The 55815-nt window shown below is 61.5% G+C and carries 56 protein-coding genes; 30 read left to right on the top strand and 26 right to left on the bottom strand.

The features are described 5' to 3' along the window. Positions 1-322 precede the first annotated feature (322 nt). From ACR65W_RS14015 to ACR65W_RS13990, 6 genes are all read right to left on the bottom strand, one after another. On the bottom strand, positions 323-733 hold the full coding sequence (locus ACR65W_RS14015; protein WP_434501217.1) for a transposase: 411 nt from the start codon (positions 731-733) through the stop codon (positions 323-325). A 38-nt stretch (positions 734-771) separates the two neighbouring features. Then, positions 772-2415, bottom strand: coding sequence for an adenylate/guanylate cyclase domain-containing protein (locus ACR65W_RS14010; protein ID WP_434501216.1), 1644 nt, complete (start codon positions 2413-2415; stop codon positions 772-774). A 179-nt stretch (positions 2416-2594) separates the two neighbouring features. Beyond that, a complete protein-coding gene (locus ACR65W_RS14005) occupies positions 2595-2966 on the bottom strand; it encodes a response regulator (protein ID WP_175094698.1) in 372 nt (123 codons plus the stop codon). Between the two features lie 17 nt (positions 2967-2983). Continuing rightward, a complete protein-coding gene (locus tag ACR65W_RS14000) occupies positions 2984-5755 on the bottom strand; it encodes a response regulator (protein WP_434501215.1) in 2772 nt (923 codons plus the stop codon). 3 nt (positions 5756-5758) lie between these two features. After that, a complete protein-coding gene (locus tag ACR65W_RS13995) occupies positions 5759-7036 on the bottom strand; it encodes an urea ABC transporter substrate-binding protein (protein WP_434501214.1) in 1278 nt (425 codons plus the stop codon). A gap of 343 nt (positions 7037-7379) precedes the next feature. Then, on the bottom strand, positions 7380-8000 hold the full coding sequence (locus ACR65W_RS13990) for a LysE family translocator (protein ID WP_434501213.1): 621 nt from the start codon (positions 7998-8000) through the stop codon (positions 7380-7382). 2 nt (positions 8001-8002) lie between these two features. Between ACR65W_RS13990 and ACR65W_RS13985 the strand changes: the two genes are divergently transcribed. The 9 genes from ACR65W_RS13985 (at position 8003) to arsA (ending at position 15565) form a co-directional block, all read left to right on the top strand. After that, entirely contained in the window at positions 8003-8164 is a 162-nt protein-coding gene (locus ACR65W_RS13985; protein WP_434501212.1) for a hypothetical protein, read from the top strand. 100 nt (positions 8165-8264) lie between these two features. Then, a complete protein-coding gene (locus tag ACR65W_RS13980) occupies positions 8265-8633 on the top strand; it encodes an ArsR/SmtB family transcription factor (RefSeq protein ID WP_434501211.1) in 369 nt (122 codons plus the stop codon). Further along, complete coding sequence (locus ACR65W_RS13975; protein ID WP_434501210.1) at positions 8602-9099, top strand: ArsI/CadI family heavy metal resistance metalloenzyme; 498 nt, start codon at positions 8602-8604, stop codon at positions 9097-9099. Before ACR65W_RS13980 ends, ACR65W_RS13975 begins: the two co-directional genes overlap by 32 nt. Beyond that, positions 9096-9623, top strand: coding sequence for an arsenate reductase ArsC (locus ACR65W_RS13970; RefSeq protein WP_434501209.1), 528 nt, complete (start codon positions 9096-9098; stop codon positions 9621-9623). The genes ACR65W_RS13975 and ACR65W_RS13970 overlap by 4 nt, the downstream gene beginning before the upstream one ends. Positions 9624-9870: 247 nt before the next feature. Further along, the gene (locus ACR65W_RS13965) at positions 9871-10386 is read left to right on the top strand and encodes an arsenate reductase (azurin) small subunit (RefSeq protein ID WP_434501208.1); all 516 of its coding nucleotides are present in this window, start codon (positions 9871-9873) and stop codon (positions 10384-10386) included. Positions 10387-10397: 11 nt separating this feature from the next. Continuing rightward, positions 10398-12860, top strand: coding sequence for an arsenate reductase (azurin) large subunit (locus ACR65W_RS13960; protein ID WP_434501207.1), 2463 nt, complete (start codon positions 10398-10400; stop codon positions 12858-12860). Between the two features lie 136 nt (positions 12861-12996). After that, a complete protein-coding gene (arsC, locus tag ACR65W_RS13955; RefSeq protein ID WP_434501206.1) occupies positions 12997-13419 on the top strand; it encodes an arsenate reductase (glutaredoxin) in 423 nt (140 codons plus the stop codon). A 10-nt stretch (positions 13420-13429) separates the two neighbouring features. Further along, a complete protein-coding gene (gene arsD, locus ACR65W_RS13950) occupies positions 13430-13786 on the top strand; it encodes an arsenite efflux transporter metallochaperone ArsD (protein ID WP_434501205.1) in 357 nt (118 codons plus the stop codon). Between the two features lie 9 nt (positions 13787-13795). Continuing rightward, positions 13796-15565 (top strand): arsenical pump-driving ATPase, encoded by a 1770-nt coding sequence (gene arsA, locus ACR65W_RS13945; RefSeq protein ID WP_434501204.1) that lies wholly within the window; start codon positions 13796-13798, stop codon positions 15563-15565. A 140-nt stretch (positions 15566-15705) separates the two neighbouring features. On the opposite strand, the gene ACR65W_RS13940 is transcribed toward arsA, so the two are convergent. The 9 genes from ACR65W_RS13940 to ACR65W_RS13900 form a co-directional block, all read right to left on the bottom strand. Continuing rightward, complete coding sequence (locus ACR65W_RS13940) at positions 15706-16023, bottom strand: hypothetical protein (protein ID WP_434501203.1); 318 nt, start codon at positions 16021-16023, stop codon at positions 15706-15708. A 163-nt stretch (positions 16024-16186) separates the two neighbouring features. Then, the gene (locus tag ACR65W_RS13935; RefSeq protein ID WP_434501202.1) at positions 16187-17062 is read right to left on the bottom strand and encodes an NAD(P)-dependent oxidoreductase; all 876 of its coding nucleotides are present in this window, start codon (positions 17060-17062) and stop codon (positions 16187-16189) included. A 3-nt stretch (positions 17063-17065) separates the two neighbouring features. After that, the gene (moaA, locus tag ACR65W_RS13930; RefSeq protein WP_434501201.1) at positions 17066-18118 is read right to left on the bottom strand and encodes a GTP 3',8-cyclase MoaA; all 1053 of its coding nucleotides are present in this window, start codon (positions 18116-18118) and stop codon (positions 17066-17068) included. Positions 18119-18249: 131 nt separating this feature from the next. Next, positions 18250-19260 (bottom strand): sulfotransferase family protein, encoded by a 1011-nt coding sequence (locus tag ACR65W_RS13925; protein ID WP_434501200.1) that lies wholly within the window; start codon positions 19258-19260, stop codon positions 18250-18252. Positions 19261-19315: 55 nt separating this feature from the next. Continuing rightward, on the bottom strand, positions 19316-20965 hold the full coding sequence (gene mbnF / locus ACR65W_RS13920) for a methanobactin biosynthesis FAD monooxygenase MbnF (protein ID WP_434501199.1): 1650 nt from the start codon (positions 20963-20965) through the stop codon (positions 19316-19318). After that, positions 20962-22263 (bottom strand): methanobactin export MATE transporter MbnM, encoded by a 1302-nt coding sequence (gene mbnM / locus ACR65W_RS13915; protein ID WP_434501198.1) that lies wholly within the window; start codon positions 22261-22263, stop codon positions 20962-20964. Before mbnM ends, mbnF begins: the two co-directional genes overlap by 4 nt. Further along, positions 22260-22841, bottom strand: a complete 582-nt coding sequence (mbnC, locus tag ACR65W_RS13910; protein ID WP_434501197.1) for a methanobactin biosynthesis protein MbnC — start codon at positions 22839-22841, stop codon at positions 22260-22262. Before mbnC ends, mbnM begins: the two co-directional genes overlap by 4 nt. Continuing rightward, positions 22819-23646 carry a methanobactin biosynthesis protein MbnB gene (gene mbnB / locus ACR65W_RS13905; RefSeq protein WP_434501196.1) on the bottom strand — a complete coding sequence of 276 codons (828 nt, stop codon included), beginning with the start codon at positions 23644-23646 and terminating at the stop codon, positions 22819-22821. The genes mbnC and mbnB overlap by 23 nt, the downstream gene beginning before the upstream one ends. 78 nt (positions 23647-23724) lie before the next feature. Beyond that, on the bottom strand, positions 23725-24564 hold the full coding sequence (locus tag ACR65W_RS13900) for a methanobactin precursor domain-containing sigma factor (protein WP_434501195.1): 840 nt from the start codon (positions 24562-24564) through the stop codon (positions 23725-23727). A gap of 723 nt (positions 24565-25287) precedes the next feature. Here ACR65W_RS13900 and ACR65W_RS13895 point away from each other — a divergent pair. The 6 genes from ACR65W_RS13895 to ACR65W_RS13870 all read left to right on the top strand — a co-directional run bounded on the left by ACR65W_RS13895 (position 25288) and on the right by ACR65W_RS13870 (position 33260). Then, on the top strand, positions 25288-25857 hold the full coding sequence (locus ACR65W_RS13895; RefSeq protein WP_434501194.1) for a DUF2946 family protein: 570 nt from the start codon (positions 25288-25290) through the stop codon (positions 25855-25857). 160 nt (positions 25858-26017) lie between these two features. After that, positions 26018-27097 (top strand): MbnP family copper-binding protein, encoded by a 1080-nt coding sequence (locus ACR65W_RS13890; protein ID WP_434501193.1) that lies wholly within the window; start codon positions 26018-26020, stop codon positions 27095-27097. After that, positions 27094-28272, top strand: coding sequence for an MbnH family di-heme enzyme (locus ACR65W_RS13885; protein WP_434501192.1), 1179 nt, complete (start codon positions 27094-27096; stop codon positions 28270-28272). The genes ACR65W_RS13890 and ACR65W_RS13885 overlap by 4 nt, the downstream gene beginning before the upstream one ends. Positions 28273-28314: 42 nt before the next feature. Then, positions 28315-30720, top strand: coding sequence for a TonB-dependent receptor family protein (locus ACR65W_RS13880; RefSeq protein WP_434501191.1), 2406 nt, complete (start codon positions 28315-28317; stop codon positions 30718-30720). 206 nt (positions 30721-30926) lie between these two features. Beyond that, the gene (locus ACR65W_RS13875; protein WP_434501190.1) at positions 30927-32780 is read left to right on the top strand and encodes an extracellular solute-binding protein; all 1854 of its coding nucleotides are present in this window, start codon (positions 30927-30929) and stop codon (positions 32778-32780) included. A gap of 105 nt (positions 32781-32885) precedes the next feature. Continuing rightward, the gene (locus ACR65W_RS13870) at positions 32886-33260 is read left to right on the top strand and encodes a gamma-butyrobetaine hydroxylase-like domain-containing protein (protein ID WP_434501189.1); all 375 of its coding nucleotides are present in this window, start codon (positions 32886-32888) and stop codon (positions 33258-33260) included. Between the two features lie 74 nt (positions 33261-33334). Here the strand turns inward: ACR65W_RS13870 and ACR65W_RS13865 are convergent, their stop codons facing one another. After that, positions 33335-33958, bottom strand: a complete 624-nt coding sequence (locus tag ACR65W_RS13865; RefSeq protein ID WP_434501188.1) for a L,D-transpeptidase — start codon at positions 33956-33958, stop codon at positions 33335-33337. A 204-nt stretch (positions 33959-34162) separates the two neighbouring features. Beyond that, positions 34163-35749, bottom strand: coding sequence for a phosphoglycerate dehydrogenase (gene serA, locus ACR65W_RS13860; protein ID WP_434501187.1), 1587 nt, complete (start codon positions 35747-35749; stop codon positions 34163-34165). Between the two features lie 161 nt (positions 35750-35910). On the opposite strand from serA, the gene ACR65W_RS13855 reads away from it, so the two are divergent. Both ACR65W_RS13855 and ACR65W_RS13850 read left to right on the top strand, forming a co-directional pair. Next, positions 35911-36162 (top strand): antitoxin, encoded by a 252-nt coding sequence (locus ACR65W_RS13855; protein ID WP_434501186.1) that lies wholly within the window; start codon positions 35911-35913, stop codon positions 36160-36162. Positions 36163-36170: 8 nt separating this feature from the next. Beyond that, positions 36171-36581 carry a type II toxin-antitoxin system VapC family toxin gene (locus ACR65W_RS13850; protein WP_434501185.1) on the top strand — a complete coding sequence of 137 codons (411 nt, stop codon included), beginning with the start codon at positions 36171-36173 and terminating at the stop codon, positions 36579-36581. Positions 36582-36596: 15 nt separating this feature from the next. Here the strand turns inward: ACR65W_RS13850 and ACR65W_RS13845 are convergent, their stop codons facing one another. Further along, the gene (locus ACR65W_RS13845; RefSeq protein WP_434501184.1) at positions 36597-37778 is read right to left on the bottom strand and encodes a phosphoserine transaminase; all 1182 of its coding nucleotides are present in this window, start codon (positions 37776-37778) and stop codon (positions 36597-36599) included. Between the two features lie 189 nt (positions 37779-37967). Here ACR65W_RS13845 and ACR65W_RS13840 point away from each other — a divergent pair, with 189 nt between their 5' ends. Continuing rightward, complete coding sequence (locus ACR65W_RS13840) at positions 37968-38285, top strand: DUF6156 family protein (RefSeq protein WP_434502729.1); 318 nt, start codon at positions 37968-37970, stop codon at positions 38283-38285. A 5-nt stretch (positions 38286-38290) separates the two neighbouring features. Here the strand turns inward: ACR65W_RS13840 and ACR65W_RS13835 are convergent, their stop codons facing one another. Next, positions 38291-38587, bottom strand: coding sequence for a BolA family protein (locus tag ACR65W_RS13835; protein WP_434501182.1), 297 nt, complete (start codon positions 38585-38587; stop codon positions 38291-38293). Between the two features lie 86 nt (positions 38588-38673). Between ACR65W_RS13835 and ACR65W_RS13830 the strand changes: the two genes are divergently transcribed. The 3 genes from ACR65W_RS13830 to ACR65W_RS13820 all read left to right on the top strand — a co-directional run bounded on the left by ACR65W_RS13830 (position 38674) and on the right by ACR65W_RS13820 (position 40911). Then, positions 38674-39270 carry a J domain-containing protein gene (locus tag ACR65W_RS13830; RefSeq protein WP_434501181.1) on the top strand — a complete coding sequence of 199 codons (597 nt, stop codon included), beginning with the start codon at positions 38674-38676 and terminating at the stop codon, positions 39268-39270. A gap of 93 nt (positions 39271-39363) precedes the next feature. Then, the gene (gene cobS / locus ACR65W_RS13825; protein ID WP_014890856.1) at positions 39364-40362 is read left to right on the top strand and encodes a cobaltochelatase subunit CobS; all 999 of its coding nucleotides are present in this window, start codon (positions 39364-39366) and stop codon (positions 40360-40362) included. A 321-nt stretch (positions 40363-40683) separates the two neighbouring features. Continuing rightward, positions 40684-40911: an FmdB family zinc ribbon protein gene (locus tag ACR65W_RS13820; protein WP_434501180.1), complete on the top strand. Its 228-nt coding sequence runs from the start codon at positions 40684-40686 to the stop codon at positions 40909-40911. 272 nt (positions 40912-41183) lie between these two features. Here the strand turns inward: ACR65W_RS13820 and ACR65W_RS13815 are convergent, their stop codons facing one another. Beyond that, entirely contained in the window at positions 41184-41441 is a 258-nt protein-coding gene (locus ACR65W_RS13815) for a hypothetical protein (protein ID WP_434501179.1), read from the bottom strand. Between the two features lie 102 nt (positions 41442-41543). On the opposite strand from ACR65W_RS13815, the gene cobT reads away from it, so the two are divergent. From cobT to ACR65W_RS13795, 4 genes are all read left to right on the top strand, one after another. Further along, the gene (cobT, locus tag ACR65W_RS13810; RefSeq protein WP_434501178.1) at positions 41544-43472 is read left to right on the top strand and encodes a cobaltochelatase subunit CobT; all 1929 of its coding nucleotides are present in this window, start codon (positions 41544-41546) and stop codon (positions 43470-43472) included. 128 nt (positions 43473-43600) lie between these two features. Next, positions 43601-43741, top strand: a complete 141-nt coding sequence (locus ACR65W_RS13805; RefSeq protein WP_175094729.1) for a hypothetical protein — start codon at positions 43601-43603, stop codon at positions 43739-43741. A gap of 49 nt (positions 43742-43790) precedes the next feature. Continuing rightward, the gene (locus ACR65W_RS13800; RefSeq protein WP_434501177.1) at positions 43791-45008 is read left to right on the top strand and encodes a molybdopterin-dependent oxidoreductase; all 1218 of its coding nucleotides are present in this window, start codon (positions 43791-43793) and stop codon (positions 45006-45008) included. A 7-nt stretch (positions 45009-45015) separates the two neighbouring features. Continuing rightward, the gene (locus ACR65W_RS13795) at positions 45016-45327 is read left to right on the top strand and encodes a cytochrome c (protein ID WP_434501176.1); all 312 of its coding nucleotides are present in this window, start codon (positions 45016-45018) and stop codon (positions 45325-45327) included. A 115-nt stretch (positions 45328-45442) separates the two neighbouring features. Here ACR65W_RS13795 and ACR65W_RS13790 read toward each other — a convergent pair whose 3' ends face one another. The 3 genes from ACR65W_RS13790 to ACR65W_RS13780 all read right to left on the bottom strand — a co-directional run bounded on the left by ACR65W_RS13790 (position 45443) and on the right by ACR65W_RS13780 (position 49040). Continuing rightward, positions 45443-46237, bottom strand: a complete 795-nt coding sequence (locus tag ACR65W_RS13790; protein ID WP_434501175.1) for a quinoprotein dehydrogenase-associated SoxYZ-like carrier — start codon at positions 46235-46237, stop codon at positions 45443-45445. Between the two features lie 93 nt (positions 46238-46330). Further along, positions 46331-48034: an ATP-dependent nuclease gene (locus tag ACR65W_RS13785; RefSeq protein WP_434501174.1), complete on the bottom strand. Its 1704-nt coding sequence runs from the start codon at positions 48032-48034 to the stop codon at positions 46331-46333. Positions 48035-48116: 82 nt separating this feature from the next. Next, complete coding sequence (locus ACR65W_RS13780) at positions 48117-49040, bottom strand: quinoprotein relay system zinc metallohydrolase 2 (protein WP_434501173.1); 924 nt, start codon at positions 49038-49040, stop codon at positions 48117-48119. A gap of 291 nt (positions 49041-49331) precedes the next feature. Between ACR65W_RS13780 and xoxF5 the strand changes: the two genes are divergently transcribed. The 4 genes from xoxF5 (at position 49332) to ACR65W_RS13760 (ending at position 53243) form a co-directional block, all read left to right on the top strand. Continuing rightward, positions 49332-51140, top strand: a complete 1809-nt coding sequence (gene xoxF5 / locus ACR65W_RS13775; RefSeq protein ID WP_434501172.1) for a lanthanide-dependent methanol dehydrogenase XoxF5 — start codon at positions 49332-49334, stop codon at positions 51138-51140. Between the two features lie 148 nt (positions 51141-51288). After that, the gene (locus ACR65W_RS13770; RefSeq protein WP_196399542.1) at positions 51289-51756 is read left to right on the top strand and encodes a c-type cytochrome, methanol metabolism-related; all 468 of its coding nucleotides are present in this window, start codon (positions 51289-51291) and stop codon (positions 51754-51756) included. An 18-nt stretch (positions 51757-51774) separates the two neighbouring features. Further along, entirely contained in the window at positions 51775-52677 is a 903-nt protein-coding gene (locus tag ACR65W_RS13765) for a substrate-binding domain-containing protein (RefSeq protein WP_434501171.1), read from the top strand. Continuing rightward, positions 52677-53243: a PQQ-dependent catabolism-associated CXXCW motif protein gene (locus ACR65W_RS13760; protein ID WP_434501170.1), complete on the top strand. Its 567-nt coding sequence runs from the start codon at positions 52677-52679 to the stop codon at positions 53241-53243. Before ACR65W_RS13765 ends, ACR65W_RS13760 begins: the two co-directional genes overlap by 1 nt. Before the next feature lie 102 nt (positions 53244-53345). Here the strand turns inward: ACR65W_RS13760 and ACR65W_RS13755 are convergent, their stop codons facing one another. Further along, complete coding sequence (locus tag ACR65W_RS13755; RefSeq protein WP_434501169.1) at positions 53346-53954, bottom strand: hypothetical protein; 609 nt, start codon at positions 53952-53954, stop codon at positions 53346-53348. 45 nt (positions 53955-53999) lie between these two features. On the opposite strand from ACR65W_RS13755, the gene ACR65W_RS13750 reads away from it, so the two are divergent. Beyond that, positions 54000-54719, top strand: coding sequence for a HisA/HisF-related TIM barrel protein (locus ACR65W_RS13750; RefSeq protein ID WP_434501168.1), 720 nt, complete (start codon positions 54000-54002; stop codon positions 54717-54719). 18 nt (positions 54720-54737) lie between these two features. Here the strand turns inward: ACR65W_RS13750 and fae are convergent, their stop codons facing one another. Next, positions 54738-55307: a formaldehyde-activating enzyme gene (gene fae, locus ACR65W_RS13745; protein ID WP_434501167.1), complete on the bottom strand. Its 570-nt coding sequence runs from the start codon at positions 55305-55307 to the stop codon at positions 54738-54740. Between the two features lie 255 nt (positions 55308-55562). After that, positions 55563-55815, bottom strand: a 253-nt coding sequence (locus ACR65W_RS13740) for a formaldehyde-activating enzyme (protein ID WP_434501166.1), incomplete at its 5' end; no start/stop codon positions are given.

The following is a 55815-nucleotide window of genomic DNA, read 5'->3' as shown; positions in this document are numbered from 1 at the left end:
GCGGCTGTCAGGGGCGGACCCAAGCACAAGATTGCGCCACCGCCATCCGTCAGCAAAAAAGCGCGCCCCGCGAGCAAGGGGCGCGTCCATAAGGGGAAGACGAAGGCGTGAGGCTCTAGCGTAGCATGTTGCACAACGCCAAGCTGGCTGTCGGGGCGCGCCTGCCTCTGGCTTACGCATTTAGGCAACGCATCCGTTTCCGATTTACCAATCGCTTCGCAATGTCGTGTCGCGATCGATCAGCGAGAGAAGCGCCCTCTTAGGCGCAGGTTCTTTGAAGGCGCGGTTCTTCGCCTTCCCGCCGACGAAGGTTTCGTCCGCTTCAACTGGAGAGTTCGGGGCCGCCGAGCGGCGTAGCGGCGTTATCGCGGACGCTCTCGCGAATGCGATGGCAGAGAAACCAGACCGTCTTATACGGGCGGCCGATCATGTGGCTGATTTGAAGGGCGGACATGCCCTTCTTTGACGACATCATGAGGAAGGTGACGGTAAGCCAAGTATGCAGCGGCACTTTCGAGCCCTCATAGAGCGTCCCGACTGTGACCGTGAATGGCTCGCGGCAAGCGTTGCACTGATAGAGGCCGGCGCGGGTCGTCTTGCCCTGCATCAGCGTGGCGCGGTTCTCTTCCCTGCAATGCGGACAAACCGGGCCGTTCGGCCAAACCCGCGCCTCCAACCACTCGCGAGCGGCGGGTTCGTCATGAAAGATCGGGTTGGAAAGATCGGCGGCCATGTCGAGTGCTCCCTTATGCGGGAGCAATACAACATAGCTTACCGGGAAGCTGCGCCCTGCCTTCTCCCGGTCAGAAAAAAGGCTTCCATGGCGCCCTTGCCCTTGATTTCGAGGCCGTCACGCGGCGCCAAAATGAAGTCCCTGCCCAGATGTTCATAGGTCGATCCTGAAACCTGGATGCGGCCGGGCAGGCTGCTCGACTCCAGCCGGCTCGCGATATTCACCGCGTCGCCCCAGATATCGTAAACGAACTTGTGCGCGCCGATCACGCCCGCGACGACGTCGCCGGAGTTTATCCCCATTCTGATCTCGAGCGGCGTCGGCAATGTCTCGTTGAGACTGTCCAGTGTTTCGGCCATCGCCAACGCCATGTCCGCGACGGCGTGCGCGTGATCGTCCCGATCGTCGAAAAGTCCGCAGGCGACCATGTACGCGTCGCCAATCGTCTTGATCTTCTCGACGCCGAATTTGAGCGCAAGCCCGTCAAACGCCGAGAAAACGCGTCCCAATACGCCGACAAGTTCCGGAGCCGGCAGCCTGGAGGAGAGCTCGGTGAAGCCGACGAAATCGGCGAACAGAATTGTGACGTCGTGGACATGATCCGCGATGACCGTTTCGCCGCTCTTCAGACGCGCGATGATCGGCGCCGGAAGAATATTGAGGAGAAGCTGCTCTGAGCGCTCTTTTTCGATGCGCAGCGCGTCGAGCGCCTCGCGCTCTCGGTCGCGTAGATGTTTTTTCTCCAGTGACGATCCGATGCGCGCGCGAAGAAGCACCGGATCGAAAGGTTTCGCGAGATAATCGTCGGCGCCCGCTTCGATGCATCTGACGATGGAGTCGATCTCGTTCAAGGCCGATATCACGATGACGGGAATGTCTCTCAAGTCAGGATCAGACTTGAGGATCGAAAGAACATCGAAGCCGCTGATATCCGGCATCAGCAGATCGAGCAAAATGAGATCAAAGGGCGCCTGCCGCAAAATTTCCAGCGAGCAAGACCCATTTTCAGCCAACGCGACGGAGTGGCCCTGTCGTTCCAGACGGCGCTTCAGGAGTTCGCGATTGGACGCGTTGTCGTCGACAACGAGGATGCGGCTCGGCTGTACGGCGACACTGTCGGCTTCGCCTTCTGAGATCGGCTGGACAGAGGCGACGAAGCGATGTGCGACCATGGCGGAGACAGGTCCCGAGCCGATTTCGGCGTCCTTCGCCGTCGCCTCAGTTTCGGGGAGTGAAAAACTGACCAGGCCGTCGATACGCTCAAGCAGGCGGGACGCTTCCTCTAGAAGTCGAGTAAGATCCGAGACCAGCGCCCGCGCGCCGTCAACGCCCGCTGCGTCTTCCCGCAGCATCTCGCCATATCCCTTTATGGCGTTGATGGGCGTGCGCAGATCGTGCCGCAAGTGGCGACGATAGTCCTCGGAATCCTCGCTCGGCCCTTGCGTCGGCGCGCGGGACCGACTCACGAGTGACGCGATGAAATCAATCAGCGAACGGCTGGCGGCATGGATTTTCTCAAGGTCGTCACGAAACTCCCCCTGACCATTCCTTTCGGCCTCGTCCAGCAAAATTTCGGCATAGCCCGCAATCGCCTCGGCAGGCGCGCTCAGCTCCTGCTGCACATAAGCAAGCAGCGCGCGATCGCTCCTGTCGGCGGACGGCCGGAAGTCATGCGACGTCATCTTATTTTCCCAGAAAGCCGGAATGCGCCAACGCCCGCCGCCCAAGATGCGTGACTCGTATTTCTCATAACGGTTCAACCGGTGGGGCCGCCAGAATTCGCTGTGCGACGACGGCTACAGGATCGCGGCCGCGCATCGCTGAAGACGGAGACTTCTAGACGACAATCGATCAGACGACGCTAAGCGCCAGATTCAATCAGGGCGGTGATCTTGCCCAGAAGACGCGTGATCTCGACAGGTTTCGTGTCATAGTCGTCGCAGCCCGCTTCGATCGCCTTCTCCCGGTCCCCCGCCATCGCATGGGCTGTGAGGGCGATGACCGGAATCTTGCGCGTCGCTTCGTTTTCTCTGACCCGGCGGGCCGCCTCCCAGCCATCGATGACCGGCAGGCTCATGTCCATCAGGATAAGATCGGGCGATTCGGCGGCGGCCATCTCGACGCCCTGCTGGCCATCTATGGCGATTACGACTTCATAGCCATTGCGCCTGAGGCGCCGCGACAGCATATCCCGGTTCATCTCATTATCTTCGACAAGCAAAATCTTCACCACCGACCCCGTCTCCGATGTCAATGCGCTTGGACGGCGTCCGCCGCGCTGGAATTGAGGCACTGACGCATAATCGTCACCAGCTCCTCGAGATAGTCATGGTCCTTCGTGATGATGTCGGCCCTGAATTCCTTCAGCTTGCGAATATCCTCTTCGCTGAGATCTTTCGCCGTGACGATGATGACCGGCAAATGGTCATAGGCGCGCCGCTTACGCAATTCTCTCAAGAAACCGAAGCCATCGAGATTTGGCATCATCAGGTCGAGAAGGATCAGGTCCGGCGCCGGGTTCTCAGCGATCCAGTCGAGCCCGTCCCGCCCGTTGATCGCGGCTTCGGCCGTGTAGCCGGCGCCCGAAACGCAGCGGCAAAGAAGCTCGCGCGTGGCGGAGTCGTCCTCTATGATGAGCACCGTCGTTTCGCTCGAGATCCCGCAATATTGCGTCATCAGGGCCGTCAGGCGCTGACGGTCGATGGGCTTTGTCAAAAGCTCCGCCGCCCCGAGCGGAATCGCCAGAGCGCGCTCGTTGAGAATCGTCACCATGATGACCGGGATGTTCCGCAGCTCGTCATCCTCCTTGAGCTGCCTGAGCACGCTCCAGCCGTCGAGCTGGGGCATCATCACATCGAGCGTGATCGCATGCGGCCTGTGCTGTCTCGCCAGGGCGAGCGCTTCCAGTCCGTGACGGGCGGCGATGACGTGATAGCCCTTGTTCTCCAAAGTTCGTGTGAGCAGGTCGCGCGCCGTCGCGTCGTCGTCGACGACCAGTATCGTCGGGAGAGACCGGGACGACGTCGGCTCGGCCGGTTTTTTCGTCGCGAGGGGCTCCTGCCGATCGGGAAGCCTGATCGTGAAGGTCGAGCCTGCGCCCAGCGTGCTCTCAACGGAGATATCACCGCCGAGCGCCGCGCAAAAATGCCTAGTGATCGCGAGGCCCAGCCCTGTCCCTCCGAAGCGCTTCGTGGTCGAGGCGTCCGCCTGTGTGAAGGCCTGGAAGAGGCGGGCAAGCTGCTCCTGCGTCATGCCGAGCCCCGTGTCCGACACTTGGAAAACCACGGAAGCGTCGGCGTCCCGCTCGACGGTCAGAGTGACTTTTCCCTGGCTCGTGAACTTGTTTGCGTTGCTCATGAGATTGAGCAGGCACTGCTTGACCTTCGTTTCGTCGGACAGAAAGCCGCGCACGTCGTCCGGGCAGCAAAGCTCAAGCGTATTGCCGTTCTTGTCGGCCAGGGGCTGAACGATCGAAAGGACCTCATTCACGAGAGGCCTGATCTCCACCCTCTCGATGAAGACCTCCATCTTTCCGGCTTCGATTTTGGAAAGATCGAGAATATCATTGATCAGGCCAAGCAGGTGCCGGCCCGCGCTCTCGATCCTCTTCAGGTCCTCGATCGGCTCTGGGTCGCCGTTGTCGAGCGCGTTCTCCTGAAGCATTTCGCTATAACCGATGATGGCGTTGAGCGGTGTGCGCAGCTCATGGCTCATGTTTGCAAGAAAGGCGCTTTTTGTCTTGCTGGCTTCCTCGGCCGCCACGCGCGCGACGGACAATTCCTCGTTCGCGAGCTGAAGTTCGCGCGTGCGCGCCCGGATCTTGTCCTCCATGGAATCGTAAAGTCCGCGCAGCTCCACGGTCATGGAGCGGATCGCCGTCAGCAGGAGCCCCGTTTCATCGCGGCTGCCAATCTCGAAATTTGCGTCGAGGTCCCCCGCGGCGACCTTCTCGGCGACGCCGACAGCGGTCTTGATGGGCTTGGTGATCGTGCGCGCGACGCCCATGGCCAGAGCGATAATCGGCGGAATCATGAAGAACAGCAGCCAGAGCGTCGCCGCTTTTTGCGCGCTGGTGAGCGCGAAGGCCTCATTCGTGCTCTGCTGTACGACCATGCCCCAGCGAAATGAGGGAACGTAGGTCCACGAGGCGACAACGGGCCTGTTCTCGAGGTCATCGAAAAGGCCCGAGCCGTGGACGCCGGCGAGCGCCCTGGCGAGCGCAGGAAAAGCGCCGCCATCGAGCGGCGTTTTGATGCTGAAAGCCTTGGAAGCGTCGTGCCGCAGCGGGTTAACCACGACCATTTGGCCCTGATCCAAGCGGGCGGCGACCAGCACCTCTCCCGTCTCGCCGAGACCTGTATAGTCATTGATGAGGCTGTAAAGCTCCTGGTTATCGAGCTGGAAGACGACGACGCCGATCACGACGCCGTTTTCCAGAACAGGCCCCGCAATAAAGGCGGCAGGCTCTTTCAGCCCCGGGTAGATCTGAAACGCCGAGATTTCGGCCTGCAGCAATGTGCGCGCCCGATTAATCGTGTCCGAAAGCTCCGTTCCCTTGAGCGGTTCGCCGAGCGAATTTGGGTTGAAAAGGGCAGTGTCCGATTGCTCGAAAAGCGTGAAGCCTTCGGGCGAGACAATCGCGCCGTTGACATAGTTGAACGTATCGGAAAGACGCTTGAGAGTCGGTCCGTGTTTCGCGACCGCTTGGCGATAGGAGTCCGAGTCTCTCCCGCTCGTCCTTATGGCTTCGGAAAATTCCCGGGTGGCCTCGCCAATTGAGGCGCTGTGCATCAGAGATTCGACGCTTCGGATTTTTTCAAGCGTCAGAGTCTCCAGCTGCTCTACTTTCTTCTTGGCGACAACCTGCAACGACGTCTGAATCGCCTGCTCGAGAGACTCTCGCGAAATGTCATAGGTTCGCCAGGCGAGGAGGCCGCAGGAGACGATATTGATCGCAAGGAACCAGAAGATGATCTTGGCGCCGATGGAGCGCCGGAGGAAATCGAGCCTGGGAAGCTTCATGGATCAGTCCGCCTCTGTCGGATTGGCCCATCTGCCGCCCCATCGGTTGTACAGGGCGGTCAGAAATTCCTCCCACTCGGCTTTCGTGCGAGTGGGCGGATAGGGCACGGGACGGATCGGGCGATCGATCGTCCAGACAAGCTCGATCCGGCCATCAGCTCGAATTTTACCGACAGAGAAAGACCGCCACGTATGCTGCGTGTAAGGATCAACCGACACCAGGCCTTCGGGCGCATCGAGGGTCTCTGTCAGCATGGTGCGTTTGACCCTCTGAACGTCGAAGGACTGCGCCTCCTCGACCGCCTTCGCCCATAAGATGACGCTGAAGTAGGAAGTCGCAATAACGTCGCTCGTCACACGGTTGGCGCCATATCTTTCACGAAAGGCGCGAACGAACCGCTCGTTCTCCGGCTTCTTGATCGCCTCGAAATAGCTCCAGGCGCTGTAATGGCCTTGGAGGCTCGCAATCGGTAGGCTGCGAAGCTCTTCCTCGCCGATGCTGACGGAGACAACCGGCACCTTGTCAGCGGAAAGCCCAGCGTCGGTCAGCGCCTGATAGAACGCCTTGTTGGAATCGCCCACGACCGAACTGATAATAACGTCCGGCTGCGCCAGCTTGATTTTTTGGACCGCCCGAGAGACGTTGGCGCTTCCGAAGAAAATATAGTCTTCGCCTACAAGCTCCGCGCCAAGCGCGCGGATCGTGTCCTTCATAATCTCGTTGATGCTGTGCGGCCAAACATAATCTGAGCCGATCAAATAGAATCGTTTGCCAATGTGATCGAGACTCCATTTGATCGCCGGAATGACCTGCTGATTGGGCGCCGCACCCGTGTAGATAATGTTGGGAGACTGTTCGAGTCCCTCATAGGCCATAGGATAGACTAAGAGCTGACCATATTTTTCAATGATGGGCGCGACCGTCTTACGGCTTGCGGAGGTCCAGCATCCGAAGATCACGGATACGTTTTCCTGGGTGATCAAGCGCTCGGCCTCTTTCGCGAAGGTCGGCCAATCGGATTTGCCGTCGGCGATGATCGGCTGAATCTTGCGTCCCAGCAATCCACCCTTCGCATTGATCTCCTCAATCGCGAGCAGCTCCGCGTCGACCATTGAATTTTCGCTGATCGCCATCGGCCCAGTGCGCGAATGCAGGATGCCGACTTTGATCGGCAAGCTTTCCGCCCTGAAAAAGAACATCGTCGCGGCGAATGCGGTCACGGCGGCGACAGCGACCGCGATAAAGCCTTTCCACGCGCTGCGAGGACTCTCGAGGGCCATTGGCCGTATCCTGCTTCCGAGTTTGTTGAAATCGACAGGACGTCGTTTTACTCGATCGCCGCCTCGCCTTCCAGGCGCGCGCCGTCAAGTTGCAGTTAATTGTAAGAATGTGCTGACTCGGACGTGTTGTTGCTGTGACCTGCCGCTGCAAAGTTCCTCCACGGGGGATGCGAGTCCGGCCATTCGAAGGACCGACCTATGAAGCGGGCATGGTGTTGGCCAACGGACGCAAGCGCTTCGGCGATCGGCGGCTATTCATTCTGCTTCGGCAGGGCGGCGAGGCGACGCCGCTCGAGGCGGAAGGCTCAAGAAGTGCGACGAGCCGTGGCTGCTGCTTATGTTCTCACGTCTTGGCCGCCGCCGTCGCCACTCCTGCGGCGACAAGAACGCCACCACTGGCGCGCTTCGTCCAGACCGCAACATCAGAGCGAGAGAGCAAGGATCGTGCTGTGGAAGCCGCCAGTGCGTAGCCTGCGTCTGTGGCGGCCACGATTAAGCAGAATGTCACCGTGAGCACCGCCGCCTGCAACGGATAACTGCCGTTCGCATCGATGAACTGGGGCACGAAGGATACATAAAAGATGATGGTCTTGGGGTGAAAGACGCCGACGGCGACGTTCCCGAGAAATGCGGTGCGTGGAGAGATTGCGTCGATCCTTAGTTCTGCTGATGTGGCCCGGCTGGTTTTGAAGAACGTGTAGAGGCCGAGCACAATCAGATATAACGCGCCAACCCACTTTAGCACCGAGAACGCTAGCGCCGAGGCGGCGAGTAGCGCGCCAACGCCGACAAGCGATAACGTCATCGCAATCGCGTTTCCCACCGTCATGCCAGCGACGGAGGCCAACGCAGTCTTGCGGCCCGAGCCGAGCGCGTAACCGACGATCGCGGCGACGCCCGGTCCCGGGATCAACCCCATGACGACAGACGCGGCGGCGAAGGCTAACCAAACCGAGAAGGTCATATTTGACTCCAAACAAATGGAAGCTGACATGGCGCGATTTTGAAGAATTCCGTTATCGCAGGCAACAGCTCGACCTGGCGGCCTGTCAGGCGGCTGCTCGGCGTCTCGCCGCGCGCAATTTGCTCCTGCCGCTGGCCGCCATCATTTCCGCCGTCAAAATCTGACGACGTGAATGAAGGGACAAAGTCACGTGTTCCTGCCTCCACTCTATCTGCATGTTTTGGACGGGCTTGACTGGGCGAATAGTTCCATCATATTGGAAATATGGAAAAGCATGACGCCATCGCCGCCCTTGTCGCGCTCGGTCACGAAACTCGGCTCGATATTTTCCGGCTGCTCATGCAAGCCGGACCTAAGGGGCTTGCAGCGGGGCAAATCGCCGAGCGGCTCGCGCTCCCGCCGGCGACGCTGTCTTTCCACCTGAGCCAGCTCAAGCACGCGGACCTCATCACTTTTCGGCGCGAAAGCCGGTCGCTGATCTACTCGGCGGCTTATCCGGTTATGAACGAACTGCTCGCCTACATGACCGAGAATTGCTGCCAAGGCGCAACAGACGCTTGCGAAGCCGCCGCTCCTTCAACTTGCCAGCCAAAGGTACGCCATGAAACGCCTGCACGTGCACGTATCCGTTGATGACCTTGCGGGGTCCATCCAGTTTTACAGCGCGCTTTTCGGGTCGGAGCCGACCGTCGCTAAACCCGATTACGCGAAATGGATGCTGGATGATCCGCGCGTGAACTTCGCGATATCGTCGCGCGGCGGACGGGCTGGCGTCGACCATCTCGGGATCGAGGTCGAGACGCCCGAAGAGCTGAAAGACGTCTATGGCCGTCTGCAACGGGCCGAGCGGCCTGTGCTGGAAGAGGGCGCGACAACCTGCTGCTACGCCAAGTCGGAGAAAGCATGGACGTCCGACCCGCAAGGGATCTTGTGGGAGTCGTTCCTAACAAGCGGCGAAAGCACGATTTACGGCGACGACGCAGCGCTTGCGGGATTCCGCAGAAGCGGCGGCAAGGGGGAGTCCACTCCCTGCTGCGGCGCGAAGCCCGCGCCAGTCATCGAAGCTGATTGTTGTTCTGAAGCGGGAGCCGGCCAATGACTGACCACATCTACAACGTCCTCTTTCTCTGCACCGGCAACACGGCGCGCTCGATCATCGGTGAAAGCATCCTCCGCCGGGATGGCGCCGGCCGATTCAATGCGTTCTCGGCAGGCAGCCACCCCAAAGGCGTCGTCAATCCTTACGCGATCAAAACGCTCGCGGAATATGGCTATCCGACAGAAGGGTTCCGCTCGAAGAACTGGGAGGAATTCGCCGGACCGGACGCGCCGAAAATGGATTTCGTTTTCACCGTCTGTGATAACGCCGCGGGCGAAGCCTGTCCGATCTGGCCCGGTCAGCCAATGACCGCCCATTGGGGCGTCGAGGACCCGGCGGCTGTTGAGGGAACGGAGATCGAAAAAGTAAAAGCGTTCAATGACGCATTTCGCTATCTCAGGCTCCGGATTTCTTACCTGCTCGCAACGCCTATCAAGCGACTCGATAAATTGGCGCTCAGGGATCGTTTACGTGAAATCGGCGAACTCGAAGGCGCAAGCCATGGCCACAAAACGGACGCCTGAGCGATGACCATCGCCATCTATCACCATCAGGCTTGCGGCGCTTCCCGCAGGCATCTCTGCAATTGATACGGCACGACATGGCGATCACAGAAGTTTCGATCTCTCGATCACGCGGGCGGGCGCGACTCTGCATGGGTTGATTGCAGGCCGTTCGCGACTCCAGCCTTGGTAGGCTTGCAATGAGCGCTCCGCCGTCTGACGTGACATGTACAAATGATCTGTCGCGGTCTACACAAACGAAAAGCGTATGAAGAGACACAACACATCATTCGGCCTCGGTCGCCGCAGGTTTCTTGAAAGCATCGCCGCAGTCGGCGCCGCTGCGGCGACGCCTTCCGCGGGCGCCGCCCGAGCGGCCCAGGCGCAGGCTCGGGTCGAATACCCCTCCAATCGGCTTGCGAATATTCGCGATCTCAATGTCAACGAGCCGTTGAGCGTGGCTTATCCTGACGACGACGCGCCGGGCGTTCTGGTCAAGCTCGGCAGGTCCGCGCCAAATGGCGTCGGTCCCGACGCCGATATCGTGGGTTTCTCTACGATCTGTCCGCACCGGGGATTTCCGCTCAGTTACAGCGGCGACGATCGCACATTCAATTGCCCAGCCCATTTTTCGCGTTTCGACTGCGAGGCCGGCGGTCTGCAAATCTGGGGTCACGGCGCTCAAAATCTGCCGCAATATTTCCTGCGCATTGACGCCAAGGGCGACATCTATGCGGAAGGCGTCGATGAGCTCCTCTATGGCCGGCTGTCCAACGTGCTTTGAGGGGCGAAACGATGGCTTACAAGCGTCAGATCGATCGACTCCCCGTCGTTCCAAGGGATGCAAGGGAGTTTAACGTCGTCTGCCACTATTGCATCGTCGGGTGCGGTTACAAGGCCTACACATGGCCGATCAACAAGCAAGGCGGCGCCGCGCCCGACGAGAACAAGTTCGGCGTAGATCTCTCCAAGCAGCAGCAGGCCGAGGCGACGGCGTGGTACGCGCCATCGATGTACAATATCGTGCGCCAGAATGGCGAAGATGTGCACCTCGTCATCAAGCCCGACGATGATTGCGTCGTCAATTCCGGTTTGGCCTCGATACGCGGCGCGCGTATGGCCGAGATGAGCTATTCGCGCGCGAGGAATACTCAGTTGCAGCGTCTAACGGATCCGATGGTTTGGCGCTACGGTCAGATGCAGCCGACGAGCTGGGACGATGCGCTCGATCTCGTCGCCCGCGTCACCGTGGGCGTCATCAATGACATGGGCGAGGACGGCCTGTTCGTTTCGGCTTACGATCACGGCGGCGCCGGCGGCGGCTACGAAAACACCTGGGGAACCGGCAAGCTGTATTTCGGCGCGCTGAAGGTCAAGAATATCCGCATTCACAATCGCCCTGCCTACAATTCCGAAGTCCATGCGAGTCGCGACATGGGCGTGGATGAGCTTAATAATTGTTATGAGGACGCGGAGCTTGCGGACACGATCGTCGCTGTCGGCACGAACGCGCTCGAGACGCAGACCAATTATTTTCTCAATCATTGGCTGCCGAACCTGCGCGGCGCGACCGTGGCAAAAAAGAAAGCCGAATTCGGATCGGCGCCAGCCGATCCTGTGCGCATCATAGTTGTCGATCCGCGGCGAACCGTGACAGTGAACGCCTGCGAGGTTGAGGCGGGCAAGGACCGCGTGATGCATCTCGCGATCAACTCAGGAACGGACCTCGCGCTGCTCAACGCCTGGTTCACTTACATCGCCGAAAAAGGTTGGATTGATAAGGCGTTCATCTCCGCCTCGACCAAGAATTTCGACGAGGCGCTCGCCGCCAACAAGATGAGCCTCGAGGAAGCCGCGCAAATCACGGGGCTGACGGTAGACCAGATTCGCCGATCGGCGGCATGGATCGCCGAACCTAAAGCCGGCGGCGCACGACGTCGTGCGATGTTCGCCTATGAGAAAGGGTTGATCTTCGGCAACGACAACTACCGCACCAACGGCGCGCTCGTGAACCTTGCGCTCGCGACGGGAAACATTGGCCGACCGGGCGGCGGCTGTGTGCGCATGGGCGGCCATCAGGAAGGCTATGCGCGGCCCGATTACCCTGGGCCGCGGCCAGCCCGTTACGTCGACAAGCTTCTCATCGCGGGCAAGGGCGGCGTGCACCACATCTGGGGTTGCGATCACTATAAGACGACGTTGAATGCGTTCAAGTTCAAGCAGGCTTACAAGAAACGCACGGACATCGTGAAGGATGCGATGATGTCCGCGCCTTACGGCGATCGCGCGCGCATGGTGAAGACGATCATGGCGGCGATCAAGAAGGGCGGCCTCTTCGCCGTCGACGTCGACATCGTACCGAGCCAAATCGGTCAGGCCTGTCATGTCTGGCTGCCTGCGGCGACGTCGGGCGAGATGAATCTCACTTCGATGAACGGCGAGCGGCGTATGCGGTTCACCGAGCGCTACATGGACCCGCCGGGCCAGGCCTTGCCGGACTGCCTGATCGCCGCTCGCATCGCCAAGGATATGGAGCGTGTGCTGCGCGAACAGGGCATGAATAAATACGCTGACCGATTCAAGGGGTTCGACTGGAAGAACGAGGAAGACGCCTTCTTGGACGGTTACCATCAGCAAAACAAGGGCGGGCGGTTCGTCACATATGAGCGGCTGCGCGGGATGGGCACGAATGGCTTCCAAGAGCCCGCTGTCGCTTTCGAGGACGGCAAGATCATCGGGTCAAAGCGCCTTTACGCTGACGGCAAATTCGATGCCGAGGATGGCAAGGCCGTCTTTATGCCAACCAAATGGCGCGGCTTGCAGCTCGCAGATAAAAGGGCCGAGCGCAAGAGATGGCCGTTCCTCATCAATAGCGGCCGCACGAATCACATCTGGCAGAGCGCCTATCTCGATCAACAGAATGACTTTGTCATGGATCGTTGGCCTTACCCCTTCATCGAAATGAATCCGCAGGACATGGCGGAGTTGAAGCTCGAAGCCGGCGATCTCGTCGAAGTCTATAACGATAACGGTTCGACCCAAGCAATCGCCTATCCGACTCCCACTGCCAAGCGCAAGCACACGTTCATGCTGTTCGGCTATCCCAGTGGCGTGCAGGGGAACGTGGTGTCGCCCGGCGTGAATGAGCTCCTCATCCCGAACTTCAAGCAGACGTGGGGCGCGATTCGAAAAATTGCCGAGGCGCCGGAAGGGGTGCGGCATCTCACATTCAAATCGATGGAATATGCTTTGGCCTGATGTAGCGCAAGATGAGGGCTTTGCTTGTTTCTCTGCAGCGGCGACATCGCCTTGCAAGAAAGGCGCTCATCGATCGTTGCGTCAAATCGGCGAACTTGAAGGCGCAAGACACGGCGACAACGCGGAGACCTGAGCGATGACAATCACCATCTATCACAACCCCGACTGTGGCACGTCGCGCAACACGCTGGCGATGATCCGCCAAAGCGGCGAAGAGCCAGTCGTCATCGAATATCTGAAAGACCCGCCAACGCGCGAGCGACTTGTCGAGCTGCTCAAAGCCATGGGCGTTTCAGCGCGCGATCTGCTGCGCCAGAAAGGCACGCCCTATGAGGCGCTCGGCCTTGGCGATCCAAAGTGGACGGAAGTAGAATTGATCGGCTTCATGCTCGAACACCCGATCCTCATCAACCGTCCAATCGTCGTGACGCCGAAGGGCGCACGGCTGTGCCGTCCCTCGGAAGCCGTGCTCGATATCCTCCCCAATCCCGACATTGGCGAATTCACCAAGGAAGATGGCGAAGTCGTCGTCGCCAGGGCCGCTCAACCTCAATCCTGAAAGGACGAAAATGACAACCATTCAAGTTTTTGATCCCGCCCTGTGTTGCAGCACCGGCGTCTGCGGCGTCGAAACCGATCAGGCGCTTGTCACCTTCGCCGCCGACGTTGATTGGGCGAAGCAGAACGGCGCACGAATCGAGCGCTTCAATCTCGCCCAGGAGCCCATGATGTTTGCTGAAAATGCGAGCGTTAAGGGCTTTCTCGAACGTTCGGGGCAGGAAGCCCTGCCGCTGATCCTCGTTGATGGCGAGATCGCGCTCGCCGGACGCTATCCGAACCGCGCGGAACTTGCGCGCTGGGCGGGCGTCAAAGAAGTCGAAGAAGCGAAACAAGGCGGATGTTGTAGCGGCACATCCTGCTGCTGAAAGGCCGAAATGAAATTTCTTGAACAGGCTCCGCGCTTCCTCTTCTTCACGGGCAAAGGCGGCGTTGGGAAAACCTCGATTGCCTGCGCGACGGCGATAGAGCTTGCTGAAGCCGGACGCCGCGTGCTGCTCGTCAGCACCGATCCGGCCTCGAATGTCGGGCAGGTGTTCGGGGTCGGCATCGGCGATAAAATCACGGCGATTGACGCCGCGCCCAACCTGTTCGCGCTGGAGATTGACCCGCAGGCCGCCGCGCAAGCCTATCGCGACCGCATCGTCGGCCCCGTGCGCGGCAAGCTCCCCGAAGCCGTGGTGAAGGGCATCGAAGAGCAGCTTTCTGGAGCCTGCACGACGGAAATCGCCGCCTTCGACGAATTCACGGCGCTGTTGACTGACGCCGCCATTACATCGGCATACGACCATATCATTTTCGATACGGCCCCGACCGGACACACCATCCGCCTGCTGCAGCTCCCTGTCGCCTGGAGCGGCTTCCTTGAGGCGGGGAAAGGCGACGCCTCCTGCCTCGGTCCGCTTGCCGGATTGGAAAAGCAGCGCGCCAAATACAGCGCCGCGGTCGCCGCTTTGGCCGACGGTCAGCGCACCCGCCTGATCCTCGTCGCCCGTGCGCAAAACTCCGCGCTGCGCGAAGCCGCGCGCACGCATGAGGAGCTGGCGGCGATTGGCCTCCATCAGCAATTCCTCGTCGTGAATGGTCTACTGCCAAGGGAAGAGGCGTCGCTCGATGCGCTCGCCGCCGCCCTTTACGTGCGCGAGCAGGCGGCTTTGGCGGCGACGCCCGATGCGCTGCGCGGCTTGCCCTGCGACTATGTGCCTTTGAAGCCGTTCAATCTCGTCGGACTCGATGCGTTACGCAATCTCCTCATTGCGACGCCATCGTACATCGACACGGCAGTCGGCGAGCCGGTTGAGCTGCACGCGCCAAGCCTTTCGGAACTGGTGGACGGCGTCGCCGCCGAGGGTCATGGCCTCGTCATGCTGATGGGCAAGGGCGGCGTCGGCAAGACGACGCTTGCGGCGGCCGTCGCCGTCGAGCTGGCGCATCGCGGATTGCCCGTCCATCTCACCACCTCCGACCCTGCCGCGCATCTCGCCCAAACGCTGCATGGTTCGCTCGACAATCTGACCGTGAGCCGCATCGACCCGCACGCCGAAACCGAACGCTACCGGCAAGAGGTGCTGAGGACGAAGGGCGCAAAGCTCGACGCGCAGGGGCGCGCCTTGCTTGAAGAGGATTTGCGCTCTCCTTGCACGGAGGAAATCGCCGTCTTTCAGGCCTTCTCGCGCATCATCCGGGAAGCGGGCGAGAAGTTCGTCGTCATGGACACCGCGCCGACCGGCCACACGCTGCTGCTCCTGGATGCGACGGGCGCATATCATCGCGAGGTCGCGCGGATGCTGGACGCCAAGGGCGCGCATTACACGACGCCGATGATGCAGCTTCAGGACGCGCGCCGAACCAAGGTTTTGCTCGTGACGCTCGCGGAAACGACGCCGGTCTTGGAAGCCGCCAACCTGCAAGCGGATTTGCGACGTGCGGACATCGAACCATGGGCGTGGGTCATCAATAACAGCGTCGCGGCGGCGCGTCCGCGCTCGCCCCTCTTACGCAAGCGCGCCGAGAATGAGCTGGCGGAAGTGGAAAAGGTCGCGACAACCCACGCGCGCCGCTACGCCGTCGTGCCGCTGCTAAGGGACGAGCCGGTCGGGGCGCCGCGCCTTCTCGAATTGGCCGGCCATGCCACTGAACCCGCCTGAAACGCTCGTCATCCTGTTCGGCCTGCAAGGAACGAGCGGATCATTCGACCGGAAAAAAGAAAAAGGCGAAGACGTCCGTTTCCGAACGATCCTCGCCCAAGGCCGCCCCTTGGCCTAATCCGGGTGCGCGACTCTCGGCGTCAATTGGCGCAGGAGACGCTACGCATGTAACGGACGCGACCCCGCTCGTCAGCTTTCGGCGTGATGACGAGCGTGCAATCTTCATCCTCCGCGCCGTAGGCGCGCCCCACTCGGATTGCCGGTCCGCGCGCAAGCGGACGCATGCCGACATCACTAAGGCTCACGGCGGCTTGGACGCCAGTGGCGGTGGATTCAATCTTCGGATCAGACGCTGAAGGCGCGGCTGCGACAGCAGCAACCGCGCAGATGGCGACTGTGAATCCGAGAATAATCCGCGACGTGCGGCTTGCGAAAGGGCTTTCGCGCGAAACGGCCATTTAGGGCTCCCACAGGGTCATCGGGAATTTCCCCAGATCGCTACTCAAACGATGCGAACCTGGACGCTTCCTCTTTTGCCGGGGAGAAACGCAGCGCCCCCGCTAATGGTTCCGCCGCAGTCGCGAAATTTACGAAATTTTAAGATTTGGCCATAAATCCGCCCTATCGCTCAAGACGGGCGATGAGGCTCGACGTGTCCCAGCGCCGCCCGCCCATCTTCTCGACCTCGGCGTAGAACTGGTCGACCAGCGCCGCGACCGGCAGCCGGGCGCCGTTGCGCCGCGCCTCGGCGAGGCAGATCGATAGGTCCTTGCGCATCCATTCGACGGCGAAGCCGAAGTCGAACTCGCCGGCGAGCATTGTTTTCGTGCGATTTTCCATCTGCCACGATTGCGCCGCGCCGTTCTTCAAAAGATCGATGACGTTCTCTGCGTCGAGGCCGGCGGCGCCGGCGAAATGGAGCGCCTCCGCCAGGCTCTGGACGAGGCCGGCGATGGCGATCTGGTTGACCATCTTGGTGAGCTGCCCGGCGCCCGGCGGCCCCATCAGCCGGCACGCCCGCGCGTAGCACGCGATCACCGGCTCCGCCTTGGCGAAGCTCGACGGATCTCCGCCGCACATGACGGTCAGCGCGCCCTTTTGCGCTCCGGCCTGGCCGCCGGAAATGGGCGCGTCGATGAAGCCGAAGCCGCGCTCGGCCGCCGCGGCGTGGAGTTCCCGCGCAACCTCCGCGGACGCCGTCGTATGGTCGACGAAGATCGCTCCCGCCGACATGCCGGCGAAGGCGCCGCCGTCGTCAATCGTCACCGCGCGCAGATCGTCGTCATTGCCGACGCAGGAAAAGACAAATTCCGCGCCGTTCGCAGTTTCGGCTGGAGTCGAGAATCCTTCGGCGCCGGGGAACTCGGCCACGAATTTCTCCGCCTTGGCGGCGGTGCGATTATAGACCCGCACCTGGTGGCCGGCGCGATGAAGATGGCCGGCCATGGGATAGCCCATGACCCCAAGGCCGATGAAAGCGACGGACGTGGGCTCCATCACTCAGCCGCCCGTCATGCTCATGTGGCGGGAGACGACGGGCGCCGGCGCGGTTCGATCGATGACAAAATCATGGCCCTTGGGTTTGCGCAGGATGGCGGCCTCGATCGCCTGGTGCAGCAGCGCGTCGTCGGCGCTTTCGCGCAGCGGCGCGCGAAGGTCCGCCGCGTCCTCCTGGCCGAGGCACATATAAAGCGTCCCGGTGCAGGTGACGCGCACGCGATTGCAGCTTTCGCAGAAATTATGGGTGAGCGGCGTGATGAAGCCGATGCGCCCGCCCGTTTCCCGCGCACGCATGTAACGCGCGGGGCCGCCGGTGCGATAGTCGATCTCGTCGAGCGTGAAGGCTTCGCTCAGCCGATCGCGCACCTCCTGCATCGGCAGATATTGGTCGGCGCGTTCCGGGCCGTCGAGTTCGCCGAGCGGCATCACTTCGATGAACGTCATGTCCATCCCGTTTTCGTGGGCGAAGCGCACGAGCGGGACGAATTCGTCTTCGTTCATGCCTTTCAGCGCCACGGCGTTGAGCTTCACTTTGAGGCCGGCGGCGCGGGCGGCGGCGATTCCCGCCAGCACCTGCGTATGCGCGCCGGTGCGGGTCAGCGCCTTGAAACGATCGGGGTCGAGCGTGTCGAGAGAGACGTTGACGCGCCGCACGCCGCAGTCGGCGAGTTCGGCCGCGAAACGCGCAAGCTGCGAGCCGTTGGTGGTCAGCGTCAGCTCCTCCAGCGCGCCCGTGTCGAGATGGCGCGAGAGGGCGCGAAACAGCTTCATCACGTCGTGGCGCACCAGCGGCTCGCCGCCAGTGATGCGCAGCCTCTTCGTTCCGCGCGCGACGAAAGCGGAGCACAGCCTGTCGAGTTCCTCGAGCGTCAGCAGGTCGCGGCGCGGCAGGAATTGCATATGTTCCGACATGCAATAGACGCAGCGGAAATCGCATCGATCCGTGACGGAGACGCGCAGATAGGAGATCGTCCGCCCGTAGGGGTCGACAAGCGGCGCCGGCGCGGCGGCCGCGGGCGTCGCAATTGCAGGCCCTCTGGCGTGGGCGTTCATCCTTACCTCGAACCGGCGGAAATTCGGCGTCCTCCATATATTGCCGGAACGCCGTCCCGTGAAGCCCACCCGTTGGGTCGCCAAGGGCTGGGACCAAGTGCAAGGAGAGGTCCGCCGCGGAATGTGGCCTCTTATCGGGCGGCGCCCCAGCCGAAGTCCTTGTCTAGAAGAGCGTAGAGTTCTTCATTGTAGGGCCGGAAAAACTCGGCCAATTTCTCCCGAAGTCCGTCCTCGAGCGTTCCGGGCGGACCCGGATTTTGCTCTTCGATCACGAGCGGCTCGACTTTGGGCAGACCAAGAAACGCGTAAATTTCCTTCGCGGTTGATCGCGGGTCGTGAAAAAATTCCGCCGCATCGACGATGAAAACGCGGTCTCTGCCGAATTGCTCGAACAGCAAGCGCAGAAAGGGCGCGTAGATGCTGTGGCGCAGATAGCCGGCGCGGGCGCCGGAAAACGCGTGCGGCTCCATGCCGCCGCCGCGTATAGTCGCCTTTTCAACTTCGATCAAGGTTTCGAAATCCGGAAAGCCCCTCCAATGCGGGTCCTGCATCTTGCGGCTGATGAAACGCTTCTGATCCCATCGCCAGTGCGAAAAGGTGCGCTCCACCGGATCGCGCAGAACGCAGATGATGCGCATGTCTGGAAACATCGACCGGGCCAAAAAAATCCAGAGGGGATTGGGCATGACCGGCGTGCAGTAGCCGGTGATCGCGCCGCCGTTTCGCTGCTCCGCCGCCCTTTGCGCCGCGAGCGTCGGAAAATACGCCATCAACTCGCGCATCGTCTCCGTGAAGGAAATTTCCTTCGACAGCGGCAGCACGACGTGCGGATGCTGGAAAATATAAGAGGAGAGAAAAGACGTGCCGGAGCGCACGGCGCCGATCGATGCGAAGGACGGCGCCATGCGTTGGTTGGAGCCGAGGGTCCGCGCCCACACCCGCCATTTCGGCGGATTGAAAAAGTAATAGGAGCGGAATTGACGCTTCGCCCGAAGGGGCAGGGCTTCCAAAATCCCGCTGGCCCGCGACAGCCGGTTGAAGTCCTGGTAGGGGGCCTGGATCGTTTCGAGCCGCTTCGGATCAACCGCGGGAATCGGCTCCAACCGGGACGGCGCGCGGAGTTCCGGCGAAAGGATGGACATTCGACTACTCTCCTTTGCGATGATTTTTCTTTGGAGCAGGATGACAAGGTTGCGCCTAGCTTGCGTCGACGAGCGTAGCCTTGAGACCGCCGCTGGATTGGCGCGTGTCGAAACCGCGCACGCGCGCAAAACTCGCTTCGAGCGTCGCGAGAGCGTCGGGACTTCGGCCTCGCGAGCGCCAGGCGATGAATCCGTCTGGCCGCACGAGCAGCGCGCCTTCGGGCGAAACGCGCAGGCGCGGCAGAAACAGCCCTTCGGGATCATCGACGTCGAAGCCGAGGCGGCAGACGCCAAGCGGCGCGCCTGAACGAAGGCCGACACGCTGCGCCGCCTCGATCCAGTCGCCGCCGCCGTCCGGACCGGCGAAGAGCATGAAACCGCGTCCGATCAGATCGTGAGAGGAGATCGTCTCATCGCCGCGCCGCAACCAGACATGCGCGAGGCGCGTTCCCGGCGCGCCGCTCGGGTGAAGAGGATCCTCGACGCATGCGCCGTCGTCGAATTCATCAGCGATGATCACGTCGGAGCGATACCGATAGCCCATCGCGGTTTCGAGCAGACCGTATTCGTCTTCCCGAATGCGCAGTTCCTGACGATCGGGCAGGAGACGCTCAACGTAATTGGCGAAGGCTCTCGCGATCGCGATTCGCGCCACGGGCTTGCGCTCAATCTGATAGGTATCGAGCAGTGTGGGAGCGGCATGGCCCTTCACGACAAGCGCCAGCTTCCAAGCTAGGTCCGCGGCGTCCTGGATCGCGGTTTGTCCTCCCAAGCCGCCGACCGGCGGCACGATATGCGCACAGTCGCCGGCAAGAAACACCCGACCAAAGGACATGCGATCGGCAAGAAGAGCGGCCATCCGCCAAGGACGAACGTCGAGAATCTTGACCGCGAGATCAGGGACGCCAAGAGATTGTCGAACCAGTTCTCGGCATCGTTCTTCGTTGAAATCGGATGCCTGATCGCGGGAAGAATCATATTCTATGTTGATCTGGCCGCGATTGGGCTCGTCGCAAGTGACGAAGGCGCCGCTGAACGCCTTGTTGCGAAAATAATAGAGAGCAAACCCGTCTCTTTGCAGGATTGCGCCGAGATCGGCCTCGAACAGCACCGACATCGCATCCGCGATCACTCCCGGGCCTTCCATTTTCACGCCGCCGGCGTCGCGGATTGTTCCGCCGGCGCCGTCGGCGGCGATCATATAGTCGGCGAGCACGGTGGTTTCTCGTCCCGACGCCTCGTCGCGCAAAATCGCTTCAACGCCGTCCTCTCCTTGGGAGAAGCGCGCCAGCGCCGTCGAAAATCTGACATCGGCGCCGTTCACGCGGGCGAAGCGCAGCAGCACGGGCTCGACCCGGTCCTGGCCCGCGGTGCATATCTTGCTCGGCGACACGCGAGTCGCATCGAGCGACATCTTGGTCACCAGCGTCTCAATCGGCGGACCTGTAACGGTCTCCGCAATGATGACCGTTGTATCGTTTGCGCCGGTGCGGCTTGCTGCGAACAGCGCATCCTCCAGGCCATCGACGACGCGAAGAACCTCCATGCTGCGCCGGTTCAGCCCATGCGCTTTCGGCAGCCGCGACGTTGACGCGCGTCGCTCCACGAGGATGCAAGGAACGCCGCGCCAGGCGAGGAGCGCCGCCGCGGACAGACCGGCATAGCCTGCGCCGACAATGAGAACAGGGACTCGTTCCACGCTCATTGGACACGTCCTTTCAAGCGCAACGGGACGCCAGCCGGCTCCCCGGGCGCGGATCGAAGGTTAAGCCAGATCAAGAAAACGGCGAGGGCTTCAGGCCAGATGAGAGATTGATAGGCGATCTCCGGACGGTTCACGGCGAGTCCAAATAGAATGAACAGCGGCGCGATGAGCCACTGCGCAAGCACATCGACCGAGGTCAGCTCTGCGAATGAGCTCTGCGCGAGCGTCAGTCCTCGGACGATACTGCCGACGAAGCGGATTGGCAGGGAGAGCGCCAAGCAGGCGACGAATACGGACCACCAGGCTCCATGTTGGCGGTAAAGGGTCGCGCCGATCCAATCGCGCCCGAACAGCAGTATGACTGCGGCGGCCAGTGTGATTGGCGCGCCGACACGCACCACTGGCGCGAGCGCCGGCGTCCAGTCGCCGTGAGCTTTCGCCGGAAGGCGGATGGCGATAAAGCGCGTCAGCGTAATCAGTGGACCAATTACGAACAGCATGAAAGTTTGGGCGGCGGCAAATGAGTCGAGACGCTGGCCATTGGCGCCGTTCTGCCAGGGGAGCGAAAAGAGGGCCAGCGTGAAGAGCATCGCCGCCCGCGGGGAGAGCACGCGCAACGCTTCCCAAAACGTTCCGCTTAGAAAAGAGCGGACGAACGCGATTTCCGGGACGCGTATTCTACGCGCGCCATGCGCCTCCAGCCGACTCCACAGCCAAAGCGAAGCGATGGCTGAAACGATGCAGCTCGCGAGAAAACATCCCGCGAAACCAAAGCCGAGGGCCTGCATGAAAAGGACGTTGGCCCCGGCTTTCACGGGAATTTCCGCGAGTTTCCATGTGAGCGCCGAGCCGCCGCGTCCGAGGGCGTGCAACAAGAATCCTTGCGTATTCGAAAGAACGCGAAAAGGCGTGCCGGCAACGAGCCAAACGATAGGGGCGCCGATATAGGGAGCGGCCGCGGCGTCCCCCATCAGAGCGTCAAGAAAGATCGGATAGGCGAAGAAGCCGAAAATCGCCGTCGCGACGCCAAGCGCGAGGGAGAGCGCGCAAGTCTTTTCGATTGCCTCGGCGGTCTCGCCATTCTTTTGCGCATGGCCGAGCGCAATCGCCGCAACGGCGGCGCAAGCGATGGTGAGGGCGACATCGAGCAACGCGATGCGCATCAGAATCGCATAAGCTCCCGACGCGCGGCCGCCCAGTCTCGCGACCATGGCGAGATCGATTTGCATAATAAAGGCGGCCGCGGAAGTGCTGGCGAACAGGTGCCAGTATCCGCGCCACAGCGGCGCGCTTGTCATCGCGCCAGGCTCTGCCACCCCGGAAAGATGTCAAGTTCGAAGGACTGCAGCGTAAAGTAGCCAAAAATATCCGGAGGCGCCGGCAGCGGCTCCTCGGGTTCGATAAGTTCGATCTCGCGTCCCAAACGAACGCTGCGGCATTTCCAGCCGATGACAAGATTCATCGTGTCTGCGCATCCGATGACGATTCCGCAATCTCTGCCGCGATCGAGGATCGCCCAACGCGCGGCCGACGCCGCCATGACCGACCGCAGATATTTGTCGTCAGCGAGCAACCGCTCTTTGAACGGCGATTGGCGCAGCCAAGCGTAGACCCACAGATAATAGGACCAGTCAAAGGCGAGCTTCTTCTCTCCGGCCCAGGCCATGAAGGGTCGGAAGATCGACATCCCGTCGAGACCGGAAAGCTCCAACAGTTCGGGGCAGATGTCGAAGAGCGTGTGCCAATACATGCGCAGGCTCACGTCGATCCGCACGAAGGCCCTGTGGTCCGTAGGATATTTTGCGTTCAGTTCCGGCGACATCAGCGCCGGGTAGAGATCGCGATCAGTCCGACTAGGCAGAGAGAGCAAGATCATGACGCCTTTCTTCCGGTTGGCCGAACAGCTCTCGCAACAACTTCAGATCGGCGACGACATCGTCAAATTCGATCCGGTCGTCGCGCTCATAGGTCATGGTCGCGCCGGGCTTGTCGAAGACCGATCGGAAATCTCTTAGGAAGGCGAGCGTGTCCGGCGCCAGAGCCTCTGCGTGAGTGTCCAGCGAGATGAAAGGCTCGACCAGGGAATGCCTGTAGCCCGCGACATGGAAATGCCGGGCTTCGGCAATGACGTTACGCCAGGCTTCGAATGGCGTCCCGCAATTGCGATGGGAGCAAACGGCGTTGGACGCGTCGAACAGCACGCCGGCGCCAGTTTCTTTCATCAGGCGCTCGAAGAAGGCGGGCGCCTCTCTCCCCCCGTCCATGATGGAGGGATAATTTTCAAAATGGATGCGTTGTCCGACGATTTCCTGCCAGGCGACGACCCTGTCGCGGACGGATTCATATTCGGTGGAATAGTCGATTTCACCCAAGTGAAAAAAAGCGCGCCCTTCATGAGTGAAGCGCAGAATGTGGTCGGAGACGTACATCGGATTCAGCACATCGATGTAGTCTCGAAGCCGCGCCGCAAAATCGACCAGCGTCGGCCGATCGGCTTCTAGAAACTTCGAGTACATAATATGCAAGCCGATCGGACAATCGAACGCCTTGGCCAGTTCCTCCGGATCGACGCAGAAAAAATTGTCGATCAGAAATTCACAGTAGTCGATATGCCCTTCCGCGAGCAGCCTCTGAACCATGTCATAGGTGTCGCCGAGCGTGAAATTGAAGCCAAGCCGCATCTATTGTCGCCCTCGTCTTGCCGCGACTGACGTCGCTTGCGCCGCTGGCCGGGGGCCGACGGCGCAAACTGATCGTCCTTAGCCGTTCGTGGCGGCGCAGGTCGAAGCGCACATGGCGCCGGCGCGGCCAACAACGTTAAGAGTAATGCGCTTGGCGATACGGATGGTCATAGGGGCCTCCCCTTTTGAGTTCGTCTGGAAAGTCCAGACGGGCTCCGCAGCACGCGGGACCCGAATGGTATGACGAGCGAGGCCGCAAAAATCGGACAGCATGCGACGAGATTTTTTTCGGGCCGAGGGGATTGTTATGTCCATCGCATCCCGGGCGACCGACGGCGCGTCCGATGGCGCCGCCAAGAACTCGCGCGGCGAAGCCGCCGCCTCGAGAGGCGGCGCGGCCACGGGGTCGCTCGGCCGCGGAATATCGAAGGCGCGATCGAAATGCTCGAGCGCCCGACCCAGGCTGCGATTGACCGTCCTCAAGGAAACGCCGAGTTCCTGCGCGATCTCCGAATGGCTGAAACCCAGAATCCGGCTCATCAGGAATATCTGACGACAACATCGCGGCAGCCGCGCCAGGGCTGCTTGAACGTCCCGCGCCAGGCCGAATGCGTCGAGAGCCGACGTGATTTGCGCGTCTCGAGCGGGCGACTGGAACCATGCGCCGTCTTCGGCAAGCGCTCGAGCGTGCGTTCTTTGCCTTCGAAGATTGTCGATCGCGAGCGTGCACGTCATCTTCGACACATAGCCGCGCGCATTCGAAATCAGTTCGCCACGGTCGCTTTCCAGCATTTTGAGATAGGCTTCCTGGACCAGGTCTTCGGCGTCTGCCGAGCCGATCACGCGGCGCGCCCGCGTTATCAGATCGCGATGATGGCTTCTAAACAGTCGGTCGATCGTCTCATGGGACTTCTGCATCAGCGCCTCCCCGCTTGTCTCCAAGCGCGCCGATTATCCAAAACGCATCACGCCGAGCGGCCGCAGGGGCATCGGCGATGCGTGGTTTCGATCCGCGGACGTCATTGCTTCCGAACGCGCGGATGTACGGCCGTGTCTTTAGACGGGGGAAGCGCGCGCCGGCGGCGTTGCCGACAGCGTTCGGGAAACGGGAAGGATCGGAAGAGCGAGAACGCTGATTCGCGCCGTTGGAAAGGACAGGCGCGCAACCTGATCATAGACGCAGAAGATCTGCGGCTGAGCGTCGCAGCAGGCGATACAGTCCGAGCAAGAGCCATCGTCATCGCCCGGCGCGTGAGGCGCCGCGGGAATCGCATCGCTTTTGCAGACTACGGCCCGGAACGACAAAGAATGAGATTGAGCGCGCGCGGCGACAGTCGAAACGCCAGCGGCTTGCAGCAATATCGCAACGAAAAGAATGAGCCGAACGAGCATGGATTGCCGCCAACCATTGCCTACGGTGCGCGGATCATAGGCGCGAAGCAATCGGGCGGCAATACGAAAACTTCTTATACGACGCGCGCATGGCGGAACGATAAGGGTCCGATAAGGCGAAGGCGCGTTGACAAACCGCAACGATCGGGGCCCTGCTGCGCTGTCTCAAGTCGCCACAGGATCTTCATAACGGACGAAAGACTCTGTGCCGGAGACTCTGCGCCGGCGGTCGCGCCGCCATTTGGAGTGATGTCGGAGCGCACGGCTTCTTCGCGCCCGTCAATTGAAAAGACAAAGCGAAATTGCAAAGACCAAGTGTGGCTACAGCGCAACAGTTCTAAATATTGCAAAAGTTGGGCAATAACCGTCGTTGACAAGTTAATCCTCATGCACTCAGAATTCGTTATGCGGCAAGACAAGACAAAAATGCGGCGGTTCATGCGTCCGATCGTGGCGGCCGCTGTCGCTTGTCTGCTGTTTCAGCAAGCTTTGGGTCTTATTTTTTCTCACGGACGCCACGGCGGGGATTTCGGCGCGTTCCTAAGCTCTCCCGTAGCGATGGCGAGCGAGCTTTGCGCCGACCAACCCAATGGCGACGGCAAGGCCCCGCATGTTCAGCACATGCACTGCATGGCTTGCTTTCTCAGCGACCGAAACGACGACCTCGGAGCAAAGGTTCTCTTATCCGCCGTCGTTCTCGTGCTGGCGCCCTTGTCTGAGACTCCTCCTGTTTGGCCGGAAGAGCGCGATCTCGCGCCGCCGACCACGCAGTGGCCCAGAAACAGGCTCTCTCGCGCACCGCCGTCGCTTCTCTCCTAAGAGAGCGCGTTAACGGTCGGCTGCCGGGTCTTCGACCCCTCACTCGCCATTTCCCTCGCGTTTGATTTTCGCGTGCGTCTCTGACGCGCGCCGCCGACACGCGTCGCGAACGCGTGCGGCCAACAAACATCTCAAAAATCGTGCTGACAGGAGAGGAATCATGCGCGCATTCACTCGATTTACGGCCGTCGTCGCCGGTCTCGCGGCCGTTGGCGGCGCGCAGGCGGCGGCTAAGGGCGACGGCAACGAAAGACAGCCGGTTGCGATACGCTTTGCGCTTGCGGCGGGCGATCAGCCGGTCGAATGCGGCCGCGACATCGCGGGTCTTGGTACCGGCGGACAGCCGGCGCAGCTCCACGACGCCAGGTTCTACATCGCCGCGCCGGCGCTGATCGACGCCGCCGGGCGCGAAGTTCCCATCGAACTGGAACAGAACGACTGGCAATACGCCAACCTCGCTCTGCTCGATTTTGAAAACAAGACCGGCAAATGCGTCGGCAGCGCCGACATCAACGACACGATCAAGGGATCGGCGCCGCGCGGCCGCTACAAAGGGTTCAGCTTCGTCATTGGCGTTCCCAGCGTCGTCAAGGACAAGGACGGCAAGGACGTCATTCTCAACCACTCGAATTTCGCCACCGCGCCCGCGCCGCTCGATCTTCAGTCGATGACCTGGAATTGGCAGGCTGGCCGCAAATTCATAAAGATCGAAGTTGATCCAGAGGGGGGCGTGACTCGTCCGCCGCTCAAGCCGAAAAGCCCGGCGGACGCAGCGAATGGCGCCGGCGCGCAAGGCGACAAGTCCAGCGACAAGTCCGACGGCGGCGCGCCGGCGATGGCGGACGCGCCCAAGGCGGCGCCGCTGCGCGTCAACTCGGATGGGACGATCACCGTCTCGACCTGGATGCTGCACCTTGGTTCGACGGGCTGTCGTGGCGACGCGACGAAAGGCGAAATCACGTCCTGCGCCAATCCAAATCGCATTCCCGTGAAACTCGCGTCCTTCGACTCCGCGCGGCAGCGCGTCGTGCTCGATTTGAAGTCGCTCTTTGCCGGCATCGACCTTGGGAAAGACCAGGGGTTTTCGACCGGCTGCATGAGCGGTCCGGCCGATCCCGAATGCGCGCCGATGTTCGAAAACCTCGGACTGCGGCTCAAGGAAACCGCGCCCGACGCCAATGACGCCGGCCAGTCCTCCGGCGCGTCGACGAAGATTTTCCGCGCGGAGGTGGCGAAATGAAGCGCGATACTCTGATCCTCCTCTTCGCCGCAACTCTGATCGCGGGCGGCGCGCAAGGCGACACAATCCCGAGCGCGGAATCCTGGCGCTGGACCTTGCCCGAGTTCATGCCGCCGCCGCGCGTTCCCGTCGACAATGCGATGTCGGAGGCGCGCTTTCAGCTCGGGCGCAAGCTCTTCTATGACCCGCGTCTGTCGGGAAACGGCAAGGAGAGTTGCGCCTCATGCCATGAGCAGCGCCTGGCGTTCACCGATGGCCGCCCGGTCGCCGTCGGCGCCACGGGCCAGCATACGCCGCGCAATTCGCCCAGCATCGCCAACGCCGCCTGGCGCGCCACGCTCACGTGGGCGAATCCGGCGATGGTGACCCTCGAAAGGCAGATGGAAGGCCCGCTGTTTGGCGAAGAGCCGATCGAGATGGGCGTCAATGACAAGAACCGCAAAGAGATCCTCGCGCGTTTCGACAGTGACGCAGATTATCGCCGCGATTTTGCGGCCGCCTTTCCCGGCGAGGCGGATCCAATCAGCTTCGGCAACGTCATCAAGGCGATCTCCGCCTTTGAGCGCGGCGTCGTCTCGGCGTCGTCGAAATATGATCGCTATCTTGAAGGCAAAGCGACGCTCTCTCCTGAAGAGACACGCGGCAAGGATCTCTTCTTCGGCGAGAAGGCGGAATGCCATCACTGCCATGGCAGCGTGAATTTCGACGATCAGTTCTATCACGCCAAAACGCGCGAGGTTGAGACGCCGTTTCACAACACCGGCCTCTATGATCTCGACGGCAAAGGCGCCTATCCGGAGCCCAATCGCGGCGTGTTCGAGAACACGCATAATCCCGCTGAGATGGGGGCGTTTCGCGCGCCGAGCCTGCGCAATATCGCTGTCACCGCGCCTTACATGCATGACGGCAGCGTCGCGACGCTCGATGACGTGATCGACATTTACGCGGCCGGCGGACGCAATGTCACGAGCGGTCCTCTCAAGGGCGACGGTCGGTACAACGCAAACAAAAGCGCGTTGATCGTGCCCATCGATCTATCGCCGCAAGAAAAGAGCGATCTGATCGCCTTTCTGAAAACGCTGACCGACGACTCCCTGCTGACATCTCCCCGCTTCGCCGACCCCTGGAAACCGGCGTCGACCGCAAACGGATCAACGCGTGCGCCTGCTCCATGAGTTTCACTTCGAGTTTCACTCCCAATTAGGAAAGCAAAGAAGATGACGTCCCGGTCGAAATTGATGCATGGCGCGGCGCTCGGCGCTCTCTCGCTCTTGTCCGCCGCCTCCGTCGCGCACGCGCAGCAGGCGCTTCCGCAGATCACGATCGGCGCCGCGCCGGTCAGGCCTCCCGCCGTCCGGGAATCGACGGCGGGCGAAGAAGGAATCGCGCCGGGCTTTAGCGCCGCCCGCGCGAAACTGCCGATCTATCGGGACCCGCCCGGCGAAACGATGACGATCGTCAACACCAAGTTCCTCAAGCCGACGCCTCTAGCGGATGTCCGGAGGGTGTTGGAATACAGCCCCGGCGTCTCCATACAGCAAGGCAATAATGCGCGCGATCTGTTTATTTCGATTCGCGGCTCCGGCAATCGGACTGGTGTCGGGTTTCCAACTGGCATCCGCAATATCATGCTGTACGAAGACGGGTTCCCGATCACAACGGCCGACGGCAATGGCCGCACCGACCTGCTCGATCCGCACGCTTTTGCCGCCGTCGACGTCTATCGTGGTCCTTCGTCGGCGCTCTTCGGCAATTACGCCTATGGCGGCGCGATCAATTTCCGTTCCTTCTCAGGCGCCGAAATCGACGGCGTCCATACAGGTTCGGAATTTGGCAGCTTCGGCTATGTCAACAATTACGTTCGGGTCGGAAAGGCGGTGGTCGACAGCACGCTCGGCGCCTTCGATCTGTCGTTTTTTGCCTCCGACGCCAATAGCAGCGGCTATGCCCGCAATTCTTTCTCAGGCAAACAAGCCAAGCTTCTCGGCAGATGGGACGTGACCCCTACCGATCGTGTTATCGTGAAATACATCGCCAACAACTTGAGATCGGAGTTCATCAACCGAGAAAATATCAATGTGTTCTACCTCAATCCATTTCAACAAAATTATGGCTGCTCCACCGCTGTCCCCCTGAACCTCAACTTATGCAACAATCTGAATGTGCCGGTGAATGGCATATCGGGCGCGACCACTCGCCAAAGCGTCTGGCAGCTTGGCACTCATCAACACTCTCTCAGACAGATCGGCGGCGTTCAGTTCGAGCATGACTTCAACAACGCCACCACCTGGCGATCCCAATTCACGTACGACTATCTCGATAACATCAGTGGAACTTGGCCGCCGCCGATAATTGGCCCCGGCGGCCAGGGCGGCCCGGTCGCCTTGAGGGGACCAACGGTGGGCATCACCGCGCAGACCGACATTACCAGTCACATTCCGATCTTTGGATTTCCGGCGACACATTTTCTCCAGTTCTTCTACAGCAACGCCAAAACTACCAATCCGCTCTTTAATCAGATCGCGAATAGATGGTACAGCGGCGCAATCGGCGCGCAGGTCGGCAAGATCGATTCCTATACTTCAAACATTGGTCTGCGCGCGCGTGAAGAGATTGCGCTCGCTCCGGGCCTGACTGGCGTCGTGGGGTTCAGCGCCAACTGGAATCGCGTTTGGGGCGTCAGCACCGCCTATAACTACCCCGCCAATCTGGCGCCCAGATTTCCGACTCAGATCGCCGTCGACAATGACTATTGGAACACGGCGCCGGAAGCGTCGCTCACTTATCGCTATAACCCCGAGTGGCAAGTGAGGGCGCGCTATGCGACGGGCTACAGCACCCCGACATTCGTGTTCCTCACCACTACCCGAAGCGGATTCGGACAAAATCCCCTGAAGGCCCAGACCAATATGGGCGTCGATCTCGGGATCGACTGGACGCCGCGCCCCGATCTCACCGTCAGCGTAACCGGCTTCAACGAATGGCATCGCAACGAGATTCTGACGTTGAGCAATGGGCTCACCAGCTATTCGCAAAATATTCCCTCCAGTCTCCACCGCGGCGTCGAACTCAACGCCGATTGGCGCCCCTATGATGGATGGCGGCTGATCGCGGCCTATACGTTCAACGATCAGTTCTTCACCAATTACTGGGACGATCTCGGTTCGGTCCGGGGGCGAGCCGTCTTATATAATCGCTCCGGCAACAGGATTCCCAACGTGCCGCCGCATACTGTGACGATGCGCGTCGGATACGACCAGCCATACGGCGACCTTTCGGGTCTCGGCGCTTACGCCGAATATATTCTCAAGAGCAATTATACGATCGACAACGCGAATTTCACCACTCTGCCGAGCTACAGCCTGTTCAATCTTAACGCGCACTATAATCACGACTTAGACAACTTCTATGTCAAAAATATCGAGCTCTTTTTCGAGGTCTCGAATATTTTCAATCGAACCTATGTCGCCGGCGCATTCGTGGTGGCCAACTCGCTCCTCGCCGGCACCGCGACACAAACGCCGCTGGTCTGGCCGACAGGCGGCCTGGTGACGGCGCAAGGCGCCGGCATCCTCGCCGGCCAGCCGCGCGCTTTCACGGGAGGCATCAAACTCAAGTTCTGATTCGATCGGGCGTCGCCCCTCTTTGGGGCGGCGCCCGCCAGACAAGCGCCATTCAGCGAAGCTTCGAGAACGCTCTCAACCGCGACATCTTTTTTGAACCAGTAATGCGCCGCGCGATGCGGCGACAACGATCAGCAGTTCGTAAAATTGGAGACTGCCCGAGCCAAATAGCTTCAGCACGCCAATTTGGCGAAGGAGGCGATGCAATGCTTAGCGTTGGGCAAGCAATCGGACGCATGATCGCCGCCGCGGGTTTTGCGGGTCTCCTCCACGCCGTCGCGGTCTTGTTGTCCGCTTCGGCGCTTGCGGAAAATCTTTCAAACCCTCCCGTCACGCATGGTCTCGCGCTCTATGGCGAACCTGCGTTGCCGAAGGATTTCGCTCATTTTCCTTATGCAAATCCCCACGCGCCGAAAGGCGGCGCGCTACGGCTCGGCCGGCGCGGGGGATTCGAGAGTCTCAATCCGTTCAACGCCAGATTCGGGGTCGCGCCGCAGCTCATCATCGACAATGTGCTGCAAAGCCTGATGACCCGATCGCAGGACGAACCCTATTCGCTTTATCCGCTGATCGCTCAATCTGTCGAAATCGACGACGCCCGCGAGCACGTCACATTTCACCTCGACCCTCGGGCGCGTTTTTCCGACAAAACGCCGATTGTCGCCTCGGACGTTTTATTTTCCTTCGAATTGCTCAAGTCGAAAGGTCGGCCGAATCATCGCGTGATTTTCGCTTCGATGACATCCGCCGTGGCGCTCGACGAACATACCGTGCGTTTCGATCTGACCGGCGTGAAGGATCGCGAAGCGCCGCTCATTCTCGCCGCCATGCCGGTTCTGTCGAAGAAGGCGACCAATGTGGAGCGCTTCGACGAGCTCGATATGACGATCCCGCTCGGCTCTGGCCCTTATGTGATTTCAGAGTCCAAAGCAGGTTCGCGTCTGGTTTTGCGCCGCGACCCCGACTACTGGGCCCGCGACATACCGACCCAACGGGGACTCTATAATTTCGACGAGATCGACGTCGACTATTATCGCGACGGCGCGGCGCTGTTTGAGGCGTTGAAGGCGGGGCTGATCGATTATCGCGAGGAGACGAGCGCCGCGCGTTGGTCGACCGGTTATGATTTCACCGCCGTTCGCAGCGGCGCCGTTGTGAAAGAAGCGCTACGCCCCGGCCGGCCGACGGGGATGGAAGGTTTTGTCTTCAATCTGCGCAAAGCCATTTTTCGCGACGTGCGGCTGCGCGAAGCCATCGCCATGATGTATGACTTCGCGTGGATCAACGCCAAGTTCTACGGCGGACTCTATACGCGCACGGAGAGTTACTTCGGCGAGTCGGACTATGCCTCGACGGGGCGTCCTGCGAGCGCCGCCGAGCGCGGTTTTCTTGCGAATTTTCCGGGCGTCGTTCGCGACGACATTCTCGAGGGGCGTTGGCGTCCCGTGCAGCACGACGGTTCGGGGCGCGATCGCACGGTCGCGAAGCGCGCGCAAACGCTTCTCGCCACCGCCGGCTACGTCCTGGTCGACGGACGCCTCCAGAAGAATGGCGTTCCCGTCATATTCGAGATCATGATTCGCGATCGCGACGAAGAGCGGCTTGCGCTCAATTTCGCCGCTTCTTTGAAGCGCATCGGCATCGAAGCAATTCCGCGCTTATATGACGAAGTCCAGTACCAGCGCCGGCGGCAGCGCTTCGAATATGACATGATAACCGGGCAATGGCTGGCGTCCGCTGTGCCTGGTCAGGAACAGTTGAACCGGTGGACGACGGAAAGTCTCAATCGGAAAAATTCGGTTAATCTCGCCGGCGCCGCTTCGCCGGCGCTCGACGCCGCGCTCGACAATCTGCTAGCGTCCCGGACGAAGGCGGACAGCATTTCGGCGGCGCGTGCGCTTGATCGCATATTGCTCTCCGGATTCTATTTCGTGCCTCTGCAGCACGTGAACGCCATCTGGTGCGCGCATCGCGCCGCGATCCGCCATCCTGCGCACACGCCGCTTTTTCCGATGTTTCCCTTCGGCTTCACTTTGGAGAGCTGGTGGCGCGATCAGTGAGGATCGTGTTGGCGCTCTTCGCGCGAAGGCGATAGAAATCTTTGGAGACGGCCGGAGCTCGGCCCGCAAATTGCCTCGCACCAACCAAAAGTCCTGGAGACGCACATGGGGCAGGAGCCCTGGCCAACTGAACTGCGCCTCTCGGAAGGCGGACGGACGCTGAACGTCTCCTTCGACGATGGCGCGCAATTCGCGCTCAGCGCCGAGTTGTTGCGCACGCAGAGCCCGAGCGCGGAAGTGCAGGGCCATTCTGCGAAGGAGCGCAAGACCGTCGGCGGCAAGCGCAATGTCGCGATCATCGCGGTCGCGCCGGTCGGCAATTACGCCGTGCGGCTAGACTTCGACGACATGCATCGCACCGGAATCTACACATGGCGGTATCTGCGCGAGCTTGGCGAGACGGCAGCGGAGCGGTTTTCGTTCTATCTCGAAGAGCTTGCAGCGAAGGGGCTCGATCGCGACCGGCCTGGAGAAAAATAATTCTTCAAAAAAATAGTCCTGCAAAATGAATCGGCCGGCGCGCGCGCCGGCCGCTTAAAACGCGCTGCTAAGACTTACCGCGTCACGACGACTCGGGTGCCGACCTTGACGCGGTTGTAGAGGTCGACCACGTCGTCATTGGTCATTCGGATGCAGCCCGACGACACGGCCTGGCCGATGGTCCAGGGCTCGTTCGAGCCGTGGATGCGGTACAGCGTGCCGGAGAGATACATGGCGCGCGCGCCGAGCGGGTTGCTCAATCCGCCCACCATATGCCTCGGCAGGTCGGGGCGGCGGCGCAGCATCTGCGCCGGCGGCGTCCAATCCGGCCACTCGCGCTTATGGGCGATGTAACGCGTGCCGGCCCATTCGAATCCCGGTCGGCCGACGCCGACGCCGTAGCGGATCGCTTGGCCATTGCCGAGCACATAATAGAGTCGACGCTCATTGGTGGCGATGATCACCGTGCCGGGCGCATATCTGGCGTCGAAGGCGACGGTCTCGCGCGGAACGGCGACCGCCTGCGGACGCCCGTCGCTGGTTTGCGGGGCGAAGGAGCCGCCGCCGAATAGCGCGGTGAAAGGGTCGACGACCGGCGCCGGGGCCGGCTGCGGCGCAGGGCTGCGCGCGGATACTGGAGACGAAAGGGCGCCGAGCGCGCCGAATGCGCAAATCAGTGCAAAAGCGAGACGCCGCATGGTTTTCCCTTGTCCAAGTGTGGTCAGACGTCGCGCCGAGCCGAATTCGCGACGCAGACGCGCTGATGATTACTCCCGCAGGCCGCTCGCGCAAGCAAGCGGGCCGACGCGCGAAACTCAGGACGAGCCGCGTTTCTTCCGGGAGAGTGGCAGACTTGCAACACTGCCGCCGCGCGCCGACGGATTATCAACAAAGAGCGTTACTCAGAATTTAAGCGTCGTCGCCTGCTTGACGCCGGGCAGGCTTTTCAGGGCGGCGAGCGCCTGCGGCGGCAGTTCGCCGTCGATGGCGACGAGCGCGACTGCGCCGCCGCCGGGCCTGTCGCGGCCTAGCGCGAACGTGGCGATATTGACCTCGGCTTCGCCGAGCACGCCGGCGAATCTGCCAATGAAGCCGGGCCTGTCTTCATTCGTCAGATAGATCATCGACGGCGCGAATTCGGCGTCGACGCCAATCTCGCCGATGCCGATAATGCGCGGCTTGCCGTCGTGGAAAACCGTTCCCGAAACGCAAATTTCGCCCTGCGCGGTATGCGCGCTGAGCGTGACAAGAGATTCATAGTCGCCTTGCGCCTCGCGGGTGATTTCCTCAATCGCCAGGCCGCGCTCCTTGGCGAGGATCGGCGCCGACACCGGATTGACGTCTTCGAGAATGGGGCGAAGCAGCCCCGAAATCGCAGCCGCCGTAATCGGCCGCGTCTTCTGCAACGCGACGGCGCCTTCGTAGACGATCGACAATGTGTCGACGCCGGCGACGGCGACCTGACCCACGAAGAGACCGAGCTTTTCGGCGAGTTCGACGAAGGGCTTCAGACGCGGCGCCTCTTCGGCGCTGATCGAGGGGAAATTCACGGCGTTGGCGATCGCGCCTCGGGTGAGATAATCCGCCATCTGCTCGGCGATCTGCAGCGCGACCTTTTCCTGCGCCTCGCTCGTCGAAGCGCCGAGGTGCGGCGTGCAGACGACGTGCGGATGGCCGAACAATGGGTTTTCGGTCGCCGGCTCCTGCGCGAACACGTCGAAGGCGGCGCCGGCGACATGGCCGTCGTCGAGGGCCTTGCGCAGCGCCTCTTCGTCGACCAGCCCGCCGCGCGCGCAATTGATGATGCGCACGCCCTTGCATGTCTTGGCGAGGTTTTCCGCCGAGAGAATATTCTTCGTCTGCGGCGTGAGCGGCGTATGCAATGTGATGAAGTCGGCTCTTGCCAAGAGTTCGTCGAGGTCGACCTTTTCGGCGCCAAGCTCTTCGGCGCGCTCTTGGGTGAGATAAGGATCGAAGGCGATCACGCGCATCTTCAGGCCGAGCGCGCGTTCGGCGACATTCGCGCCGATATTGCCGCAGCCAATGATCCCAAGCGTCTTGCCGGTGATCTCGACGCCCATGAAGCGGTTCTTTTCCCATTTGCCGGCCTGGGTCGAGGCGTCGGCGGCGGGAATTTCGCGGGCCAAGGCGAACATCAGCGCGATGGCGTGTTCGGCGGTGGTGATGGAATTGCCGAAGGGCGTGTTCATGACGATGACGCCGCGCGCGGTGGCGGCGGCGACGTCGACATTGTCGACGCCGATGCCGGCGCGGCCGACGACCTTGAGCCGCGGCGCCCGCGCAAAGATGTCGGCGGTCACCTTCGTCGCCGAACGGATCGCGAGTCCGTCATAGTCGGCGATCGCGGCGGCAAGCTTGTCCTTGTCTTTTCCCAGCGTCGGTTCGAAGTCGACGTCCAGTCCGCGCAGGCGGAAAATCTGCGCGGCGGCGGGCGAAAGAGAATCCGAGATGAGAACGCGCGGCGGCATATGATCATCCTGCAAAGAAAGGAATGAGCGGCATTGGGCGTCTCAATGTGGAAGCGCGCTTGCGCTGAACGCAATCTAGATTTTTGGCGGCGACCGAAGAAGGGCTGGAAAACAATCAAAAAATTTGGTATCTATCATAAATAGATATCATAAGAGGCGACATGACCGCCACCGCGAAGTTGTTCCAACACGGCCGCAGCCAAGCCGTACGGCTTCCGAAAGAATTTCGTATGCCGGGAACGGAAGTGCGCGTGAGCAAGGTCGGCGACAAGGTCATTTTGGAGCCGTTGGAAAGGCCGCCTTTCGACGTCGAGGCCTGGCGTGCAAAGCTCGACGCCTATCTCGATACGGACTTTCCGGAGCTCCCGGACGAAGCTCCGCTCGAACCCGATGATGAAGTCACTTTCGATTGAGGCGGCGCATGTTTTGTCTCGATACGAATGTGATCATAGGCGTAATGACCCGGCGCGCGCCTCACCTTGACGAGCGGTTGAGAGCCGAGTTGCATTGCGGATCGCGCTTGCTCGTCCCCACGCCGGTCCTTGCCGAGCTTCGCTATGGCGCAGCGAAAAGCGTGGCGCCCGAGAGGAATCACGCTCGACTCGACGACTTCCTCGCGGCCATATCCGAAATCGCGACTTTCGACGCTGATGACGCGCGTGCCGCAGGCGACATTCGCGCTTATCTTGAAGGTCATGGCAAACCGATCGGTCCCTATGACGTTTTGATCGCCGCGCAAGCGCGCCGGCGCGGCGCCGTTCTCGTCACTGCCAACCGCCGCGAGTTCGACCGCGTGCCGGGCCTGATGGTGACGGACTGGAGCGATTCGTAGCGGCGCGGCGATCTCTCACGCCGCTTGCGCGGCGTCGGCGCAAGCCTGCGCATAGGCCCAATCGAGCCATTTGGTCAGCAGCGCCACGTCGGCGGTTTCCACCGTCGCGCCGCACCAGATGCGAAAGCCCGGCGGCGCGTCGCGATAGGCGCCAAAATCATAGCCCGCGCCCTCCCGTTCAATCATCGTAACCACCTTCTTGGCGAGCGCCGCCTGCGCGTCGGCGTCTTTCGCCGCGCTCTCTGCGGAGAAGACGAGGCAGACGCTGGTGTTGGATCGGGTCGCCGGATCCTTGGCCAGGAAGTCGACCCAAGGCGTCTTTTCAACCCAGTCGCCGACCGCCCGCGCATTGGCGTTCGAGCGCGCGAACAGCGCCTCAAGCCCGCCGATCGATTGCGCCCAGGACAGCGCGTCGAGATAATCTTCGACCGCGAGGAGCGAGGGCGTGTTGATCGTTTCGCCCCGGAAAATTCCCTCGTTCAGCTTCCCCTGTTTCGTCAGTCGGAAAATCTTCGGCATCGGCCAGGGCGGCGCATAGCTCTCGAGCCGCTCGACCGCACGCGGCGAGAGAATCAGCATGCCATGCGCGGCCTCGCCGCCGAGAACCTTTTGCCAGCTGTAGGTCGTCACATCGAGCTTGGTGAAGTCGAGCGGCTGCGCGAAGGCCGCCGAGGTCGCGTCGCAAATCGTCAGGCCCTTGCGATCCGCCGGGATGAAATCTGCGTTGGGCGCGCGTACGCCCGACGTCGTGCCGTTCCAGGCGAAGACGACGTCATTGTCGAAGTCGATCTGCGAGAGATCGGGCAATTCGCCATAGGGCGCGGCGAGGCTTCGCGCCTTTTCGATCTTCAACTGGTTCAGGACATCATTGACCCAGTCTTTCGAGAAGCTCTCCCAAGCGACGACATCGACGCCCCTTGGGCCGAGAAGCGACCAGAGCGCGATCTCCACGGCGCCGGTGTCGGAGGCCGGCACGATGCCGATGCGGTAATCGGCAGGAACGCCCAGCGTCTCCCGCGTCAGCGCGATGGCCTGCGCCAGTTTCTCTTTGCCGGTCTTTGATCGGTGGGAGCGTCCGAGCGCCGCCCCGGCGAGATGCGCCAGCGCCCATCCCGGGCGCTTGGCGCAAGGGCCGGAGGAAAAGCAGGGATTGGCCGGCTTGGCGGCGGGTTTCGCCATTTTGTCGGCGGCGGCCATGATGCAGCCCTCTCGATGCGGCGCAGCGCCGCCGCCGCCCGGCTACCCGCTGCCCAGCCGACCGTCAAGGGCCGCTGGCTTCAGCCGCGCACTGGGGGGAGCCATGTGGGGAGCCATGAGGTTGGCGCGATTTTCTCGTACCAGGTTGCGCGGCGTCGCTTGAAGAAACGCCGGGGACCGGGGAGAGCGATGATGTCGGAGATTAATGAAGCGCCTAATGAAGAAGAATGCCGGTATTTTCTCTCCTATTCCGGGGTTCGTTTGCCATTGAAGCTCCTGGGGCCGCTCGAGGCGAGCGAGCTTAAGAACCGCAACACGTATTTTCGAGCGACTTATGACGCCGAGGGCAGGATCGTCAGTTGCGAGAAGCTCGTCTATGGCGAAGTGGAGCTGCGGCACGATTACTCCTATGACGCCGGCGGCGCGCTGGCCCGCGCCCGCATCGCCATGGGCGAGGACGTTTCCGAGGTCGACTGCGGCGCTGACGGCGCCCCGCTGCGCAGTTGATGGCGTTAGGCAGGCGCAGCCTCGTGCGGAGTTTTGGCGCTGATCGCCAGAGCGTGAACGCGGTCGGCCAACTCGTCGGAGAGAAGCGCATTGACGAGACGATGCCGCTCGATCAAGCTCTTGCCCTCGAAAGCCGCGCTCACCACCTCCACTCTGAAGTGGGTTTCGCCGTCGGGATGGTGATGCCCATGCCCCGCGTGGCTGTGCGATTCGTCGATCACGTTGAGCGCCGCTGGCGCGAGGGCTTCGGTGAGTTTCTGTGCGATGCGCGTCTTGACGACGCCTTTACCCTGATCCGTCATGTTTATCTCCGGTTCGACCGCCGATTTAGCACATTGGCGCTTGGTTGCGCTTGCGGCGCGCTGCGGCGCCATCATAATGGAATGAAATGGACCTGAATTCGCCCCTCTTCGACCGCATCCGAACCAAGCGCGAGCCGCGCGAAACTCGGCGCGAGACCGTGACGCGCTGCGATTCTCCCGGCTGTGAGGCGGAGGGCGTCCACCGCGCGCCAATGGGCCGGCTGCGTGAGGGGCAATATCTCTGCTTCTGCCTCGAACATGTCCGGGAATACAACGCCACATACAATTATTTCAACGGCATGGATGACGCTTCAGTCGCCCGCTACATGAAGGACGCGACGGTCGGGCACCGGCCGACATGGTCCATGGGGACGAAACGCGGACAGGCGGGCTTTCGCGAGGACACGATGGCGGCGGCCGATCCGCTTGGCGTCTATCGCCAGCGCTTCCGCCGTCCTCAGCCCGCCGAGCGCCGGGGTCCGCATCATTCGCCAGTGACGATCAGGGCGTTCGTCGCCATGGGGCTTGAGGAGACGGCGAACGCCGTGACGATCCGCGCCCGCTACAAGGAGCTCGTCAAGCGCCATCATCCCGACGCCAATGGCGGCGACCGCTCGCGCGAGGAAAAATTGCGGGAAATCATCCATGCCTATAAGACGCTGAGGGCCGCCCGGCTGGTCTGAGCGCTCGTCGCGCGCGGCGCTTTTCCGCGGCGGCGCAGACATATTCGGCGCAATCATGCGGGGACGAAACGGTCCGCGCAAGGAGGACGCATTTTGGTCGCTGTAGAATACGCCGCAACGGGCCTCGAGAGCACGCCGGACATGAAGATCTCGGTGCGCCAGGTGTTCGGAATCGACTCCGATATGGAGGTTCCCGCCTTTTCCGAGCGCAACGAACATGTGCCGGACCTTGACCCGGACTACCTCTTCGATCGGCAGACGACGCTCGCCATTCTCGCCGGCTTCGCCAGGAATCGGCGCGTGATGGTGACCGGCTATCACGGCACGGGAAAGTCGACGCATATCGAGCAGGTGGCGGCGCGGCTCAACTGGCCCTTCGTCCGCGTCAATCTCGACAGCCACATCTCGCGCATCGACCTTGTCGGCAAGGACGCCATCGTCCTGAAGGACGGCAAGCAGGTCACCGAGTTTCGCGACGGCATCCTGCCCTGGGCGGTGCAGCACTGCGTCGCATTGTGTTTCGACGAATATGACGCCGGGCGGCCCGACGTGATGTTCGTGATCCAGCGCGTGCTCGAAGTCTCCGGCCGCCTGACGCTGCTCGACCAGAACCGCGTCATCCGGCCGCATCCGGCGTTCCGTCTGTTCGCGACCGCCAACACTGTCGGGCTCGGCGACACGTCGGGCCTCTATCACGGCACGCAGCAGATCAACCAGGCGCAGATGGACCGCTGGTCGATCGTCGCGACGCTGAATTACCTGCCGCATGACGCCGAGACCAATATCGTGCTCGCCAAGGCGAAATCCTACGGCGCGACGAAGGAAGGCCGCGACGTCGCCAATAAGATGGTGCGGGTCGCCGACCTCACCCGCAACGCCTTCATGGCCGGCGACCTTTCGACGGTGATGAGTCCGCGCACGGTGATCACCTGGGCGGAGAACGCCGAGATTTTCGGAGACATCGGCTTCGCCTTCCGGATGACCTTCTTGAACAAATGCGACGAGCTCGAGCGTCCGCTCGTCGCCGAATTCTATCAGCGCTGCTTCGGCAAGGAGCTGCCGGAAAGCGCCGTGAATGTGGTGATGACTTAAAGAGGCGTTGCTTGGCCCCCTCCCTCACCCTCCCCCGCTTGCCAAACCGGGTGCTCCCGGTTTGCGCATCGACGCCGAAGTCGGCAACAGCCGACTTCGGATGGGAGAGGGGGCGGCGGGCGTTGCGCGCAATCTCTTGTGAAACGCGCAATCTTCTCCCTCTCCCGCGAAGTGGGGGAGGGCCGGGGTGGGGGCATGACGGCGCTCAACCGAGTAGCCGCTCGCCGACGCGTCGCGGGCGCGCAAGCATGAGTCCCGCATGCGGAACGAAAATTGCTCGCGCGAGGGCGTTCCGTGAACGCCAACTGACGCGAGGCCCCGATGCCGCTTTACGCCTATGTCTGTGACGCCTGTTCCGCCGAATTCGAACTCTTGGTGCGCGCGTCGGACACCCCGGCCTGTCCCTCCTGCGGGAGCGAGAAACTGCAGCAGCAAGTGTCGCGCATCAGCAAGGAAATCAAATATCCGGCGATCGCGAAATCATGGCGCCGGCGGGCTGCGGCGGAAGGCGACCTTTCGAATTTCAGCAAGCAGGAACGCAAATTGTGACGGGCCGCTCCCGTGGCGATCGGATTGCCGACCTTCCGCCGTTGACCGAAGTCAACGCTTCGGCCGTGCGAAGGCTTTTTCAGGAGCATGCGTCAATTGGTCCACATTCGCCAAGGATCTCGCATCCCCTAACCGCCGCTTCGCCATGCCTGAACAAGGGATTCGAAGTTTTTCCTAAATTATGAGCGGCAAAAAATACTGTTTCGGTTCGCTGCTCCTGGGCGGTCTTTACGTTCAAACTGGCTTGCAAACCCCGTTTTTACGCTTAAATATCAGGAATAGGCTGCAGCTTTTCTGGGCATTCCTGCCGGCGGCTTATGTAATTTCTTCGCAGGCATGTCCATGTAAAGAGACAAAATGAGCATGAACACCGCAGCCTCTTCGCGTTTAAAGGGCATGATTTGGGTTGTCGGCGCCATCGCCGCGATTGTGACCGTGGTCCTGGTCGCTCCGATGATTTCGCACCTCGGCTGATAATCTCGACTGAAAAAAAGCCGCGCGGCTTGGCTGCGCGGCTTTTTCGCGTACATGTCGACTTGCCTGCCTATCGACTTGCCTGCCTATCGACTTGCCCGGCCGCTGACCGCCGGCCGACTTGCGGCTTCGCCGAGCGGCGCGCATATAGTTCCGTCATGCCGCCAGTCCCAACAAACCGACGGCCCGCCTCGCCCAAAGAGGCGCCGCAGGAGCCGTTCAAGCGCGCCGTCGCCGGCGCCATGCGCGCCATGGCGCGCTCGCCAGCGCTCGAGGTGAATTTTGCCCCCGAGCGGCCCTCGCTCATCGCCGGCGCCGACGGGGCGAAGGCGCGGCTGACGGAGCCGCCGCGAAAGCTGAACGTAAAGGACGCCGCGATTCTGCGCGGCCAGGCGGATTCTCTGGCGCTGCGCCTCGCCTGTCACGATGACGCGCTGCATCGCCGCTATTCGCCGGAACCCACGGCGGCCCGGGCCGCCTTTGACGCCTTGGAGCAGGCGCGCTGCGAGTCGATCGGCGCGATGCGGATGCCCGGCGTCGCCGCGAATATCAGCGCCATGCTCGACGACCGCTATCAGCGCAGCCACGCAGATGAAATCTCAGGGCGCGACGACGCGCCGCTCGAAGACGCGCTGGCGCTGCTCGCGCGCCAACGCCTGACCGGACTCAATCCGCCGCAGCACGCGCAAAAAATCGTCGAGCTGTGGCGCGATACGATCGAAGAGCGCGCCGGCGCCGACCTCGACCGATTGTCCGGGGCGGTGGAGGACCAGAAGCTTTTCGCCCAGATCGTGCGTGAGCTGCTTTCGCATCTCGATATGGCGAGCGGCGAAGCGCCGGACGAGACGCAGTCCAACGAGGAAAGCGAGGACGCGCCACAAAATCCCGACCAGAGCGAGAGCGACGATCGGGACGATGAAGAGTCCAAGAGCGCCGCCGAGATGGATACGGCGCTCTCGGCCGAAGACGCCGAGCAGGAAGGCGAAAGCGACTCCGCCGAAGCGCCCTATGGCGAGACCGAGCGAGAGGCTGACGCCGGAGACGCCGAAGAGGCCGCCGAGGCGCGTCACCCGGCGACGAACGCCGCCGAGCGCGCCGGCGCCGATTATCACGCCTACACCACCCGCTTCGACGAGATCATTCGCGCCGAGGAGCTCTGCGACGTCGAGGAGCTGGACCGGCTGCGCGCCTATCTGGACAAGCAGCTGCTGCATCTCTCCTCGGTCGTCGGACGGCTGGCGAATCGGCTGCAGCGCCGGCTGATGGCGCAGCAGAGCCGTTCCTGGGAGTTCGACCTCGAGGAGGGCATGCTCGACCCCGCGCGACTGCCGCGGATCATCATCGATCCCCAGCAGCCGCTCTCTTTCAAACGCGAAAAGGACATGGACTTTCGCGACACGGTGGTGACGCTGCTTCTGGACAATTCCGGCTCGATGCGCGGGCGCCCGATCACGGTCGCGGCCACCTGCGCCGACATTCTGGCGCGCACGCTGGAGCGCTGCGGCGTCAAGGTCGAGATCCTGGGCTTCACCACCCGCGCCTGGAAGGGCGGCCAGTCTCGCGAGGCCTGGATCGCCGAAGGGAAGGCGGCCAATCCCGGTCGCCTCAACGACATCCGCCACATCATCTATAAGGCCGCCGACGCGCCCTGGCGCCGCGCCAGACGCAACCTCGGCCTGATGATGCGGGAAGGGCTGTTGAAGGAGAATATCGACGGCGAGGCCCTCGATTGGGCGCATCGCCGATTGCTCGCGCGCACAGAGCAGCGGCGCATCTTGATGATGATCTCGGACGGCGCGCCGGTCGATGATTCGACGCTTTCGGTTAACGCCGGCAACTATCTGGAGCGGCACCTGCGCCAAATCATTCACGAGATCGAGAGCAAGTCGCCGGTCGAACTCATCGCCATCGGCATCGGCCATGACGTCACCCGCTACTACCGCCGCGCGGTGACGATCGTCGACGCCGAGGAGTTGGGCGGCGCCATGACAGAAAAATTGGCCGAGCTGTTCAGCGAAAGCGCTGCGCCCGCGCCGCCGCCGACCCAGCGCCGCTCCCGCGCGCCGGTCGTCGCCGCACGTCGGTAAAATAGCCGGCGCTTCAGCCTTTTTTAACGATATTGCAACGATTCGCCGTCTCGCGCGTTTCTCTGCGGGCGCCTCTTTTGCTGAGCCAAACGGCAGGGGCGCCCGTGTGGAATTGTAAGGGGATCGTGATGGCGTTCATCAACTGGCAGGACAAGGCGGCTCCGAGAGAGGCGAGCGAAACGGAGCGGTTTCTGTGCGTTACGGGCGTTTTCGCCCTTGCGACGCTGCCGTTCGCGCTATGCGCGGCGCTGACGATCTGGGGTTCGTGACGGTCTAGCCGCGCAGCGCTGCAAAGCGACGGCGCGAGCGGCGTGAACGATGCCCCGAGCCACGAGCAGGCGATCATTTCTGCGCGGCGCAAGCCTTGGGCTCGCAGCTCTGTCCTCGTTAGATGGACGGCGCGCGTTCTCGGCGGAAAGCGCGCGACTGGGCTTCGCTAATGGCGAGCGGCCCCTCGTGCGCTACCCTGGGAAACGCGCGCTGATCGAGCAGACCGTCAGGCCGCCTCAGCTCGAAACCCCTTTCTCCGTTTACGATGAAGGCGTGTTGACGCCGAACGACGCCTTTTTCGTGCGCTATCATTTCGCCGGCGTCCCGCTCAGCATTGATCCAGAAGCCTTTCGCCTTGAGCTGCGGGGCCATGTCGAGACGCCGCTGTCGCTTTCGCTCGAAGAGCTCAAGCGCGACTTGGAGCCGATCGAGATTGTCGCCGTGAACCAATGTTCCGGCAACAGCCGCGGCTTCGTCGAGCCGCGCGTCGGCGGCGGACAGTTTGGCCATGGCGCGATGGGCAACGCTCGCTGGCGCGGGGTCGCGCTCAAGACGCTGCTCGAAAAGGCCGGCCCGAAGCCGGGGGCTCAGTCCGTCGCCTTCAACGGGCTCGACGCTCCAGTGGCGCCGGAGACGCCGGATTACATGAAGGCGCTCGACCTCGGCCACGCCGGCGACGGCGAAGTGATGCTCGCTTACGCCATGAATGGCGAAGACCTGCCATGGCTCAACGGCTTCCCGCTGCGGCTGGTGGTTCCCGGCTGCTACGGGACCTATTGGGTGAAGCACCTCAACGACATCGAGGTGCTCGACAGCGATTTTAGCGGCTTTTGGATGTCGAGCGCCTATCGCATCCCCGACAATGACTGCGTCTGCGTCACGCCCGGCGCGCCGAAGGGGGCGACGCGGCCGATCAAGCGGCTCAATGTCCGCAGTTTCGTGACGCGGCCGGCCGAAGACGCGAAAGTCGCGGCCTATGTCGCATTCGAGGTCAGGGGCATCGCCTTCGATGGCGGCCAGGGCATTGAAGCCGTGCTGCTCTCAGCCGATAACGGCGCGAGCTGGGCCGCGGCTCGGCTTGGCGAGGATCTCGGCCGCTATTCCTTCCGCGAATGGCGGAGCGAACTCTCCCTGCGGCCCGGCGTGCATCATTTGAAATCCCGCGCCGTCAATCGCGACGGCCAGTCGCAGCCCTTGGCGCCCCTATGGAACCATGCCGGCTATATGCGGAACGTGGTGGAGACAATTCGGATAGAGGCGGTCTAACGAAAACATGCCGCGCTTTCGCAAAACGCTCATCCTGATGGCGACGGCGGCGTCTCTCGCGCCGGCGCTCGGCGCCGCCGAAACGCTGACCTATTCGCTGCCGGAAGAGACCGCGACGCTGCGCCCCGGACCGGCCCAGGAAACCGCCCAGAGCAATTGCGCCGCCTGCCACTCCGTCGACTATATCGAACGCCAGCCGCCCAAGATGGGCCGCGCCTTCTGGGAGGGCGTCGTCAAGAAGATGATCGCGTCATACCATGCGCAGATCGACGAACCCGACGCCGCCGCCATCGTCGATTATCTCGCCGCGACCTATTGAGCGCCGCCATGAGCAGGTTCCGAAAAAGTTGACGGACTCTTTCGATGAGAACCTGCTCCAATGATTTTGAGCGATTCCATATCGATCACATTGTTCGATGTGATCGGGAAGCGCTCTATGACGCTTCGCCGATCGGCCATTCGCCCTTGTAGACGCCGCCCTTGTTGTCATGGGCCTCGACGCGGATCGTCTTCGCGCCGTTCGGCGCATAGGTGAAGCGGAAGGTCGGGTCCTCGGAGAGCGAGATGCCGCCTTCCATCTTGAAGATCGGCGCGTCGCCCTGAAAGACTTCGACGGCATCGATGAAATGCGCCGGCAGATAGGCGCGCGAGACCGGGTCCATCTGCATCCCCGAGGCGTTCGGGTGGCGGATCATGATCTGCGCCTCGCGCTTTGCCGGATCGGCGCTCTTGAACTCGCGATATTTCATCTTGCCGAGATTGGCGACCGCCTCATCCTCGTCCTTGACCGCGGGCGCCGAACAGCCGCCAGAGGCTTTGACGAATTTGGCGTCGCCGCGCAGCCCGCCGTCGCCCGTTTCCGCCACCGCATGGACGTTGCTATAGGAATTGACCCGCACGCGGGTTTCGATGAAGCCGACGCCGGACTTATCGCCGAGCGTGAAGGCCGCGGCCATCGGCATCGGGTTCTGGTCGATGACCAGCGTCGCGACTTTGATCTGCGTCGGGTCGGTGAAGCGCATGGTCATCGGCACGATGGCCGCGTCCTCGGCCCGCGCCGGCGCTTCAAGCGCGATGACGCCGTCAGCCGCCGCGATCGGGCGACTGTGGAAAATATCGACGACGAGCTCCGGCCAGGGATCGGGCGCGGTTTGCGCGAGGGCGCTTGAACTGACGACAGCCGCGAAAATCACTGCTTTGAATGCTCGCTCTTGTGTCCTGCTCGACATTGGAACCCCTCGAAGTTTTACGGACTTTAGCCTAAGACGGGAGCAGCATGCGAGACAAAGTCACGGAATACGATAGCCGAAACTGCTCTCAGTTCAGCTGACGTCTAAGCTTTGCTTAAGGCTTCCGAGCAAACTCATGATCGGCAAATTCTTGCTTTCATGGATGGAATCCAGGCCAAGTTCCTTGGCGGCAGCTGCTACTCGCAGTTTTATCGCGAATACAGCCGTATCATCATGAGGCTTACCCGCCCGGCGTAGTAAGTTTCTTAGGCGATCAGCCCACTTTGCGTTTTTGTCGGGCCCAGTCTTGATCCAATCCAAACCAGTTTCTTGGCGGATGATGTCTGCGTAGACCTCCTCTTTGTATAAATCTTCGAGCTCTGACTCTGTTTTTCCTCCGACTGCAGCAAAATTAACTTGCGAGTCCAACATAAGTCCGGCGCGCTTGGCCTTTTCGAAGGCGTCTTTCCCCGCTCTGTCGTTATCAAGAAAAGCGTGCACGCGCGAAACCGCTTCCGTATGCATCCTAACCCGATGCGCAAGATTCCCAGCGCCTCGTAGAACATCGATTCCCAACCGCCCATCTTTGTAAGCATAATCGACGCCGTATCCCTGTAATCTGAAAATTGCGTCGAAAAAGATTTTGTCCTCTTCTCCTTCAACAATGAGAATAAGTTCCGCGCTTGTGAGATTATCGTCCACCCTTACTCCCAGTACGTCACGAATCTCTTTGACACTGCTCGCCGGGTATGCTCGGTTGTTGCTAACAATAATATTGTTCAAAACATTTATTTTGTTAGCAAAAATTGGATTATGGGTAGTAATAACCACCTGATTATTACCGGATAGATCTTCTAATACACCCTTGAGCGCTCGAATCGCATCAGGATGGAGATGGGATTCTGGCTCCTCAAGCGCAATTATCGAGTCCTGCGTGCTGCTTTTGTACTGAGCAGCGTGGCGCATTAAAGCGAGCGCTGTTAGGCTTTGAACCCCATCACCTTTTGCCTGGAGAGGGGTTTCCGCGCCGTCGTCCACGAACAAGGTAAAGGCCCTCCTCAAGGCGATTGATCTGTCTTGTTCTTCAACAACAATCTTTGCCTGCTTGATCGCGGGCATAAACTGTTTTATTGTGGCTGTTATTGACTCAGATAGCTGATTTATTACAGGCTCTTGGCATTCGGCGATGTCTCGGAGAGCTTGTCTATATCGCGTGGCCTCCTCGATCTTGCTAAGTTCTTTTGCAACGAGATCGTTAACAATGTCCTGAGCAGAAGCGACATTCCTAACAGCCGGAATATACTGTATGTCGACGCGGTGCGAGATAAAACGCGCTACTGCTGTTGCGTTCTTTGCTAAAGACGCGGAATCGTCACCCATATTTCTCAACTCAAATTTTGGAATATTCGTTTTTCCGAATTGAATAGAGACGACGATCGATGTTTCTACTTTCAGACTGAACTGGGATCGAAAAGCTTCTATATCGCTATCATGAAGCTCAAACTCAAGTGTAATATGGCAACTTCCATCTGGGTTAATTTTCTGTAGCTCCAGTGGGAAGTCAGCCTCCCAATCGTAAACGGCATTTCGTAAGTGTCGTTTCTTGTTATATTTGTAGAGGAACGACTTGCGTTGATAGTTTTCAGCGAGCGCGCTAACTCCTAAAACAAGAGCGTTCAGAATATTAGATTTGCCTTCATTATTAGGTCCAACCAAAGTCACCAAATTTGAAATTGGGATTTTCCTAGCAGCAGTTATGCTTCTATAATTTTCTACAGTTAACGAGATTAACTTCATGGCTCGTTGGTCCTCCTATGAGCAGTGCGCTCCCGGGGCGCAACGAGTCTCTATATAAACGATCTCTATATACATGATTCGCTCACGGTCCTTCCCACTCCAGCTCGGCGAATCCCGCCGTCGCGTTGCGGGCGTTGTAGTCCTCGAACAGCCGCCATTTCTCCCGCTCGTCGGCGCCGGCTTCCTTGGCCGCCGCCGCGACGCCCTCGCCCTTCTTGATCGCGGCCCGGAGATCGGCGGTCAGCCGCGTCAGATAGGCGCGCTGGTCGTCGAGCGCCTTAGGCCAGGGCGCGGGGAGGGGGCCATGCCCGGCGACGACCTGCGTCGCCTTGATCGCCGCGAGCCTGTCGGCGACATCGAGGAAGCCGAGCAGGCTACCGTCCACCACCGGCACATGCTGTAAAAAGAGCAGATCGCCGGAAAAGAGCACGCCGCTCTTTGGATCGAGAATGGTGAGGTCGCATTCGCTATGCGCCGTGCGCCACGCCTGCAGGACGATCTCGCGATGGCCGAGGTCGAGTTCCAGCGACTGATCGACGGTCAGCGTCGGCGGAACGATCGTCACGCCGTCGAGGGCGTCGCCCATCTGCGCGCGGAACGCCGAAAGATAATGCGGCCCACGCGCCGCCAGCGCGCGCGGCAGATTTTTATGCCCGACGAAGGTCGCGCCGGTCTCCACGAAGGCGCCATTGCCGAAAATATGGTCGGGATGGGCGTGGGTGTTGATGACGTAGCGAATGGGCTTTTGCGTCTTTTCGCGCAGCGCGGCGAGGAAGGCGTGGCCTTCGATCAGGCTGCCGCCCGTATCGATCACCGCGACCGATTCGTCCCCGACGATGGCGCCGAGATTGGCGATGTCGCCCACATTTTCCCGAGTCATGAGGGAAGTTTCGCCCTGATGCGCGTAAACGCCGGGGGCGATTTCGCTTAAGGAGAAGGCGCGGGCGGGGCACCCGGCGACAAGCGGCGCGAGCGCCGCGACAAGCGCCAGCAAGCGACGCAACATGTTGTTCGCCTTGGCTGTTTCACGGGCAGGCCGATGCGCTCCATCGCACGGCCGCGCCATTGTTTTTTGCGATTGCGATTCAAGCGCTAGCGACATATTATCCCGCCGTTTCCGAGTTAAAAGATGTCTTCCGGACGGGAACCGGGAGCTTCTCGCCGCTGGCGGACGTTTTGTCCCGCCGGCATGAGACATAAACGGAAATCGCCTTCCCAATGTCGAGGCGCCTAGGAGGCACGACGTCGGCGGCGGCGCATAAAAATGCGCCCCGGGCGTCGTCAGGAGGAAAAGCTCATGCATAAACTGTTGTTGTCGACTTCGGTGGCCGTACTCGCGCTCGCCGGCGCGGCGAAGGCCGACGATTTGCTGACCCTGCAGAAGGATCCCAAGCAGTGGGTGATGCCGACGGGCGATTACGCCAACTTGCGCCATTCCGCTCTTAAGCAGATCACCACCGAGAACGTCGGCAAGCTCGCGCCGGCGTGGCAGTTCTCCACCGGCGTTCTGCGCGGCCATGAAGGCGCGCCGCTCGTCATCGGCGACGTCATGTATCTGCATACGCCGTTCCCCAACAATGTTTATGCGCTCGACCTGAAGGATCCGGACCATAAGATCCTCTGGAAGTATGAGCCCAAGCAAGATCCGTCGGTCGTGCCGGTGATGTGCTGCGACACGGTGAACCGCGGTCTCGCCTATGGCGACGGCAAGATTTTCCTGGCGCAGGCGGACACCACGCTCGTCGCGCTCGACGCCAAGACCGGCAAGCTCCTTTGGTCGGTCAAGAACGGCGATCCCTCCAAGGGCCAGACCTCGACCGCGGCCCCGCATGTCTTCAAGGACAAGGTGTTCGTGGGCATCGCCGGCGGCGAATTCGGCGTGCGCGGCCACATCACGGCCTATGACGTGAAGACCGGCCAGCAGGTGTGGCGCGGCTATTCGATGGGCCCCGACGCCGACACGCTCATCGAGCCGGGCAAGACCACCCATCTCGGCAAGCCGGTCGAGAAGGACTCAGGGATCACGACCTGGGAAGGCGATCAGTGGAAGATCGGCGGCGGCACCACCTGGGGCTGGTACAGCTATGATCCCGACCTCAATCTCGTCTACTACGGCTCGGGCAATCCCTCGACCTGGAACCCCAAGCAGCGTCCGGGCGACAATCGCTGGTCGATGACCATCTGGGCGCGCGACCTCGACACCGGCAAGGCGAAGTGGGTTTACCAGATGACGCCCCACGATGAGTGGGACTATGACGGCATCAACGAGATGATTCTCGCCGACCAGGACATGGGCGGCCAGAAGCGCAAGACTCTCGTCCACTTCGACCGCAACGGCTTCGCCTATACGCTTGATCGCGTCACCGGCGAGCTGCTTGTCGCCGAGAAATTTGATCCGGCGGTGAACTGGGCGAGCAAGGTCGACATGGACAAGTCGTCCAAGACCTATGGCCGTCCGCTCGGCGTGGCGAAATATTCGACGGAGCAGAACGGCGAAGACGTCAATACGCAATATGTCTGCCCGGCGGCGCTTGGCTCCAAGGACCAGCAGCCGGCGAGCTACGACGCGACGACGGGACTGTTCCTGGTTCCGACCAACCACGTCTGCATGGACTATGAGCCGTTCCGCGTGAGCTATACGGCGGGCCAGCCCTACGTCGGCGCGACGCTGGAAATGTTCCCGGCGGGCAAGGACAAGGGCGAGACCCACACCGGCAACTTCATCGCCTGGGACGCCAAGACCGGCAAGATCGTCTGGTCCAATAAGGAGCAGTTCTCGGTCTGGGGCGGCGCGACGTCGACGGACGGCGGCGTCACCTTCTACGGCACGCTCGAGGGCTATCTGAAGGCCGTCGACACCAAGACCGGCAAGGAGCTCTATAAGTACAAGACTCCGTCGGGAATCATCGGCAACGTCACCACCTATGAGTCCGGCGGCAAGCAATATGTCGCGGTGCTCTCGGGCGTTGGCGGCTGGGCCGGCATCGGCTTGGCGGCTGGCCTCTCGAAGAGCAACGAGGGACTCGGCGCCGTGGGCAACTATGCGTCGCTGGCCAACTATACGGCTCTTGGCGGCGTGCTGACTGTCTTCGCTCTGCCGAACTAAGCGAGACGCGAAGCAATTAAAAGCCGGCGCTCGGCGCACCGTCAAGGTGCCGCCGAGCGTCGGCGTTTACACTGTGTGGGAAGAAAAGAGACCAAGGAGAGAGGTAATGAGATCGTCGCTTGCCGGAGCGTTAGCTCTGGGCGTCATCATGTGCGTGGGAAGCTCCGCAATGGCCGACGCGCCGGGAGACCCCAAGGCCGTCAAATCGACCGACGGCAAATATTTCGACGCCAAAGGCGACCCCACCTACAACGTCGGTCCTGACGGCAAGGTGGATTGGTACACCTTCTCCGGCTATCGCCGCTATCACGCGGAATGCCACGTCTGCCACGGCCCCAACGGCGGCGGTTCGACCTATGCGCCGGCGCTCAAGGATTCGGTGAAGCGGTTCGACTACGCGGAGTTCGCCGGCATCGTCATCGGCGGCCGCCAGAATGGCAACAGCGTCATGCCGGCCTTCGCCGATAACAAGAACGCCTCCTGCTACATCGACGATCTCTATGTCTATCTGCGCGCGCTCTCGACCGGCGCCATCGAGCCCGGCCGTCCGGGGAAGAAGGAAGATCGCCCGGAAGCCTTCGCCAAGGCCGAGACCGAGTGCATGAGCCAGAAATAAGAGCGTCGATACGATCGCATGATCCGCTTTGACATCAGCCGGCGCGGTTTTTCCGCGCTGCTCTCGACGGGCTGGGCCGCCGCGATCCTCTCTGTGGCGGCCCCCGCCTCGGCGCAGCATATGGGGCCCGACTTCGGCGCCAAGGGCGACGACAATCAGGGTTCGATCGAACTCGTCGATCCCAAGACGCTGCGCGTGTGCGCGGATCCGAACAATCTGCCCTTTTCAAACGACAAGGGCGAAGGATTCGAGAATCGGATCGCCGAATTCCTGGCCAAGAAGCTCGGCAAGGATCTCGCCTATACCTATTATCCGGGCGCCACCGGCTTCGTGCGCAATACGCTCAACGCGCATCTTTGCGACGTCATCCTCGGCATGCCGCAGGGCAACGACCTGGTGCAGACCACCAATCCCTATTACCGGACCACCTACGCCATCGTAACCCGCGCGGGCTCGGAGCTTGACGGCCTGAAGACGCTCGACGATCCCCGTCTGAAGGAAAGGCCGCATCGCATCGGCCTTGTCGCCAACACGCCGCCCGGCAATGTTCTGGCGATGAATGGTCTGATGGCGTCGGTGAAGCCCTATGCGCTGATGGTCGACACGCGCGTCGAATCCTCCGGCGCGGCGATGACGCATGATCTCGAAAAGGGCGAGATCGACGTCGCGCTGCTGTGGGGACCGATCGCCGGCTACTACGCCAAACATTCGAGCGTGAAGCTGAATGTGACGCCGCTGCCGGAGACGCCTGGCGCCCGCGCGGCCTTCCGCATCGGTTTCGGAGTTCGCCATTCCGATCAGAACTGGAAGCGCGAGCTCAATACGCTGATCGCTCAAAACAAGATCGAGCTGGAGCGCATTCTTCGCGACTATGGAGTCCCGTTGCTCGATGAGTCGGGACATGCGATCACGGTTCCGTGATGAGTTCGGCGAAACAATTGGCTCGCGGCGTTCGCGCGCTCTGCGCGGCGGTCGCGCTTTGCGCCGCGCCGGCTTTCGCCCAAGCGCCGCCGGAGCCGGAAGGCTATCGCCTCGACAATTATCATGCGCCGACGCCCGCGACGCTCAAGGGCGCGACCGTGCTCGACACGCCGCAGGCGTTTGAACTGTGGAGCGGCAAGAGGGCGGTTTTCATCGACGCCTTGTCGCGGCCGCCAAAGCCCGAAGGCCTGCCGAAGAACGCAGTGTGGCGGGATCCGAAGCGCTTCGACATTCCCGGCAGCGTCTGGCTTCCCGACACCGGATTTGGCGAACTCTCCGAACCGATGGCGCGCTATTTCGAGCAGGGCGTGGCGCGCGCGAGCGGCGGCGACAAATCGAAGCCGCTCGTCTTCTATTGCCGCACCAATTGCTGGGCGTCCTGGAACGCCGCGAAACGCGCGCTCACCCTCGGCTATACGCATGTGCTGTGGTATCCGCCCGGCGCCGACGCCTGGGAGCAGGCCGGTCATCCTCTAGAGGAGCGCCAGCCCGAGCCGCGCGAGTAGGGCGCCGCGTCATCCGTCATTGCGAGCGAAGCGAAGCAATCCAGACCGGCGCGGATTTTTGGATTGCTTTGTCGCTACGCTCCTCGCAACGACAGGCGACGCTCACTCCATCGCCTGCTGGATTGCGCGCGCGAGCGCGCCGAAACGCTGCTCGATCAGCGCCGGGCTCTCGCACACATAGCCGACCATGCGTCGCTGCTCCTCGAACAGCCGCAGCCGCCACTGCACGGCTTCGCTTGCCTTTTTGATCGCTTCGGGGTCCGGCGGCTTTTTATCCTGCAGTTCCCGCAGCGTCTGCGTCTCCTCGCGCGCCGTCCCCGCCATGGCTTTCAGGCGCCGGCCAAAGCGGTCGAGGCCGTTGACCAGGTCGCGCCGCTCGTCATTCATGCGCTCATAGACGCCGGCGAACAGCGTCGTCAGGCGTTCCTTGCGCTTGTCGCCCGCCGACTTGGCGAATTGCGCGACAAGCCGCTCGGCTTCGTCGATCGGCGTGCGTCGCTGCGCGAGGCGCGTGACGAGATCGGCGATCGTCGCATCATCGCGCCAATGTTTCACGGCGGCGTCGAGCGGCGGACCGGCCCAGACGCCCCCGACCGCGAGCTCGGGCACGCGCACCTGTCGGCACGGCCAATCCGGCTGGCTTTGCTGCGCCGTCGCAGCGTCGGCGAACACGAGTAAAAAAAGAGTGAGAAGCAGGCTGCGATGAATCATGAGGTTCGCCGGGCGTCGCAGGATCGCGACGCGCTATAATGCCCCATGCAGATCATCCCCGTCATCGATATTCGCAACGGCGCGGTCATGCGCGCCCGCGCCGGCGACCGCGACAGTTACAGCCCGATCGCTTCGGCGCTTGCGGCGACGAGCGCGCCGGCCGATGTCGTCGCCGGCTTTCTGACGCTTCATCCATTCGAGAGAATCTATATCGCCGATCTCGACGCGATCCAGGGAAGCGGCGACAATCGACGCGAGATTGGCGCGTTGACCGAGCGATTCCCTGCGCTGCGCGTCATGGTCGACGCCGGCGCCAAGTCTTGCGACTGGCGCGGCGCAGCGCGCGTCGATTGCGTGATCGGCAGCGAATCCTTGCGCGACAGCCAATCCCTGCATGCTGCGACGCATGATCCCAATGTCGTTCTCTCGCTCGATTTTCGCGACGATGTTTTTTTGGGGCCCGATGCGCTGCACGAATGCCCCAAGCTGTGGCCGAGCCAGGTCATCGTCATGACGCTCACGCGCGTCGGCGTCAGCGCGGGTCCCGACTTTGCGCGCATCTCGCAGATCGTTGCGCGCGCGGGCGACCGGCGGGTCTTTGCGGCCGGCGGCGTTCGCGACGCGGACGATCTTGAACGGCTTGAGGCGATCGGCGCCGCAGGCGCGCTTGTCGCCACGGCGCTGCATGACGGCGCTCTGACCAGCGCCGACCTCGATCGATTCACATCTGCGCACAAAAAAGGGAGCCCCCTGAGGCTCCCTTGAAAAGCGAACCGCCAAAGCTCAGTTGGCGGCGAAAGGATGTTTCGCGGTGACGCGGGCCGACAACACGCTGCGCGCGCTCGGATCGCCTTTCATCGCGCGGGCGATGGCTTCCTTCGTCGCAGAGTAATTGAAGTCCTGAATCTTCTGATCGTCGTTGGCTTCCCAGTGGATGAACACGCCGACGCAGATGAAGAGGTCGTCCGCCTGGCTCATCGGAATGACGCCCTCGGCGACGCTGTCGGCGACCGCCTTGGCGACGCCATACTGCGCCGGGCCGAACATCTGAACGGCCTGCTTGGCGTTCTTGATGGTCACCTTGTTGAACATCATCGTATAGGGCTTCACCAACAGGTTCGGCGCGACGACCGCGAGCAGCGTCGTAAAGCCGTCCTTGTTGTTGACGAGGCCGTTGGCGAAGGCCTTCTCCGCGGCGGAGCCGCGCGGACCCATGATCAGGTCGATATGCGCGACCTCATTGCCATCGCCGATGAGCGATTCGCCGACGCTGGTCTTGGCGCTGCTCGACGTGAAGCCGGACGACGGCTTCGGAAAGAGCGCGCCCAGTATTTTCTCAAAGAACGAAGCCATAATCCCATCCCTTCCGGTGCGTTCGCGTCCCTGCGGCGTCGACTTTGTGCGCGCGCGGAATGCCCCTATTGCTCGTTGCGCCTTCCCTCAGGGAAGACGAAATTTCTGCTGGCGACCGCCCCCGCGCGCCAGACTCTAGAACTCTGCGGCGTCATCGTTTTGCAGCGTCGATGCTTGGCCGCTTGAGCGGTGGCGTCGGTCGGCTGCGAGCGCGGCGGCGGGGAGCGTTCGGCTCCCCGCTGCGCATGTTCCTACTCAGTTCGGCGCGAAGGGGTGCTTGGCTTCGTTGCGCTTAGCGACGACTTCCGAAGCCTTCGGCTCGCCCTTGACGGCGCGGGCGATCGCTTCCTTCGTCGCGGTATAATTGTAGTCCTGGATCTTCTTGTCGTCCGAAGCGTCCCAGTGAATGAACACGCCGACCGCAATGAAGATGTCGTCGGCCTCATCCATCGGGATCACGCCCTCGGCGACCGAATCCGCGACCGCCTTGGCGACGCCATGCTGCGCC

The sequence above is a fragment of the Methylocystis sp. genome, from assembly GCF_051062815.1.
Taxonomy (GTDB): domain Bacteria; phylum Pseudomonadota; class Alphaproteobacteria; order Rhizobiales; family Beijerinckiaceae; genus Methylocystis.
Note: the sequence above shows the minus strand (reverse complement) of the source record. Positions and strands in the feature narration are given on the sequence as shown.

Excerpts from the sequence above, each read along its gene's own strand:
- ACR65W_RS13970 (WP_434501209.1), top strand. The coding sequence starts at position 9,096 with ATGACTGACCACATCTACAACGTCCTCTTTCTCTGCACCGGCAACACG.
- ACR65W_RS13830 (WP_434501181.1), top strand. The coding sequence starts at position 38,674 with ATGGACCTGAATTCGCCCCTCTTCGACCGCATCCGAACCAAGCGCGAG.
- ACR65W_RS13840 (WP_434502729.1), top strand. The coding sequence starts at position 37,968 with ATGATGTCGGAGATTAATGAAGCGCCTAATGAAGAAGAATGCCGGTAT.
- serA (WP_434501187.1), bottom strand. The coding sequence starts at position 35,749 with ATGCCGCCGCGCGTTCTCATCTCGGATTCTCTTTCGCCCGCCGCCGCG.
- ACR65W_RS13770 (WP_196399542.1), top strand. The coding sequence starts at position 51,289 with ATGTGCGTGGGAAGCTCCGCAATGGCCGACGCGCCGGGAGACCCCAAG.
- ACR65W_RS13990 (WP_434501213.1), bottom strand. The coding sequence starts at position 8,000 with ATGACCTTCTCGGTTTGGTTAGCCTTCGCCGCCGCGTCTGTCGTCATG.
- ACR65W_RS13865 (WP_434501188.1), bottom strand. The coding sequence starts at position 33,958 with ATGCGGCGTCTCGCTTTTGCACTGATTTGCGCATTCGGCGCGCTCGGC.
- ACR65W_RS14015 (WP_434501217.1), bottom strand. The coding sequence starts at position 733 with ATGGCCGCCGATCTTTCCAACCCGATCTTTCATGACGAACCCGCCGCT.
- ACR65W_RS14010 (WP_434501216.1), bottom strand. The coding sequence starts at position 2,415 with ATGACGTCGCATGACTTCCGGCCGTCCGCCGACAGGAGCGATCGCGCG.
- mbnF (WP_434501199.1), bottom strand. The coding sequence starts at position 20,965 with ATGAGCGTGGAACGAGTCCCTGTTCTCATTGTCGGCGCAGGCTATGCC.
- ACR65W_RS13855 (WP_434501186.1), top strand. The coding sequence starts at position 35,911 with ATGACCGCCACCGCGAAGTTGTTCCAACACGGCCGCAGCCAAGCCGTA.
- ACR65W_RS13765 (WP_434501171.1), top strand. The coding sequence starts at position 51,775 with ATGATCCGCTTTGACATCAGCCGGCGCGGTTTTTCCGCGCTGCTCTCG.
- fae (WP_434501167.1), bottom strand. The coding sequence starts at position 55,307 with ATGGCTTCGTTCTTTGAGAAAATACTGGGCGCGCTCTTTCCGAAGCCG.
- ACR65W_RS13755 (WP_434501169.1), bottom strand. The coding sequence starts at position 53,954 with ATGATTCATCGCAGCCTGCTTCTCACTCTTTTTTTACTCGTGTTCGCC.
- ACR65W_RS13800 (WP_434501177.1), top strand. The coding sequence starts at position 43,791 with ATGCCCCGAGCCACGAGCAGGCGATCATTTCTGCGCGGCGCAAGCCTT.
- mbnB (WP_434501196.1), bottom strand. The coding sequence starts at position 23,646 with ATGCGGCTTGGCTTCAATTTCACGCTCGGCGACACCTATGACATGGTT.
- ACR65W_RS13960 (WP_434501207.1), top strand. The coding sequence starts at position 10,398 with ATGGCTTACAAGCGTCAGATCGATCGACTCCCCGTCGTTCCAAGGGAT.
- mbnC (WP_434501197.1), bottom strand. The coding sequence starts at position 22,841 with ATGATCTTGCTCTCTCTGCCTAGTCGGACTGATCGCGATCTCTACCCG.
- ACR65W_RS13880 (WP_434501191.1), top strand. The coding sequence starts at position 28,315 with ATGACGTCCCGGTCGAAATTGATGCATGGCGCGGCGCTCGGCGCTCTC.
- ACR65W_RS13790 (WP_434501175.1), bottom strand. The coding sequence starts at position 46,237 with ATGTCGAGCAGGACACAAGAGCGAGCATTCAAAGCAGTGATTTTCGCG.
- ACR65W_RS14000 (WP_434501215.1), bottom strand. The coding sequence starts at position 5,755 with ATGAAGCTTCCCAGGCTCGATTTCCTCCGGCGCTCCATCGGCGCCAAG.
- ACR65W_RS13980 (WP_434501211.1), top strand. The coding sequence starts at position 8,265 with ATGGAAAAGCATGACGCCATCGCCGCCCTTGTCGCGCTCGGTCACGAA.
- ACR65W_RS13875 (WP_434501190.1), top strand. The coding sequence starts at position 30,927 with ATGCTTAGCGTTGGGCAAGCAATCGGACGCATGATCGCCGCCGCGGGT.
- arsA (WP_434501204.1), top strand. The coding sequence starts at position 13,796 with ATGAAATTTCTTGAACAGGCTCCGCGCTTCCTCTTCTTCACGGGCAAA.
- mbnM (WP_434501198.1), bottom strand. The coding sequence starts at position 22,263 with ATGACAAGCGCGCCGCTGTGGCGCGGATACTGGCACCTGTTCGCCAGC.
- ACR65W_RS13820 (WP_434501180.1), top strand. The coding sequence starts at position 40,684 with ATGCCGCTTTACGCCTATGTCTGTGACGCCTGTTCCGCCGAATTCGAA.
- ACR65W_RS13785 (WP_434501174.1), bottom strand. The coding sequence starts at position 48,034 with ATGAAGTTAATCTCGTTAACTGTAGAAAATTATAGAAGCATAACTGCT.
- ACR65W_RS13750 (WP_434501168.1), top strand. The coding sequence starts at position 54,000 with ATGCAGATCATCCCCGTCATCGATATTCGCAACGGCGCGGTCATGCGC.
- ACR65W_RS13885 (WP_434501192.1), top strand. The coding sequence starts at position 27,094 with ATGAAGCGCGATACTCTGATCCTCCTCTTCGCCGCAACTCTGATCGCG.
- ACR65W_RS13965 (WP_434501208.1), top strand. The coding sequence starts at position 9,871 with ATGAAGAGACACAACACATCATTCGGCCTCGGTCGCCGCAGGTTTCTT.
- xoxF5 (WP_434501172.1), top strand. The coding sequence starts at position 49,332 with ATGCATAAACTGTTGTTGTCGACTTCGGTGGCCGTACTCGCGCTCGCC.
- ACR65W_RS13895 (WP_434501194.1), top strand. The coding sequence starts at position 25,288 with ATGTCGGAGCGCACGGCTTCTTCGCGCCCGTCAATTGAAAAGACAAAG.
- arsC (WP_434501206.1), top strand. The coding sequence starts at position 12,997 with ATGACAATCACCATCTATCACAACCCCGACTGTGGCACGTCGCGCAAC.
- ACR65W_RS13935 (WP_434501202.1), bottom strand. The coding sequence starts at position 17,062 with ATGGAGCCCACGTCCGTCGCTTTCATCGGCCTTGGGGTCATGGGCTAT.
- ACR65W_RS13975 (WP_434501210.1), top strand. The coding sequence starts at position 8,602 with ATGAAACGCCTGCACGTGCACGTATCCGTTGATGACCTTGCGGGGTCC.
- ACR65W_RS13995 (WP_434501214.1), bottom strand. The coding sequence starts at position 7,036 with ATGGCCCTCGAGAGTCCTCGCAGCGCGTGGAAAGGCTTTATCGCGGTC.
- ACR65W_RS13900 (WP_434501195.1), bottom strand. The coding sequence starts at position 24,564 with ATGCAGAAGTCCCATGAGACGATCGACCGACTGTTTAGAAGCCATCAT.
- ACR65W_RS13940 (WP_434501203.1), bottom strand. The coding sequence starts at position 16,023 with ATGGCCGTTTCGCGCGAAAGCCCTTTCGCAAGCCGCACGTCGCGGATT.
- ACR65W_RS13815 (WP_434501179.1), bottom strand. The coding sequence starts at position 41,441 with ATGTACGCGAAAAAGCCGCGCAGCCAAGCCGCGCGGCTTTTTTTCAGT.
- ACR65W_RS13795 (WP_434501176.1), top strand. The coding sequence starts at position 45,016 with ATGCCGCGCTTTCGCAAAACGCTCATCCTGATGGCGACGGCGGCGTCT.
- ACR65W_RS13760 (WP_434501170.1), top strand. The coding sequence starts at position 52,677 with ATGAGTTCGGCGAAACAATTGGCTCGCGGCGTTCGCGCGCTCTGCGCG.
- ACR65W_RS13805 (WP_175094729.1), top strand. The coding sequence starts at position 43,601 with ATGGCGTTCATCAACTGGCAGGACAAGGCGGCTCCGAGAGAGGCGAGC.
- ACR65W_RS13850 (WP_434501185.1), top strand. The coding sequence starts at position 36,171 with ATGTTTTGTCTCGATACGAATGTGATCATAGGCGTAATGACCCGGCGC.
- ACR65W_RS13870 (WP_434501189.1), top strand. The coding sequence starts at position 32,886 with ATGGGGCAGGAGCCCTGGCCAACTGAACTGCGCCTCTCGGAAGGCGGA.
- arsD (WP_434501205.1), top strand. The coding sequence starts at position 13,430 with ATGACAACCATTCAAGTTTTTGATCCCGCCCTGTGTTGCAGCACCGGC.
- moaA (WP_434501201.1), bottom strand. The coding sequence starts at position 18,118 with ATGAACGCCCACGCCAGAGGGCCTGCAATTGCGACGCCCGCGGCCGCC.
- ACR65W_RS13845 (WP_434501184.1), bottom strand. The coding sequence starts at position 37,778 with ATGGCCGCCGCCGACAAAATGGCGAAACCCGCCGCCAAGCCGGCCAAT.
- ACR65W_RS13925 (WP_434501200.1), bottom strand. The coding sequence starts at position 19,260 with ATGTCCATCCTTTCGCCGGAACTCCGCGCGCCGTCCCGGTTGGAGCCG.
- ACR65W_RS13890 (WP_434501193.1), top strand. The coding sequence starts at position 26,018 with ATGCGCGCATTCACTCGATTTACGGCCGTCGTCGCCGGTCTCGCGGCC.
- ACR65W_RS13835 (WP_434501182.1), bottom strand. The coding sequence starts at position 38,587 with ATGACGGATCAGGGTAAAGGCGTCGTCAAGACGCGCATCGCACAGAAA.
- ACR65W_RS13780 (WP_434501173.1), bottom strand. The coding sequence starts at position 49,040 with ATGTTGCGTCGCTTGCTGGCGCTTGTCGCGGCGCTCGCGCCGCTTGTC.
- cobT (WP_434501178.1), top strand. The coding sequence starts at position 41,544 with ATGCCGCCAGTCCCAACAAACCGACGGCCCGCCTCGCCCAAAGAGGCG.